The organism is Peribacillus sp. FSL H8-0477 (genome assembly GCF_038002765.1).
Lineage (GTDB): Bacteria > Bacillota > Bacilli > Bacillales > DSM-1321 > Peribacillus.
In genome coordinates, this window is record NZ_JBBODE010000001.1 from 173,015 (window position 1) to 228,499 (window position 55,485).

General features: G+C 36.0%; 72 protein-coding genes and 4 pseudogenes (2 of these 76 only partly in view). 23 read left to right on the forward strand and 53 right to left on the reverse strand.

The genetic code is table 11. The annotated features are described in order from the left end of the window. Positions 1-198, reverse strand: partial view of an SDR family oxidoreductase gene (locus MHI18_RS00850; protein WP_340845510.1) — the start only. The gene continues 561 nt to the left of window position 1, outside the view; only the first 198 of its 759 coding nucleotides appear in the window; the start codon lies at positions 196-198; the stop codon falls past the left edge of the window. Between the two features lie 178 nt (positions 199-376). Here MHI18_RS00850 and MHI18_RS00855 point away from each other — a divergent pair, with 178 nt between their 5' ends. After that, positions 377-994 carry a TetR/AcrR family transcriptional regulator gene (locus tag MHI18_RS00855; protein ID WP_340845511.1) on the forward strand — a complete coding sequence of 206 codons (618 nt, stop codon included), beginning with the start codon at positions 377-379 and terminating at the stop codon, positions 992-994. Positions 995-1,027: 33 nt separating this feature from the next. On the opposite strand, the gene aspA is transcribed toward MHI18_RS00855, so the two are convergent. The 4 genes from aspA to MHI18_RS00875 all read right to left on the reverse strand — a co-directional run bounded on the left by aspA (position 1,028) and on the right by MHI18_RS00875 (position 5,472). Further along, entirely contained in the window at positions 1,028-2,452 is a 1,425-nt protein-coding gene (aspA, locus tag MHI18_RS00860) for an aspartate ammonia-lyase (protein WP_340845512.1), read from the reverse strand. A gap of 107 nt (positions 2,453-2,559) precedes the next feature. Then, entirely contained in the window at positions 2,560-3,375 is an 816-nt protein-coding gene (locus MHI18_RS00865; RefSeq protein WP_340845513.1) for a lipid II flippase Amj family protein, read from the reverse strand. A 487-nt stretch (positions 3,376-3,862) separates the two neighbouring features. Further along, positions 3,863-4,747 carry a hypothetical protein gene (locus tag MHI18_RS00870; RefSeq protein WP_340845514.1) on the reverse strand — a complete coding sequence of 295 codons (885 nt, stop codon included), beginning with the start codon at positions 4,745-4,747 and terminating at the stop codon, positions 3,863-3,865. An 86-nt stretch (positions 4,748-4,833) separates the two neighbouring features. After that, positions 4,834-5,472, reverse strand: coding sequence for a TetR/AcrR family transcriptional regulator (locus MHI18_RS00875; protein WP_340845515.1), 639 nt, complete (start codon positions 5,470-5,472; stop codon positions 4,834-4,836). A 355-nt stretch (positions 5,473-5,827) separates the two neighbouring features. On the opposite strand from MHI18_RS00875, the gene MHI18_RS00880 reads away from it, so the two are divergent. Together MHI18_RS00880 and MHI18_RS00885 are read left to right on the forward strand one after the other, a co-directional pair. Next, positions 5,828-7,876: a class I SAM-dependent methyltransferase gene (locus MHI18_RS00880; protein WP_340845516.1), complete on the forward strand. Its 2,049-nt coding sequence runs from the start codon at positions 5,828-5,830 to the stop codon at positions 7,874-7,876. Beyond that, positions 7,873-8,283, forward strand: coding sequence for a hypothetical protein (locus MHI18_RS00885; protein ID WP_340845517.1), 411 nt, complete (start codon positions 7,873-7,875; stop codon positions 8,281-8,283). Before MHI18_RS00880 ends, MHI18_RS00885 begins: the two co-directional genes overlap by 4 nt. 50 nt (positions 8,284-8,333) lie before the next feature. Here MHI18_RS00885 and MHI18_RS00890 read toward each other — a convergent pair whose 3' ends face one another. Beyond that, positions 8,334-8,795 (reverse strand): SAM-dependent methyltransferase, encoded by a 462-nt coding sequence (locus MHI18_RS00890; RefSeq protein WP_340845518.1) that lies wholly within the window; start codon positions 8,793-8,795, stop codon positions 8,334-8,336. A 91-nt stretch (positions 8,796-8,886) separates the two neighbouring features. Between MHI18_RS00890 and MHI18_RS00895 the strand changes: the two genes are divergently transcribed. The 3 genes from MHI18_RS00895 to MHI18_RS00905 all read left to right on the forward strand — a co-directional run bounded on the left by MHI18_RS00895 (position 8,887) and on the right by MHI18_RS00905 (position 10,120). After that, a complete protein-coding gene (locus MHI18_RS00895; protein WP_340845519.1) occupies positions 8,887-9,246 on the forward strand; it encodes a DUF4181 domain-containing protein in 360 nt (119 codons plus the stop codon). Between the two features lie 200 nt (positions 9,247-9,446). Next, positions 9,447-9,803: a hypothetical protein gene (locus MHI18_RS00900; RefSeq protein WP_340845520.1), complete on the forward strand. Its 357-nt coding sequence runs from the start codon at positions 9,447-9,449 to the stop codon at positions 9,801-9,803. A gap of 134 nt (positions 9,804-9,937) precedes the next feature. Continuing rightward, positions 9,938-10,120: a DUF4083 family protein gene (locus MHI18_RS00905; RefSeq protein ID WP_340845521.1), complete on the forward strand. Its 183-nt coding sequence runs from the start codon at positions 9,938-9,940 to the stop codon at positions 10,118-10,120. Positions 10,121-10,408: 288 nt separating this feature from the next. On the opposite strand, the gene MHI18_RS00910 is transcribed toward MHI18_RS00905, so the two are convergent. Beyond that, positions 10,409-11,005 carry a hypothetical protein gene (locus tag MHI18_RS00910; RefSeq protein ID WP_340845522.1) on the reverse strand — a complete coding sequence of 199 codons (597 nt, stop codon included), beginning with the start codon at positions 11,003-11,005 and terminating at the stop codon, positions 10,409-10,411. A gap of 245 nt (positions 11,006-11,250) precedes the next feature. Continuing rightward, positions 11,251-12,132 (reverse strand): SDR family oxidoreductase, encoded by an 882-nt coding sequence (locus MHI18_RS00915; RefSeq protein WP_340845524.1) that lies wholly within the window; start codon positions 12,130-12,132, stop codon positions 11,251-11,253. Positions 12,133-12,269: 137 nt separating this feature from the next. Here MHI18_RS00915 and MHI18_RS00920 point away from each other — a divergent pair, with 137 nt between their 5' ends. Further along, positions 12,270-12,638, forward strand: a complete 369-nt coding sequence (locus tag MHI18_RS00920) for a winged helix-turn-helix transcriptional regulator (protein ID WP_340845525.1) — start codon at positions 12,270-12,272, stop codon at positions 12,636-12,638. A gap of 254 nt (positions 12,639-12,892) precedes the next feature. Beyond that, on the forward strand, positions 12,893-13,108 hold the full coding sequence (locus tag MHI18_RS00925; protein WP_340845526.1) for a hypothetical protein: 216 nt from the start codon (positions 12,893-12,895) through the stop codon (positions 13,106-13,108). Between the two features lie 400 nt (positions 13,109-13,508). On the opposite strand, the gene MHI18_RS00930 is transcribed toward MHI18_RS00925, so the two are convergent. The 4 genes from MHI18_RS00930 to MHI18_RS00945 form a co-directional block, all read right to left on the reverse strand. Then, positions 13,509-14,048 (reverse strand): GNAT family N-acetyltransferase, encoded by a 540-nt coding sequence (locus MHI18_RS00930; protein WP_340845527.1) that lies wholly within the window; start codon positions 14,046-14,048, stop codon positions 13,509-13,511. 482 nt (positions 14,049-14,530) lie between these two features. After that, a complete protein-coding gene (locus tag MHI18_RS00935; protein WP_340845528.1) occupies positions 14,531-15,337 on the reverse strand; it encodes an SMI1/KNR4 family protein in 807 nt (268 codons plus the stop codon). A gap of 399 nt (positions 15,338-15,736) precedes the next feature. Next, a complete protein-coding gene (locus MHI18_RS00940) occupies positions 15,737-15,925 on the reverse strand; it encodes a DUF1272 domain-containing protein (RefSeq protein ID WP_340845529.1) in 189 nt (62 codons plus the stop codon). A 173-nt stretch (positions 15,926-16,098) separates the two neighbouring features. Next, entirely contained in the window at positions 16,099-16,674 is a 576-nt protein-coding gene (locus MHI18_RS00945) for a hypothetical protein (protein ID WP_340845530.1), read from the reverse strand. A gap of 148 nt (positions 16,675-16,822) precedes the next feature. Here MHI18_RS00945 and MHI18_RS00950 point away from each other — a divergent pair. Then, positions 16,823-17,338 (forward strand): annotated as a pseudogene (locus MHI18_RS00950) (ClbS/DfsB family four-helix bundle protein). An 81-nt stretch (positions 17,339-17,419) separates the two neighbouring features. On the opposite strand, the gene map reads toward MHI18_RS00950, so the two are convergent. The 5 genes from map to MHI18_RS00975 form a co-directional block, all read right to left on the reverse strand. After that, positions 17,420-18,160, reverse strand: coding sequence for a type I methionyl aminopeptidase (gene map, locus MHI18_RS00955; protein ID WP_340845531.1), 741 nt, complete (start codon positions 18,158-18,160; stop codon positions 17,420-17,422). Positions 18,161-18,244: 84 nt separating this feature from the next. After that, positions 18,245-19,009 (reverse strand): SDR family oxidoreductase, encoded by a 765-nt coding sequence (locus tag MHI18_RS00960; protein ID WP_340845532.1) that lies wholly within the window; start codon positions 19,007-19,009, stop codon positions 18,245-18,247. 190 nt (positions 19,010-19,199) lie between these two features. Then, positions 19,200-19,745, reverse strand: coding sequence for a DUF1697 domain-containing protein (locus MHI18_RS00965; RefSeq protein ID WP_340845533.1), 546 nt, complete (start codon positions 19,743-19,745; stop codon positions 19,200-19,202). A gap of 22 nt (positions 19,746-19,767) precedes the next feature. Continuing rightward, entirely contained in the window at positions 19,768-20,214 is a 447-nt protein-coding gene (locus MHI18_RS00970) for a YrvL family regulatory protein (protein WP_340845534.1), read from the reverse strand. 34 nt (positions 20,215-20,248) lie between these two features. Continuing rightward, the gene (locus MHI18_RS00975) at positions 20,249-20,896 is read right to left on the reverse strand and encodes a hypothetical protein (RefSeq protein ID WP_340845535.1); all 648 of its coding nucleotides are present in this window, start codon (positions 20,894-20,896) and stop codon (positions 20,249-20,251) included. 264 nt (positions 20,897-21,160) lie between these two features. On the opposite strand from MHI18_RS00975, the gene MHI18_RS00980 reads away from it, so the two are divergent. Beyond that, complete coding sequence (locus tag MHI18_RS00980; protein ID WP_340845536.1) at positions 21,161-21,688, forward strand: RDD family protein; 528 nt, start codon at positions 21,161-21,163, stop codon at positions 21,686-21,688. 191 nt (positions 21,689-21,879) lie between these two features. Here MHI18_RS00980 and MHI18_RS00985 read toward each other — a convergent pair whose 3' ends face one another. From MHI18_RS00985 to MHI18_RS01000, 4 genes and pseudogenes are all read right to left on the reverse strand, one after another. After that, positions 21,880-22,974 (reverse strand): threonine aldolase family protein, encoded by a 1,095-nt coding sequence (locus tag MHI18_RS00985; protein ID WP_340845537.1) that lies wholly within the window; start codon positions 22,972-22,974, stop codon positions 21,880-21,882. A 152-nt stretch (positions 22,975-23,126) separates the two neighbouring features. Continuing rightward, positions 23,127-24,170: an oxidoreductase gene (locus tag MHI18_RS00990; RefSeq protein WP_340845538.1), complete on the reverse strand. Its 1,044-nt coding sequence runs from the start codon at positions 24,168-24,170 to the stop codon at positions 23,127-23,129. Between the two features lie 170 nt (positions 24,171-24,340). Beyond that, a pseudogene (locus MHI18_RS00995) lies at positions 24,341-24,874 on the reverse strand (GNAT family N-acetyltransferase). Between the two features lie 54 nt (positions 24,875-24,928). Beyond that, positions 24,929-25,447, reverse strand: coding sequence for a general stress protein (locus MHI18_RS01000; RefSeq protein WP_340845539.1), 519 nt, complete (start codon positions 25,445-25,447; stop codon positions 24,929-24,931). A 165-nt stretch (positions 25,448-25,612) separates the two neighbouring features. On the opposite strand from MHI18_RS01000, the gene MHI18_RS01005 reads away from it, so the two are divergent. Genes MHI18_RS01005 through MHI18_RS01015 form a run of 3 tightly spaced genes read left to right on the forward strand, consistent with a single transcriptional unit; the run spans position 25,613 to position 26,929 of the window. After that, positions 25,613-26,038: a hypothetical protein gene (locus tag MHI18_RS01005; protein WP_340845540.1), complete on the forward strand. Its 426-nt coding sequence runs from the start codon at positions 25,613-25,615 to the stop codon at positions 26,036-26,038. A gap of 43 nt (positions 26,039-26,081) precedes the next feature. After that, complete coding sequence (locus MHI18_RS01010; protein WP_340845541.1) at positions 26,082-26,345, forward strand: hypothetical protein; 264 nt, start codon at positions 26,082-26,084, stop codon at positions 26,343-26,345. A 26-nt stretch (positions 26,346-26,371) separates the two neighbouring features. Further along, positions 26,372-26,929, forward strand: a complete 558-nt coding sequence (locus MHI18_RS01015) for an isochorismatase family protein (protein WP_340845543.1) — start codon at positions 26,372-26,374, stop codon at positions 26,927-26,929. 182 nt (positions 26,930-27,111) lie between these two features. Here MHI18_RS01015 and MHI18_RS01020 read toward each other — a convergent pair whose 3' ends face one another. From MHI18_RS01020 to MHI18_RS01040, 5 genes are all read right to left on the reverse strand, one after another. After that, positions 27,112-27,525 carry a DUF6188 family protein gene (locus MHI18_RS01020; protein WP_340845544.1) on the reverse strand — a complete coding sequence of 138 codons (414 nt, stop codon included), beginning with the start codon at positions 27,523-27,525 and terminating at the stop codon, positions 27,112-27,114. 129 nt (positions 27,526-27,654) lie between these two features. Then, complete coding sequence (locus MHI18_RS01025; protein ID WP_340845545.1) at positions 27,655-28,143, reverse strand: hypothetical protein; 489 nt, start codon at positions 28,141-28,143, stop codon at positions 27,655-27,657. Between the two features lie 133 nt (positions 28,144-28,276). After that, positions 28,277-28,462: a hypothetical protein gene (locus tag MHI18_RS01030; RefSeq protein ID WP_340845546.1), complete on the reverse strand. Its 186-nt coding sequence runs from the start codon at positions 28,460-28,462 to the stop codon at positions 28,277-28,279. 150 nt (positions 28,463-28,612) lie between these two features. After that, positions 28,613-29,089 (reverse strand): DUF2975 domain-containing protein, encoded by a 477-nt coding sequence (locus MHI18_RS01035; protein WP_340845547.1) that lies wholly within the window; start codon positions 29,087-29,089, stop codon positions 28,613-28,615. A 102-nt stretch (positions 29,090-29,191) separates the two neighbouring features. Beyond that, positions 29,192-30,058: a protein kinase domain-containing protein gene (locus MHI18_RS01040; protein ID WP_340845548.1), complete on the reverse strand. Its 867-nt coding sequence runs from the start codon at positions 30,056-30,058 to the stop codon at positions 29,192-29,194. Positions 30,059-30,280: 222 nt separating this feature from the next. On the opposite strand from MHI18_RS01040, the gene MHI18_RS01045 reads away from it, so the two are divergent. Beyond that, positions 30,281-31,039, forward strand: coding sequence for a class I SAM-dependent methyltransferase (locus MHI18_RS01045; protein ID WP_340845549.1), 759 nt, complete (start codon positions 30,281-30,283; stop codon positions 31,037-31,039). 212 nt (positions 31,040-31,251) lie between these two features. Here MHI18_RS01045 and MHI18_RS01050 read toward each other — a convergent pair whose 3' ends face one another. Next, positions 31,252-31,797: an NADPH-dependent FMN reductase gene (locus MHI18_RS01050; protein ID WP_340845550.1), complete on the reverse strand. Its 546-nt coding sequence runs from the start codon at positions 31,795-31,797 to the stop codon at positions 31,252-31,254. Positions 31,798-31,817: 20 nt separating this feature from the next. Further along, positions 31,818-32,750, reverse strand: coding sequence for an aldo/keto reductase (locus MHI18_RS01055; protein WP_340845551.1), 933 nt, complete (start codon positions 32,748-32,750; stop codon positions 31,818-31,820). 228 nt (positions 32,751-32,978) lie between these two features. Between MHI18_RS01055 and MHI18_RS01060 the strand changes: the two genes are divergently transcribed. The 3 genes from MHI18_RS01060 to MHI18_RS01070 all read left to right on the forward strand — a co-directional run bounded on the left by MHI18_RS01060 (position 32,979) and on the right by MHI18_RS01070 (position 35,175). Next, the gene (locus MHI18_RS01060) at positions 32,979-34,049 is read left to right on the forward strand and encodes an LLM class flavin-dependent oxidoreductase (protein ID WP_340845552.1); all 1,071 of its coding nucleotides are present in this window, start codon (positions 32,979-32,981) and stop codon (positions 34,047-34,049) included. Positions 34,050-34,235: 186 nt separating this feature from the next. Further along, complete coding sequence (locus tag MHI18_RS01065; RefSeq protein ID WP_340845553.1) at positions 34,236-34,658, forward strand: hypothetical protein; 423 nt, start codon at positions 34,236-34,238, stop codon at positions 34,656-34,658. A 133-nt stretch (positions 34,659-34,791) separates the two neighbouring features. Next, positions 34,792-35,175: a VOC family protein gene (locus MHI18_RS01070; RefSeq protein WP_340845554.1), complete on the forward strand. Its 384-nt coding sequence runs from the start codon at positions 34,792-34,794 to the stop codon at positions 35,173-35,175. A gap of 124 nt (positions 35,176-35,299) precedes the next feature. Here the strand turns inward: MHI18_RS01070 and MHI18_RS01075 are convergent, their stop codons facing one another. The 7 genes from MHI18_RS01075 to MHI18_RS01105 form a co-directional block, all read right to left on the reverse strand. After that, complete coding sequence (locus MHI18_RS01075) at positions 35,300-35,524, reverse strand: hypothetical protein (protein ID WP_340845555.1); 225 nt, start codon at positions 35,522-35,524, stop codon at positions 35,300-35,302. A gap of 356 nt (positions 35,525-35,880) precedes the next feature. Beyond that, positions 35,881-36,474 (reverse strand): DUF2812 domain-containing protein, encoded by a 594-nt coding sequence (locus MHI18_RS01080; protein ID WP_340845556.1) that lies wholly within the window; start codon positions 36,472-36,474, stop codon positions 35,881-35,883. Continuing rightward, the gene (locus MHI18_RS01085) at positions 36,461-36,781 is read right to left on the reverse strand and encodes a PadR family transcriptional regulator (RefSeq protein ID WP_340845557.1); all 321 of its coding nucleotides are present in this window, start codon (positions 36,779-36,781) and stop codon (positions 36,461-36,463) included. Before MHI18_RS01085 ends, MHI18_RS01080 begins: the two co-directional genes overlap by 14 nt. A gap of 437 nt (positions 36,782-37,218) precedes the next feature. Further along, positions 37,219-37,686 carry a DinB family protein gene (locus MHI18_RS01090; RefSeq protein ID WP_340845558.1) on the reverse strand — a complete coding sequence of 156 codons (468 nt, stop codon included), beginning with the start codon at positions 37,684-37,686 and terminating at the stop codon, positions 37,219-37,221. A 36-nt stretch (positions 37,687-37,722) separates the two neighbouring features. Continuing rightward, positions 37,723-38,199, reverse strand: coding sequence for a DinB family protein (locus MHI18_RS01095; protein WP_340845559.1), 477 nt, complete (start codon positions 38,197-38,199; stop codon positions 37,723-37,725). A 169-nt stretch (positions 38,200-38,368) separates the two neighbouring features. Next, a complete protein-coding gene (locus tag MHI18_RS01100; RefSeq protein WP_340845560.1) occupies positions 38,369-38,689 on the reverse strand; it encodes a hypothetical protein in 321 nt (106 codons plus the stop codon). A gap of 467 nt (positions 38,690-39,156) precedes the next feature. Beyond that, on the reverse strand, positions 39,157-40,206 hold the full coding sequence (locus MHI18_RS01105; protein WP_340845561.1) for a 2,3-butanediol dehydrogenase: 1,050 nt from the start codon (positions 40,204-40,206) through the stop codon (positions 39,157-39,159). Positions 40,207-40,452: 246 nt separating this feature from the next. Between MHI18_RS01105 and MHI18_RS01110 the strand changes: the two genes are divergently transcribed. Next, entirely contained in the window at positions 40,453-40,641 is a 189-nt protein-coding gene (locus tag MHI18_RS01110) for a DUF4017 family protein (RefSeq protein ID WP_340845562.1), read from the forward strand. Between the two features lie 60 nt (positions 40,642-40,701). On the opposite strand, the gene MHI18_RS01115 is transcribed toward MHI18_RS01110, so the two are convergent. The 4 genes and pseudogenes from MHI18_RS01115 to MHI18_RS01130 all read right to left on the reverse strand — a co-directional run bounded on the left by MHI18_RS01115 (position 40,702) and on the right by MHI18_RS01130 (position 43,284). Continuing rightward, positions 40,702-41,346, reverse strand: a complete 645-nt coding sequence (locus MHI18_RS01115; protein ID WP_340845563.1) for an FMN-dependent NADH-azoreductase — start codon at positions 41,344-41,346, stop codon at positions 40,702-40,704. Between the two features lie 180 nt (positions 41,347-41,526). Further along, positions 41,527-42,006, reverse strand: coding sequence for a hypothetical protein (locus MHI18_RS01120; RefSeq protein WP_340845564.1), 480 nt, complete (start codon positions 42,004-42,006; stop codon positions 41,527-41,529). 76 nt (positions 42,007-42,082) lie between these two features. Continuing rightward, on the reverse strand, positions 42,083-42,841 hold the full coding sequence (locus MHI18_RS01125; protein WP_445669926.1) for a YqjF family protein: 759 nt from the start codon (positions 42,839-42,841) through the stop codon (positions 42,083-42,085). A gap of 14 nt (positions 42,842-42,855) precedes the next feature. Next, positions 42,856-43,284, reverse strand: a pseudogene (locus MHI18_RS01130) (VOC family protein). A gap of 103 nt (positions 43,285-43,387) precedes the next feature. On the opposite strand from MHI18_RS01130, the gene MHI18_RS01135 reads away from it, so the two are divergent. Continuing rightward, positions 43,388-44,380 carry an acrylyl-CoA reductase family protein gene (locus MHI18_RS01135; protein ID WP_340845565.1) on the forward strand — a complete coding sequence of 331 codons (993 nt, stop codon included), beginning with the start codon at positions 43,388-43,390 and terminating at the stop codon, positions 44,378-44,380. A 61-nt stretch (positions 44,381-44,441) separates the two neighbouring features. On the opposite strand, the gene MHI18_RS01140 is transcribed toward MHI18_RS01135, so the two are convergent. From MHI18_RS01140 to MHI18_RS01185, 10 genes are all read right to left on the reverse strand, one after another. Continuing rightward, positions 44,442-45,008, reverse strand: coding sequence for an RNA 2'-phosphotransferase (locus MHI18_RS01140; protein ID WP_340845566.1), 567 nt, complete (start codon positions 45,006-45,008; stop codon positions 44,442-44,444). Positions 45,009-45,022: 14 nt separating this feature from the next. After that, entirely contained in the window at positions 45,023-45,424 is a 402-nt protein-coding gene (locus tag MHI18_RS01145; protein ID WP_340847539.1) for a VOC family protein, read from the reverse strand. A gap of 164 nt (positions 45,425-45,588) precedes the next feature. After that, positions 45,589-46,236, reverse strand: a complete 648-nt coding sequence (locus tag MHI18_RS01150; protein ID WP_340845567.1) for a uridine kinase family protein — start codon at positions 46,234-46,236, stop codon at positions 45,589-45,591. After that, positions 46,233-46,778: a hypothetical protein gene (locus MHI18_RS01155; RefSeq protein ID WP_340845568.1), complete on the reverse strand. Its 546-nt coding sequence runs from the start codon at positions 46,776-46,778 to the stop codon at positions 46,233-46,235. Before MHI18_RS01155 ends, MHI18_RS01150 begins: the two co-directional genes overlap by 4 nt. Further along, the gene (locus MHI18_RS01160) at positions 46,775-47,248 is read right to left on the reverse strand and encodes a GNAT family N-acetyltransferase (protein ID WP_340845569.1); all 474 of its coding nucleotides are present in this window, start codon (positions 47,246-47,248) and stop codon (positions 46,775-46,777) included. The genes MHI18_RS01155 and MHI18_RS01160 overlap by 4 nt, the downstream gene beginning before the upstream one ends. Before the next feature lie 29 nt (positions 47,249-47,277). Then, positions 47,278-47,883, reverse strand: coding sequence for an NUDIX hydrolase (locus MHI18_RS01165; RefSeq protein ID WP_445669973.1), 606 nt, complete (start codon positions 47,881-47,883; stop codon positions 47,278-47,280). A 98-nt stretch (positions 47,884-47,981) separates the two neighbouring features. After that, a complete protein-coding gene (locus MHI18_RS01170; protein WP_340845571.1) occupies positions 47,982-48,773 on the reverse strand; it encodes a phosphotransferase family protein in 792 nt (263 codons plus the stop codon). Between the two features lie 19 nt (positions 48,774-48,792). Beyond that, positions 48,793-49,266, reverse strand: coding sequence for a GNAT family N-acetyltransferase (locus tag MHI18_RS01175; protein ID WP_340845572.1), 474 nt, complete (start codon positions 49,264-49,266; stop codon positions 48,793-48,795). An 8-nt stretch (positions 49,267-49,274) separates the two neighbouring features. Then, on the reverse strand, positions 49,275-49,574 hold the full coding sequence (locus MHI18_RS01180) for a hypothetical protein (RefSeq protein ID WP_340845573.1): 300 nt from the start codon (positions 49,572-49,574) through the stop codon (positions 49,275-49,277). An 87-nt stretch (positions 49,575-49,661) separates the two neighbouring features. Continuing rightward, on the reverse strand, positions 49,662-50,249 hold the full coding sequence (locus MHI18_RS01185; RefSeq protein ID WP_340845574.1) for a GNAT family N-acetyltransferase: 588 nt from the start codon (positions 50,247-50,249) through the stop codon (positions 49,662-49,664). 253 nt (positions 50,250-50,502) lie between these two features. Between MHI18_RS01185 and MHI18_RS01190 the strand changes: the two genes are divergently transcribed. Next, positions 50,503-51,033, forward strand: coding sequence for a hypothetical protein (locus MHI18_RS01190; RefSeq protein WP_340845575.1), 531 nt, complete (start codon positions 50,503-50,505; stop codon positions 51,031-51,033). A 251-nt stretch (positions 51,034-51,284) separates the two neighbouring features. Here the strand turns inward: MHI18_RS01190 and MHI18_RS01195 are convergent. Beyond that, positions 51,285-51,519: pseudogene (locus MHI18_RS01195) on the reverse strand (DUF6176 family protein). A 276-nt stretch (positions 51,520-51,795) separates the two neighbouring features. Between MHI18_RS01195 and MHI18_RS01200 the strand changes: the two are divergent. Then, complete coding sequence (locus MHI18_RS01200) at positions 51,796-52,578, forward strand: GNAT family N-acetyltransferase (protein ID WP_340845576.1); 783 nt, start codon at positions 51,796-51,798, stop codon at positions 52,576-52,578. 95 nt (positions 52,579-52,673) lie between these two features. On the opposite strand, the gene MHI18_RS01205 is transcribed toward MHI18_RS01200, so the two are convergent. After that, positions 52,674-53,054, reverse strand: a complete 381-nt coding sequence (locus tag MHI18_RS01205) for a hypothetical protein (RefSeq protein ID WP_340845577.1) — start codon at positions 53,052-53,054, stop codon at positions 52,674-52,676. Positions 53,055-53,315: 261 nt separating this feature from the next. Between MHI18_RS01205 and MHI18_RS01210 the strand changes: the two genes are divergently transcribed. Continuing rightward, positions 53,316-53,876: a TetR/AcrR family transcriptional regulator gene (locus tag MHI18_RS01210; protein WP_340845578.1), complete on the forward strand. Its 561-nt coding sequence runs from the start codon at positions 53,316-53,318 to the stop codon at positions 53,874-53,876. Positions 53,877-54,035: 159 nt separating this feature from the next. Continuing rightward, the gene (locus MHI18_RS01215) at positions 54,036-54,551 is read left to right on the forward strand and encodes a DUF2798 domain-containing protein (RefSeq protein WP_340845579.1); all 516 of its coding nucleotides are present in this window, start codon (positions 54,036-54,038) and stop codon (positions 54,549-54,551) included. A gap of 44 nt (positions 54,552-54,595) precedes the next feature. On the opposite strand, the gene MHI18_RS01220 is transcribed toward MHI18_RS01215, so the two are convergent. Both MHI18_RS01220 and MHI18_RS01225 read right to left on the reverse strand, forming a co-directional pair. Continuing rightward, positions 54,596-54,958, reverse strand: coding sequence for a VOC family protein (locus MHI18_RS01220; RefSeq protein ID WP_340845580.1), 363 nt, complete (start codon positions 54,956-54,958; stop codon positions 54,596-54,598). Positions 54,959-55,110: 152 nt separating this feature from the next. Beyond that, positions 55,111-55,485: the 3' portion of a universal stress protein gene (locus MHI18_RS01225; protein ID WP_340845581.1), read on the reverse strand. It continues 63 nt past the right edge of the window; 375 of the gene's 438 nt are visible here — the last part of the coding sequence; the start codon falls outside the window, past its right edge; the stop codon is at positions 55,111-55,113.

Consider the following 55,485-nt stretch of genomic DNA (forward strand, 5'->3'; position numbering starts at 1 on the left):
TTCTGATGCTACATTTGTTTTAATGGCAAACGCCGTTCCCCCAGCAGCCTTAATTTCTTCTACAGTTGCTTCAGCGCCTTCTAAATTCAAATCAGATACAACCACTTTAGCTCCCTCTGTTGCATAATGCGTTGCGATTTGTTTCCCCATTCCTGAAGCTGCCCCTGTTACGATTGCTACTTTATCTTGTAATTTCATTCTAATTCCTCCATTTTCATCCACTTGTTAATGAACAAGTGTTTAATAAACACTATAAATATAGTATAATCATTTCTTAAATGTTTCAATCAGCAATTGTAGGCCCAAATGTTCATTACTAGACATATTCAGCTGAATTGTTCAATTACCTTTATTTTATAGCTAGGAGCGAGTATGCATGTGTAAAAATTCGTTAACAGACCGAAGAATAAAGAAATCTAAGAAAGCAATAAAAGATTCATTCCTTCTATTAATGAAAGAAAAAGATGTTAGAGAAATAACGATAACCGAAATTGTCAAAGCTGCAGACCTTAATCGAGGAACCTTTTATAATAATTTTCATTACAAAGAGGATATATTAGATGAAATCATGGATGATGTGATGCATGATTTTATCATCTCCTACCGTGAGCCCTATCAGCATAAGGAAACCTTTAATATTAAAGATCTGACATCTTCAACCATTAAAATTTTTGAGCATGTGGCTTCCCATAAAAACTTCTATACACTGATTGTTAAATCTACCGTATGGTCTACCTTTCAAATGAGAATCTGTCATGAATTGAAAAGACTTCCCCTCCAAGATTTAATGAATTCGAAGCAAAGCACCACCATTAATATTGAACTCTTTACTAACTACCAAGCTCATGCGATTTTAGGAATGATTATTGAATGGATTCATGACGAGTTCAATTATAGTCCTGAGTACATGGCTGAACAGTTGATTCAAATTCTTAACTATAACCACGGGCAAACCATATTGATTAAACAACCTGACAATTCGGAAATACGTTAAGGCCATCCTCGTGGATGGCCTCTTCTTCAATAATTAATCTCGATATAGTAATTTTTCTCCTGCGATACCAGGATGAGTCATTTCATAAGGATCGAGAATGAGATTTAATTCTTCCTCTGTTAATACATCATGCAAGAGGCATAGTTCCCGAACCGATTTCCCTGTTGCTGCTGCTTCCCTTGCAATCCTTGAGACGATATCATATCCCAGATGTGGATTAACAGCGGTAATAATTCCGATACTATTTTCAACATTCATTTTAAGTCTTGCTTCATTCGCAGTAATCCCGGTTAAACAATGGTCTGTAAATGCACGGAAGCCGTTGTTCATAATACTGATAGATTGAATAAGATTAAACACAAGAACAGGTTCCATAACGTTCAATTCCAATTGGCCTGCTTCAGAAGCAAGACAAATGGTATGATCATTCCCTATGACCTGGAAAGCAACTTGATTAATCACTTCAGGCATAACTGGATTCACTTTTCCAGGCATAATGGATGAACCCGGCTGACGAGCTGGTAGATTAATTTCTCCAAAACCTGCGCGTGGCCCTGAAGCCATAAGTCGTAAATCATTCGCGATTTTGGACATGTTCATCATACATACCTTCAATGTCGCAGAAACCTCTGTATAAGCATCTGTGTTTTGCGTAGCATCAACGAGATGTTCTGCATTTATTAATGGAAAACCAGTAAGGTCCGCCAAATGCTTAACGACACTCACTATATATTTAGGCTGCGCATTTAATCCAGTTCCGACTGCCGTTGCCCCCATATTGACTTCATATAAGTGCTCTCGACTGTTTTCAATACGCTTAATATCACGGGCCAAGACTCGGCTGTATGCTTCGAACTCCTGTCCGAGTCGAATAGGCACGGCATCTTGAAGATGCGTTCTTCCCATTTTAATCACATGATCAAACTCTTGCCCTTTATTCACAAATACTGTATGCATCTTTCTCATCGTTATTAGTAGTTTTTCTAATAAAGAAAGCGTGGCAATGTGTATCGCTGTCGGGAACGCATCATTCGTAGATTGAGCCATATTGACATGATTATTCGGACTTAAACTGAAATAATCTCCACGTTCTTTCCCAAGAAGCTCTAATCCTCGATTTGCTAAAACCTCATTCATATTCATATTGATAGAGGTCCCTGCTCCGCCCTGGATCGGATCGACAATAAACTGCTCATGCATCTTACCCTCGATAATCTCATCAGCAGCCTGGACAATCACATTGCCTAACCCTTCATATAATCTGCCAATTTCCATGTTCGAAATAGCAGCCGCCTTCTTCACAATAGCCATTGCTTTAATTAATTCATCATGGATGCGATACCCGGTGATAGGAAAATTCTCCACGGCTCGTAATGTTTGAATGCCATAATAGGCTGTAATATCTACCTCTTTAGAACCCAAGAAATCTTTTTCTGAACGAAATGAAACTGGTGTCATAAAAGCGCCTCCATTTATAATACTCTGTATCATCATTTCATATAGGTACCAATAGGTAAAGGAAATTATTTACTACAAAAAACATTATATTACTTGACTTAACTCACTCAGATCCAGTTTGCAAACCAAGCAACATAATAGGCAGCCGGCAGAAATAACACCTGTGCAGCCAGGGTACCAACGAATTTTGACGTGATCATCGTTAAGGAATAGCTTTTTAAATAGACGTATTTGTTTGGTTCTCTCGTTACACGATCGGCCAACCAGGATGCTTTCGGATCAACAAACAGTGATAATAAAATGGTCGCCACCCCATTAATGATTCCTGATGACATCATAGCTGCTTGTGCTGACCCTTCTGGTACTAACAATGACGCATAAATCGCTGAAAGTACGCCTACGGTTAAAACTGATGAGATAAGAACATTGATAATAAATAAACGTTTAGGAATGGTTTGTAACGTGATTCCTTTTAGATACGAAATCCTTGGTAATGCAAAACACCTGCAGACCTTTTTCATTCCCTGTCGATTAAAATGATGGATAAACAAGGAGTATACCGATCCACGCTCATTTGATAATTGAACAATAGCCCGTGAAAAAATATTAATGAAAGTTGGAAACAGACAGATTCCGAGCAAAACGCCGACCGAAGTCACCCCAATCAGCACTCGATATTGTTCCTCAATAAACAGTAAATGATTTTTCTCAGGAGCTTCCGCAATCAACTTTGCCGTTAATGGCTGATGAATCATCGTCGAAAACCTCGACACAATAACCATCGTTCCGAATAAAGACAAAGCCGTAGCGATTAATTTTACCCTCGCTCCCGAAATTCTCATTGAATAAGCCAAAGTTTCTATCATCGTAACAATTAAAAGAAAAACAGATATGATGACGATTTTTCCCGTTATTAGTCCCACAAGTAAGTATCCCCTCAAATTCAACTTTATTGAATTATAGCTTAATTATGTAAATAAATGGAGTATATTTCAACCTCTCTATACCAGCCTGGGTATTTTGATCATTCAAAAAGCCTGCAGACGGGATTAACGTCAGCTCAGGCGGGAATACGTGGTGTCTAGACGGGATTATGCCTTCCCCAGACGGGAATAACACATTACCAGACGGGATTAATATGTTTTTCAGGCAAAATCATGTAGATATCCCCCCCACCCGATTGTGTATGGACGAATAGCGACTCATTTTAAATAAACCCCAATACCCACCTAGGTATTTTGACCATTCAAAAAGCCTGCAGACGGGATTAACGTCAGCTCAGACGGGAATACGTGGTGTCTAGACGGGATTATGCCTTCTCCAGACGGGAATAACACATCGCCAGACGGGATTAATATGTTTTTCCGGCAAAATCATGATCATATACCCCCTTGATTGTCAGTATTTCCGCTATTCTTTTCGATATGTAATCCAAGCTGGGCTTGGGCTGACGGGTATCACCTTTAGTAGTGACATGGCACATTCATCAGTTGTATCAAACTCGCCCTCAATGAACTGTACGTTATGTTTCTCTGCATACTTGATTTGTTGAAATACTAATGACCTTAATAAGGTGTTTGCTTCGGGTGAATGTACGCCGACCCACCCTAATTCTGCAGTGTCTTTTTTTTCTGAGGTGTGAAGAAAGGAATAGGCTAGAATGTTCTTTTCGGCCGTATCAAGGCCAATAAAGCTTCCATCTAAGATTACATCATCTGCTGTTATCATTTTACCCCAACTGTTATCTTCCATTTCAGCAACCGGATTATCGAGATGTGTATGTTCGTAATTTCTTTTAACTAAAGTAATGAGTTTATGGAATAACAAACGATTCTTAACTAGTTCACCCATGCTCTTTACTACGAATCGATCAGCATTAGCTGTTATGAAGGGTATTTTCGTTTTCACAGAAATAACTGGCATATAGGTTCTTCGTATTTCTTTAAATCCTATACTTTTATAAAAAGAACGTAAGCCAACAGCTGTTTCCCAAATTGATGTTTGTAACGGGCTGTCAATCTTATCATGCAAGATGGCGAAAAGTTTTTCCTGAATCTCTTTTTCAGGATATAAAGGGTTACTATGTAAACGAACATACATGCAATGTGGATGAAACGTATTAACCCATGCGATGATTATTCCTTGTAGTTCTTCCTCACAATATGCAGCGTAGGCAACTTGTAAGTTGGGACTGTGTAACATATCTAAAAACGACTCTTTTTCAAAACAGAGTTTTAGTAATGGAACCATCTTCTCCCGATTGATTTCTCTTATTTGTTCTATCCGTATGCTCATTATCTATCTCCTTAAAGGTTTAATACTGCATTCTCCATATGCGGTTAAAATCCCTTTAATTCAAAAAGAGCCGAAGCATCGGCTCTTTAAGGTCGTATATAAGATAGAAGCATTTCTTTTAACAATGTTTGTTGAATGACGGGAGCAATATCTTCTTCTAAGTAAGAAATGGGAGCTTTTAAGGCTATATTGCTTCCGAAGTTACCAAAGGCATTAATAATGGTAATCAACGCTTCTTTGACGGAAACATTGCTCCGAATTGAACCATCTAGTTTGCCATCTTCAATGATTTTCATAAGAATCTGCGTAATGATCTTTTGGATGTCTAAATAGTCATCAATATCTTCCAGTGGCTTTTGTGCAAAGGATGCATAGCTTTCAAATGCTTCGCGAAATCTCATTGAATTACTAAGAGGGTTTGTAGAATGTTCCATCAGATAATCCAATATTTGTTCGACTCTCTCAAAACTAGAGACGTTTTTCGAAGCTATTTTTTCAAAATGTTCAACCTTATTCGCTAAATTGTTTACAGCAACCGCCACAATCAATTTATCTTTTTTAGGAAAGTACCTAAACAAAGTGGCTATTCCAATTCCCTCAGCATCAGCCACATCTTGCATTTGTACTGTATCTAAACCGTTCTCGAGAAATAGCTTTTCAGCAGTAAGAACGATACTCTTATAACGTTTACTCTTCTTTTGTTCCCGTATGCCAGTAGGTGACATTCTTTCATCATCTTCTCTCTAACTTGATAACACTATTTCGGTATATTAATTTCATTGAAATACTATATCACATTATATAATAAAAATTGTATTATGGCATTACACCCTCACACTACCTTAAAGCATAGAATGGTGTCTCTTTTAGCTGGATAATTAATCACCTTCACTCACTGACGATGTTTTGATAGAATGCCTTTTTTTTATTGCTTCCTCCCCCTGTTGAAACGCTGGAAATCTACGCATTCTTCCCTATCAACCAAACTTTCTGCCCGAACAGTCATTTATTAACTCATTAGTTGGTATTTTCCTATATTTTACTTTAAAATAGTATAAAACACTTTAAGGAGACACTTTCATGAATCCATTTTTACATAAAACACATTTAGACTATATGCAAGATTATCTAGAAAGGAAAGAGTCTTCTACTCTTCCATCTTGGCTGAAGTATTTAGTTTTTGCTGAGGAAGTTCATCAAAACTTTGAACATATTGATTCGCTTCAAGAGCTTTCCGAGAACCGAGTCATTCAGTATGTATATCGTTCCCTCGTTATTTTAGAGAAAAAAAGAGAGGCTTTTCTCACAGATGAAATGTATTGGCAATTGGCGATCGTCTTATCGTATAGTGAAGCGGCAAAAGGAGGAACTGCAGAACAAAGAAAGAATTGGCTGGAAAAAGGCTATAATCTAATGGCGCATAATGAAGGATCCGCGCATATCTTTTGGGAAGATTATTTGGGCTACGATAAACCCCTTCTCTTTACGTTAATCAAAACCCATGGCTTAATCGGCCAATATCTCCGTGGTGAGACGAGACTCAGCGCTAGCAGTGAACTGGTGGAAACGATGCGATCCTATTACGATAACAAAACCGCAAAAGACCTGCTCTATATGTTAAATGAATGCATTATTGCAGCTGTTTCTGATGAGTTATGGCTCAACGTAAAAAATGACGTGAACTCTACAATAGAGAAGCTTTTTCAACAAGATTTCAGTGAAGACTTTGAAAACCGGATTCACAGGCTTACCGCAAGCTTTAGTGAGACTTTATCAGAAAAAAAAATGATCATGGCCGCTCAATATGATAAGGTACGGTTATTTTTACAGAATATAGATTTATGGTATGTGGAGCCATCGATGCACGATCTTTCTTTTGCCGACTTCTGGGCGATTCTATGCTTAGCAGCTGATGAGATTACGTCGCCTCAAATTGCCCACCTTAATTTTGAAACACTCATGAAGCAGCTTCACTATGATTATAAAGGGCAAAAGCATAGTAATGTTTATCGCAAACGGGTAATCGAGAAGTTCCTTCATGAGTACAGCAGCAATCAACCTCTTGACACAACACACGTCACCTTTAAAGTCGAAAACTATGAATCAATTAATACCGCATTTCTTTCATTTGAATTCTCGGACGTCGGAGAAGCACTGATTCAATTTTGTGTGGAAGCAGAAAAAACAGGCGGGATGATTCATAATCAAGCCACCGTGCTGCTATTCGATTTGTTTGGTCTGCGTCGAGACGCCTATGATCGGTTCAATAACGAGGGCGATTACCTCACCCATATGAACAGTTCTGTCGATGATAAAAAAGTGATCCTCGACTTTATTAAAGGTGACACTATTCTTGATGTTGGTCCCGGCGGCGGAGTGCTGTTAGATTTATTAGAATCGGAAACTTCAGGCAAACAAATACTTGGTATTGATATCTCGGAAAATGTGATTGAAACACTGGAAGCGAAAAAGCAAAACGAAAATCATTCCTGGTCCGTCATCAAAGGAAATGCCTTATCACTGGTCGATTCGTTTGCCCCAAACTCAATCGATACCATCATTTATTCATCCATTATTCATGAATTGTATTCCTATATACCATTTGAAGGAAAATACTTTAACCAGCAAACGATTAAAACAGCCTTAGAAAGTGCCTTCGAGGTACTAAAGCCAGGCGGACGAATGATCATCCGCGACGGAATTATGAGTGACGACAAGAAAGCAAAACGGATCATTCGATTTAAAACAGACGACGGATTACCTTTTCTCATCCAATATGCTAAAGACTTCAAAGGAAGAAAAATAAGCTATGAAATCCAATCAGACCATGAAGTAATGATGCCTCTCAATGACAGTATGGAATTTCTCTATACCTACACCTGGGGAACGGAATCCTATGCCCATGAAGTGAATGAGCAGTTCGGATACTTCACTCCGACGGAATATCGAGCCTTTATTCAGGACATCTTTGGCGAAACCGCTGAAATTATTAAACTCGAACACTATTTACAAGAAGGCTATACAACCCACTTAAACGAGAAAATAGATTTTGAATATGAAGACGGACTTCCAGCTCCCCTGCCAGACAGTACCTGCTTACTCGTTATTGAAAAAGGAGGTGTTAAATGAAAAGAAAACTTGGAATCCTATTCGTTTTACTTACAGGACTTGTATGTCTAGCTGGCTTCATTCTTGCACCGGATGGATTTGACATTAAGTTAACCAATCAAACAAAACATAAAATTTCGGGACTATATGTGACGTATGAACACATCCGTACAGATATACAAATTCCTCCTATTGCTCCTGGTGAAGAATATTCACTCAACGTGGATCCTGCACAACTGTCGAAGGAAGACTTTGATGAGGCAGCATTATTACTAAAATATAAAGATCATCAAGGGAAAATTCATACAGAATATATAATTGGATATTTTGAAAAAGGTTATTCGGGGGAAGCAAGCATAACGATAAATTCGGTTAGTAAGACTGGAAAGATTGAAGTAGATATTCAAGAGGATACATCAGTATACTGAACATATTAAATGAGCTTGGCAGCACATGCCCAAGCTCTTTTTTATCTTAATTAACTCCAATAATTACTCATCAAAGAAACGGACCAATCAGGCTGCCTGATTTCCGATATAGGTAGAAACTCTTTCATAACGGGTTTAATATCAATGATTGGTGTTCCATCAATGGCATCCAACCCTTTAACGATTAACTTTCTGTGATTATGTTCTACTAATTCAACAATAGTTACCCCTAACTTATTCGGTCTGTTCTTACCTCTTTGAGCAAAAATCCCGACCTTAGGAAACTCTTGATTATTCCTCGGGTGCCTCGCCTCATATTGAATCTTATTATCTAACACTTTATCAAAATAGAAAATGACTTCTAAATGTGAAAATGTATCAATTCCGGTTAGTGCTGTTTCTTCAATTTCCTCAGCAAGTTCGATCGTTGATAAAACTGCTCCCCAATGATCATCTTCAATCTCTTTTCGTTGGTTTCTAACAATGGCAATCGGACAAATAGTAAACGTCATTGAATTTCCCCCATTCCAACAAAATATGTAATAATCTGTATTTTATGATAACATAATGAAAAAGGAAATAAAAAACAAAGGGGGGATGTAGTTGAAATTCGTAGTATTCATTTTAGCTGTATTTTTCCTCTTTTTCTTTTTAGAAAAAGGACTTAGGAAATGGCTTGGTATACATAAAGTTAAAATAAGCGACACGTCATACAAAAAGAAGGATCTAACCGGACGCATCCTTATTGTAGTCGTTCTTTTATGCACCTATCCCTATGCTCTAACAAAGGGGGCGAATGTCTTACAATGGTATTTTATATTCTATTCGATTGTCCTTTTTGGGGTTCAAACCTATTTGCAATGGAAATACCTCAAGAATTCCAAAGAATATATCCTGACACTTATTCTCCTATTCTTAACTGTGCTAGTACTTTATAATATCCAATTGTTTATAACGTTTTGATGCATTGAAGTAATAAGCAATCGATCTCATTTTTACATCAAGAACCCTGTAGAAGATATGGAATAACCAAGAGAAGATAAGTGGGTAAGAGAAATCAAGACTCTCTTTATAAATGAAGCATCTCTTAAACTGAGTAATAAATTCATAAAATGTAACCCAATTACAAGATATAAAAAACCAAGTATCTGGGGGAATAACTCATGAACAATATGACTGTGATAGGATTCGTTGCCATTCTACTTCTAGGTGGTGTCGGTGTTTACTCAATTTTTACGAATGAACCAGTGTTGGAAAAATCAGGTGAATCAAAAACACAAACTGTTGTTATAAAAGAGAAGAACTCTGATATTAACCTCGAACACGAAAAAGAAACTGACCTCCTTATGACTTCACTTGAATTGGCTGACTATCTAGGAATAACAATAGAAGAACTTCATTCAATCGGACCTGATTCAGGAAATAACCTTGAGCTACCATATATGACAATTGATAACACAGTTTATTACTCAAGACCAGCGATTGATGTATGGTTACTGAAAGGAGTTACACCAAACTAAACTCAGGTAAGGAGGCGTTATCATTTCATTGATGGGTCTCCTCAAGAGATTGGAAAAGTACTCATCTTGCTGTTCACGCATTAAATTGATTTTGCTCCTTAAAATACTAAATAGAGAATAATTGGAGGTTAATTGTGGTTACTATCGGTGACGTACTATTTCAAATAGTATCTCTTGTTTTTTTAGTAGGGATATTTGCAGTTGCGTATATACTTATTCGTTCACTCATTTCTAAACAAAAAAGCAAACCAACAGATCTTGTTGAACAAAAGCTGGATAGAATAATCAATTTACTAGAAAAGGATAAAAGAGAGTAATCTTTTTTGTCTTTTTTCTCTTTAAAATTTTTAGAAAGTTATGGATACACCTAATGGGGCATGCGATAATAATTTTGAAGGAGTTGATTACTATGGAACTTGTTGTCGGACTAGTTTCTTTTTTAGGTGACGTAATTTCCGCGTGGGCCTTTGCTGCTTGGGGTTACTTCCAAGAGAAACTAGACAACAATTAAATTCTTCTTCAGGGGGGACTAATCGTTTTGGTTAGTCCTTTTTTCATAATAAAAAATGGACAGATAACAAGTAAATGTTTTCTATCCACAATGGCTATTTAATTGAGGGTCTTGATAATTTATAGATAAATGTCGTAAATAATACGACCAGCACTACCGCTAGACCAAATAGATAAACATTTGTGATACTAAAGGCAAGCAATAGTAGAGCTGTTAATGAAAAAAGTACAGTAAAGCATCGTTTTAACAGTAACAAGTTAAATTGAAATCCAACTATGGACGCGATGCCTGTTGTTAGAAATAGCATCCAAGTTGTTACTTCACTTGACACTTCAATCATAATTAGGATATTAAGTAGCACAAATCCCCATGAGGTGACTACCGCATCCAGATTCTTTACATATAGCGGAATGAGTGTGAGTCCTAACAATAAACTACATACGCTGGAAGATAAAGTTTGCACAAAGAAAATAGAATTAATCGTTAGTAATACAAATGCTGTTATGAAGATAAGTCCAATGCCATTTCGGCTGTGTCGATTCCATCCGTATAAAAACAAGGCATAAAAACCTACAGTGACTAAACCAATTAACCATTCAGTAAACCATTCTTCGCCATACCAATGCTCTGACCAATTAATCAGAAGAACATTGCCGATGATAGCCAAAGCAAATACAATAAATCCTTTCATTCACATCCCTCTTTCTGTTAAACGACTACAATAAAAAAATCACAGTCAAACAACTTGGAATTCTAGATGTATACTCTTTAATAAAGTAATACTGAAAAAATGTTTTGTAGGTACTCCACTTAAAATTATTACAATATTGTAAACTATAGTCAATTAAAAATTCATTTATTCACCCTGTAAAAACATCAAGGAAAATAAAAAAAAAGAGCCCTTCAGCCCTTTTTTAAAAATATACAATCGCTTTATTAAACTTCTTTCCCTGTTTTGGAGATTTGACTAACAATTTGATTCAAACCCTCGTTTACTGGCGTACAAGGACGACCTAGTAATTTTTCTAAATCATTGCTTTCAAAATCTAATCCACCCTCGCGAATAGTTTTTTGCATGTTTACAAGCATAGGAATATAAGATTCTGGTACTCCTGCACCTTTCATAATATCAGCATAAGCAGCATCGTCGACTTGTTGTACAAGTACTTCTTTAGCTAATACCGTTCCAAGCGCAGATGCTAATTCATCATGAGTCAGAAGCTGACCGGAAAGTTCGTAAACGGTATTCTCGTGTCCGCTGCCAGACAATACGGCTGCTGCTGCTTCCGCATAGTCTTGTTTAAGTGCCCATCCAACTTTCCCCGTGCCAGCAGATATAACCCAAGGCATTCCTGCCAATACACCTTGTATGCTGCCAATTTCATTTTCTAAATACCAATTGTTTCGTAAAAATGAATAGGGGATGCCTGTTTTTAAAATAGCTTCTTCTCTTGCTCGATGGCCTGGTGCAAGGTCTAAGGGACTTTCACTAGCATTTGTTACACTCGTATAAGCTATAAATTTAACTTGAGCACGCTGAGCGGCAGCAACAGCATGATTATGCTGTCGCATAATCGTTTCAAAGTCCCCGGCCGTCGATATAATGAAAAGACGATCAATCCCTGAAAAAGCAGAATCTAATGTTTCTGGTTTTTCAAAATCTCCGTGCCGTACTTCCACTCCACGAGCGCGAAATTCTTCTGCCTTCTCTATCGATCGAACACTAACAGCTATTTGACTCGCTGGTACAGTTTTTAATAATGCGTTTACAACCTTTGATCCTAATTCACCTGTTGCACCTGTAACTAATATTTTCATTCTCTTTCCTCCACTTAACTATTTTTAAATGATCATGCTAAGATATATACTATATCTACAGTCACGATAATAATAGTAGGCACATTTAAATAACCTAGTCATAAAAAACGTACCATTAAGAAAGAAGGAACAAACCAATGGCTCGATTTAATTTCGAAGGAGAACCTCCTGCTGAACAAGAAGTATGTCATTTAACAACTACACAAAATGTCATTGCTGGAAGATGGAAAATTGTTGTTTTATGGTATCTAAGTCAACGAACAAGAAGATTTAACGAACTTCATAAGTTGTTACCTGGTATTTCAAAAGGAATCTTGACCAGACAATTGAGAGAATTGGAAGAAGACGGAATGGTTCACAGAGAAGTATATAAAGAAGTTCCTCCTAAAGTAGAATACTCGCTAACTCCACAAGGAAAAAGCTTTATCCCTGCACTGGAGATCATGGGAGAATGGGGGAAAAAATATATGGAGAAAAAACAAAATGAACAACTAGATTCTGAATAATATCCTTCTTTTTCCAACAAAATACCCAGCCGAAACTAAACAGACTATCGTGAGACCAATTCCAATTATCATTGAATAATTAAAAGTATCTTTTAATGCCATACCACCTGCAACAGACGCAAGAGAAGTATAACAACACAAGAGTATTTTTATTCATAGTTCTCACCCTCTCTTTATAACTTTTTTAGACGCTGTACATTAAAATAATGTAACTTTGAATACTACTTAAACGTAGTAACAATTGAGGTGAGAATATGAAAACGGAACTATTATATTTTGATTTAGCTGAAAATAAGTATCTTTTTCCTGAACCCATCACATCCGATGGCTTTATATTTATCCCCAACACGGGGGATACTCTGATTCTTAATGGATGGGGTTATATTATAACTAGAAATGAATACAGGTATGAAGCAGGAATAACAAAGATTGAAATTTTTTGCATGCGCGAAAGGAAAAAACGTAAATAGTTCCTTAAAGACGTGTTAAACGTCTTTTTTCTAAATCGCATCCTGCTTTCTAATTAAGAGACAAAATTACATGCATATGTATAATAGTAGCTATTTATTTTCAATCCTTTTTAATATAGATATAATCTTTTCGTTTTGTTCAATTATTGTTTGATTTTGCTTTCTTAATTTGGTGAAATCAAATAAAAAAACTAGTAAAATAACTAGCAACAGTAAACCCATAAATTTTTCATACCCCCTATTTATATCTAAATTATACAAAAAATCCTTTAACCTTTAATGATCAAAGGATATAAATATTAGAAATCAGCTTTTCCACTTGATCATACTAAACACCATTCTTATTATATATCAACCTTTAATTAACACATGTAAATGGGATGACTAAACATCCAAAACCTTAGTGTTTTGGATTTAATATTGCTAACATCTGATGATCTTCCCAACGTCCGTTAATCTTAACATTTTTTCTTGCTATTCCTTCTTTATGAAAACCGGCTTTTTCTAAAACTCGAATGGAGCCAATGTTATCTGGCATCACTCCAGCTTCAATTCGATGTAAATTTAGCGTTTCAAAAGCATATTTAACAATCAGCTTAGCAGCTTCTGTGGTATACCCTTTGCCATTATGTTCTTGGTCTAAGGAATAGCCCAATAGAGCACTTTGACGAGGTCCACGGAAAACTTGAAATAAGTCTATAGTACCTATAAGAACATCACCGTTAATTTTGAAAATTCCAAAGCGATATTCCTTTTCTTCTTTTGTATTTTGTTGCCATTTTTCGATTAATACTCTGTAAGATTCTATTGTCCAGTAATTTTCTGGATGAGTTATGGAATAGGGTTTAAAAAATGCTTGATTTCTCTTTTCTAAATTGAGTAATTCGACAGCATCTGAGAGGATAATCGGTCGTATATATATATTTAATATTTCGGACATCTAATCTTCCTTTCAGGATGAAATCTAAAAAAGGAGTTTTCACTAATTGTGGAGAAAGAACGTATTTCTTAGTATTGTTAGTTATTATAAAATCAAAAATACCTTCTAAGAAGGCATTACAGAATAGTAATTCACTTTAATTCCTTATAAATAATACATGCGGAATGATAGAAAAACGGTACTGTATATTTTATATCAATTACTTCTATTGAATTATTCGATATAAACTCATTTACCAGCTTATCAAACTTTAATTCCGCCGAGGCAGTTATAGTTTTAATTTTCATAGGTGTTTCCTCCGTTGTTTATTGTGATTTTTCTAGAGCTCATTATTATTCAATCCTATTTAATATTAACTAAAAAAGATAAAAATGTAGATTTTTTCATACTTTTTGTAAAATTAAAATAATTCATTATCCATGGTAATCTATCTTTTAATTTCATTAGAAATTTTCCAATTAATCCAACTTAACAAAAAAAATTTAAAGTCTACTATTATATTTTTCCAAACAAATTACTGCAAATTTTTTTACTTCTTTATTCTTGCTAGTTGAAAATTCGTTTAATACTTCCAATAAATATTCGTCCTCTAACGTACCTTTATTCAAACCTTCAGCACAACATATTAGATAAAGTAATAGATAAAAATGAACCTTTGGTTTTTCATGCCTTCTCATTTTCTCAACCAAATATCTAATTAATTCATTATTCGTTGAAAGAATTTTCGTTAACAATCGATCGATTTCAGCTGGTTTCCCGTTTAAAGTTACCTCATCAATTTTTTTGTAATAGTCTTGAATTTGTTGCTCTGAAAGGGTATCAGAAAGTATTTCTTCTTCTATTTCTTCAACGAGACCCTCTAAAAAATCTTCAAAATTCTCAGCTAATTTGATTTCCTGATTTTCATCTACATCGATAAATATAACAGATGGATTTTTCTTTTTTCGATAATCCAAACAGATAAATGTAGGTGGTTCTGCTGAAATAATAATTATATTTTTGCTCCTTATCCCCCATTCGGAACGTAAATAAGGATTATCTAATATCCCTGGATTTTCCCCTAATCCATATAAAGAATCAACATGGACTGAATTATTAGCCCAGCTATTAGGTGTGGAAACAGGATAATACTTTTTCGTTAGATAGAAACCATTTCTTTTATGCATCAATTTAATATAGGATTCTGGTAAGGTAACTTTTAACGCTGATTGAATTGTTTCGACCTGATTTACATCAATTTCGCCTTTGTAAAATTCATCAAGATCACTATTCCATAATCCGAGCTCCATTTGCATCCTCCCAAAAATAATAAATGTTAACTACTACTTTCTTTACCTTTAATTAAACGACATAGTCATAGTTAGAGTGATTTATAAAATGGAGCACCCCTTTAATTCACATATAATATACTACACTAATTAATACAAATAAAGGATATTTATGAATATAATGACTTTAATTATAAGACTCTAACTATGGAATAAAGAGATAAGAAAAGATTTCCTTATAAGGTAAGAAGACAGCTACCCACATGTTTAGGTTGCCTTTGAATAATAATAATTTTCAAATAATTATATATAACCCATTCTTCCAAAAGAAGATATACCATTAAGAAAGTTCATTTAATTGAATGAAGATCAAATCTAGTATGATTAATGTAATTAACATATAGTGTACATATTCCTTGCTTACTGTGAAGTTAAGGTTTGTTTTCTCGGCCTTCTTACGAGTTCGCCACCACAGTTAGGACAGATATTTTTCATTTCTTCTGTACAAGGTTCACAGAAAGTACATTCATGAACACATATGTAAGCAAGAGAAAAATTTGAAAGTGGGGACTCACATCGTTCACATTCATTTCTCAATTCCAACGCCATTTATAAACCTCCTTTTATTCTAACAGGTAAAATATAACATTATTAACAGTTGAATAAAATGACTATTTTTAAAACATTACCTTACATAGCAGTACATTCTAACTGCGAAACATAAATCAAAAGAAAGCCTTTTTAGTCGTTGTACAATTAAGGATCAGTTAATTCAATATTCCTTATGGTCTTATAAATAGACCATTTTCTTCGATAATCTCCTTACATTTCTTAAAACCTATTAACGTCTTAGAATATATAGGAAAAGATAATTCATAATTCCCTATTATCACTGTATCAAGTGAAGGAAAGAAAAAATTTGAAAAATGCTGTTCATTTACTGAAAGTTTCGTTAAAAAGATAAGGGCTTCCACATCACCTATCTTATAAATCCCCTTATTGGTAGAAAATATTTTTCGAAAAAGACTCGCCTCTACTCGATTTAAGGATGCTAATATAAATTTAAATATTTCTTTGTTTTGTATTAACTTTTTTTTATAAATGTGTACATACAGCTCATTATCTTCTATATGATAAAGTTGAGTAAATGTACTAACAAATTTTTCACCGTGCTTTAAATTATGGCTTCTTCCCAATAGCTCACTTGCCTCATCTTCAGTAAGAACACGATTAAAGACATCCATAATACCAATAAACGGGTACATCTTTCTTGGCTCATCAAGAAGATGGGTATTAAATTTTTTAAACTTTGAATGCAGCATATTAATTTCTTCATTTGCTGCCAATGATAACTTCATAATGTCACCTCGTTGTTAATCTTTGTTCTAACAATATTGTATCATCTTATTGCACTAACCTACCCCTAGACGAGGGGACAATAGGAGAGTCTAATTAAGAAATTTTCGGTACTTTAACGTAATAATCTTGAAGAAGGGATGATAACGAGTGCAAAAATATGCTAATAAACAGGCATTAATTGATGAAATTACTAAACAAGCAAAGTTATTTAGCGATGAATTTCATTCTGTTAATGATCTTGATAAAAATTTTTTGGTAGATAAACTTGATAGAGCCCCCTCCCAAATGATTGCTTACCAATTGGGATGGATGAACTTACTATTATTATGGGAACAAGATAATAAAGATGGAAAAGAAGTACTCACACCGACACCAGATTATAAGTGGAATAACCTTGGCGGACTTTATCAGAGCTTTTATGATCAGTATGCAGATTATTCGATTGAAACGTTAATTAATCTGTTTGAGCGCGATGTTCATAAAATAATTCAATTAATAGAAAGCTATAATGATAAAGAATTATTTGAACAAGGTGGTAGACAATGGGCAACGACCACCCCTTCTAGTTGGCCAATTTGAAAATGGGTTCATATTAATACGGTTGCACCATTCAAATCATTTCGTACAAAAATTAGAAAATGGAAAAAGCTTAGAGGAATATAATTTTTTTGGATCAAATAGATAAGAATTAAATTTACCATATAAAAATCCCGACTTATCTAGATAAGTCGAGATCTTATTTGCTTATAATGTAATAATAATCGGTCCAGCCTTCGTTACAATAAGGGTATGTTCGTATTGAGCGACGAAGCTTTTTCCTGTCACATAGGTCCAACCGTCGTCTTTTTGGTATACTTCTTCTTCCAAGTTCGAGATAAATGGTTCAAATGCGATTACCATACCCTCTTTTAATAATTCATCATCCCATGTATCATTATAATTATAAATGTGGTCAGGTGCTTCGTGTATGGAACGGCCGATCCCATGTCCTGTAAGGTTTTTGATAACCGTTAATCCATTCTCTCTCGCTGTTTGGAAAACTGCTTTTCCAAGTCCGCTTTTTTTGGAACCAGGTTTTACTTTCTTAATTCCTGCCTCAAATGCCTTCTTAGCCACGTCGCATATTTTCTTCAATTCTTCTTTTCCTTCGCCTACAACAATCGAAACTCCTGTATCTGCGAAATATCCGTTTTTGGAACCAGAAACATCTATATTGACTAAATCCCCTTCTTGAATAACCCGAGAACCTGGAATCCCATGTGCCACTTCTTCATTCACACTAATGCACGTATAGCCAGGAAAATCATATTCGCCTTTTGGGGCTGATATGGCACCAGCTTTTTCTAACAACACTCCAGCGTGATCATCAAGTTCTTTGGTCGTTATGCCTGGAATTGTTCTTTGGACCAACTCATCTCTAATAGATGCAACAATTCTTCCGATTTCCTTTAAACCATTAAAATCTTCTTCTGTTTTCGCAATCATCGTATTTCCTCACTTTTTACGTATTTTCTGTTTGTATTCCAATTAGATTCTAGCATAAAAAAGTGATTTTCTTAAACACAAGGCTTATCTTTTAAACCCGCCTTCTGAATGGATAATCTGACCCGTAATCCACTCTGCTTCATCACTCACAATAAATTTAATCGTTTTTGCAGCATCTCCCGGTTTTCCTATTCTACCGAAAGGAAATAATGGTTTCAATTCGTTTTTTATTTCCTCTGTCATCCACCCTGTATCCGTTGGTCCTGGATTAATTGCATTAACTGTAATTCCTAGAGGGGCTAATTCAGCAGATAAAGTAACGGTCAGTGCATCAACGGCTCCCTTTGTTGTTGCATAGGCTAATTCGCCTGGCATTGGTCCTAGAGATTGACCAGATGTCATATTGACTATTCTTCCACCTGATTTTTTATCAAATCCTTGAGCAAATTTACTACTCAATAGTGTCGTAGCGCGAACATTTACCATGTAATGCTTATCTAATTCTTCGGCAGTTATCTTAGAAAAATCGTTGTTCGTTGAGTAAGCTGCATTATTAATCAAAATATCCGGATAGCCAAGCTGTTCAGAAACTTTATTTAAAAGTCGTTCAGGTGCATCATTTTGTGTCAAATCCAACTCCATACACGATACTTTAACTCCTTTTTTTAACAATTCTTCTTTTAACTTTAAGGGCTCATCTTCTTCAATACTCCACGGCATTTCTTTATCATACTCCGTCCAATACGTAAAAAATATATGGTAACCCGCATCAGCTAACTCTTTGCAAATAGCAGTTCCAATCCCCCTCAGCCGACTTACACCTGTAATAACTGCAATTTTACCTGTCATATATAATCCCCCATTAAAATAATTCCTTCTATTATTTATGCTGATAACCTGTAGCTATCCCTTTTATATGTAATTTTCAACTTCTCCCTAATTGATTTTAAAGTCATTGTCTTTTTTAAAATTTTCATGAACCGACAGATTTCACCTTGACCTTATGTTAGTAAAGCACTCGTTCTTCTTGGATAAAAAGCTAATTGTTTTGAAGCTCCATAAGTTCATAGATTTTACGAGTCGTGTTGACATTTCTTATCGTAACTTGTTTATATAGCTTCGTTCCAATAATCTTTGATTTCCCGCTCTTCGTTATATTGACCTTGTCAACCATCCATAGGATTGCGCCGGGGACATAAATTACCGTGTCAATTGATGGTTGAATGACTAGTTTCTCAAGTATTGCTATATCATCAACTTCCTCCCATAAAAACATGACATCACCAGTCATTTCTTTATCGTTTTTCCATGTGTCAGGAATAGCTTTAATAATACCTTTGATCTCATCGACATTACGAATCAATACTCTAATTTCTAATCCGAATTCTTTTCGAATCACCTCTTCTAAACGATGTGATAATTCAATTTTTGATAGGGCGTTGTCTGAAAAAATAATATTGCCCGTATTGATATAGGTCATCACATCATTCATCCCGGCTCGTTCAAACGTTTGTTTAAGCAACTTCATGTCAATTTTATTATTTCCACCTACATTGATTCCCCGAAGAAGAGCTAGATAAATCATAATCATCCTCCTTCCAACTCATTTATGGCATTTCTTTATCCCCGTCAAAAACCATTTCAATTATGGCAAGTAGTACTGCGATAAGTATCTCTGTTTTCAAGGAAAGCGTAATACTATTCATAAACTCATCCACAGCGAACAGGAGCAGCCAGTTCGATATGCCTTCAATACTGATTCGGATAAAGAATACGTTTATTTTTCCTGTCAAATTTCGGACAACTACTTTAAAAATCACTTTAGAAACCAATTCTACAAAGATCCCTAAAATAAAAAAACTGCCAACAAATATAACCAAGGACCAAATAGATATATATTGAACACCCAGCAAGGCAAAAACTCCAGCCAATCCAAAAAAATAAAGCCCCCATACAAATCCAACTACTAGTGTAATTAGAAAGGCTAATCCAGCGATAGTCGCCATCTTTTCTTTTCTATTCAGATTACGAAAAGAACCTTCTTTTTCTGGCATAAGTCTGTTCTCCCTGCATGTTAAATTAGTATGTTCAATCATTATTGATGTTAGTGACACTGAAACTCATTTCACTCCCTTCATTAGAAAAGTTATATTTGATTTCTCCCACTAAGGCTTCAGATTCTCCTCCGTTTTGTATTATTTTTTCACACTTCAATTCATCATAGAAGATATCATCTATTTCATTGGGTGTTAAATCTTGATCTAAAACAGATATGTAAAAAGCAAACAGGATATTTTTAAAATTCTCTATTTCATCAGCACTTTTCAGGTCAACTCCCAATAAACGAATATTGGTTATAGATAGTGTATCTGGATGGGTAACTCCATTTATAGTGATCTTATCTCCTACTTTTGCAAAAAATTCATCTGGTAGAGAACTTTTGCTAAATTCAACTGATCCCTTAATCTCCATTGTTTCGAAAAAACTATTATACCGATAAGCAAACACATTTAGATCTAAATTATTATCAAGGCTATGGATTTCATTTGTGGTATCTACGACAACTGGTATTAGTTTTTTATCTTTTTCTTTAGCAGCCTCTATAATGGAACTTTTGTTTTCATCCTGTTTAATTTCAGTGATGTTTCTAGAATCTTCTTTATATGTGGAGGCTACCACGCTAAAGAGTCCTATAGCAATGACGGCTATGGAACACCACATTAGTTTTAATTGCATAAAAATTAATCTCCTATTTTTTGAATTTACTCTGAAGCAAAGCTCTGGTAAAGGCATCCAGTAATCTTCAATAAACTAAATTTATAAATATATTATCATATATTATTACATAAATTACATATATATCAATTTTAATTAGTTGTATGTAGTGAAGTTACCCATAGGATTATTCGATTTAACTTATCTAAAATTACTCAATGACCTTTTCCAATTATTATGTTATTTTCAGCATACATACAACAGTATATGAAAGAGGTGATGCTAGTGAATGCTTCGTTTCTACTTCGTTGTAAAGCCTTCTTGATTGATTACCTGTTTATCCTTATATATTTAGTTGTTCTCTTTATTTTCAATGTTTTTCTTTTTCCATCCTTACAGGACTTCTTCAACGGTTCATTGATCGTAGCTCAGTTTACTGGTTTTTTAATGGTGACCTTTCCTATATCACTCTATTTTATTATTAGCGATTCAAAAATGGGGGGACAGTCATTTGTGAAACGGAAAACGAGTATACGCGTGGTTGGAAAAAATGGGGACACTTTATCCATACTGCATGCAACCTTTCGAACGCTCCTTAAGTTTTTACCATGGGAGTTGTCACATTTCCTTGTTTATCGTTTGATTTATATAGGTGATGGCGAAGTACCGATCATCTATTATCTGATTGGCGGACTGATCTATGCTCTTATGTTTGCTTATATATTGACCGCCATTTTTACAAAGAAGAAACAATCCCTATATGATTTATTAGCGAAAACAGAGGTTGTTAAGGTACCTGCGATTAAGCGATAGTAAACAATTATATTATGAATCTGACTTCTGTAAATTTAGAAACGGCCCAAACAGCTAGATCTTTACGAGTGAAATGCCGCCTATAATCATCCTCACAAATTCCTCAAACTGTTTAAATGTTTGAATTCTTTCCATAAGACAAGAGACTGTATCGGATACAGTCTCTTGAATTTGCGAATTATATCGTTATTTTATAAAGCTATTTTACTTATTTCCTTTGCCAACTGTGAAAAAGCTGCCTGGAGTTTTTCTTTGGGAATTTCCGCATAATTATCTCCGATGTTTGTTTCATAAGAACAGCTTGTCTCTCCTGGCTGTATATAAGGCGTCAAAGCTATACCAGTTGTTTCACATATTCGTACCAGAATCGGTTCAAGTTCATTTTCAGGAAGGTCAATATGAACATGAAACATATTTGAAACCGGTTCCTCAGGAATTGTTTTAATTTCAGGGCATTGATTATATAATTTTGCTAATTCTTTCGCCTCTTCATAGTATTGTGCCATTTTATTTATACGAAGTTTAAAATAATAATTGGAGCTAATAACGTACGGGTACAAGCTGATTAAATCACCGCCATACCGTCTTTTCCATATTTTCGATTCACGTGTAAATTCTTTAGTTCCCGCTAAAACTGCCCCTGCAATTCCGCCAATTCCTTTGTAGAAGGAGATATACACACTATCGAATAAAGAACATACTTCAGCAGCTGTTTTTTCATAATAAGGCAAAATCTCAAAAAGCCTGGCACCATCTAAATGAAGCTTGATCCCTTTTTCACGGCAATAATCGGAGATGGCTTGCAGTTCTTTGTAATCTGGTAATTGCCCGCCCATTCCACTTTGAGGTAATTCTAACACTAAGCAAGCAATGTCCTCCTGTATCGTTTGAACATCCGCAAGTGTAATTAACTGATCCTTATCTGCCAACAAGATGGATTCGATATGGTGCAATTTTTTCAATCCATCTTCTTCATGAAGTTCTAGATGACATAAGGGATGATAAGCTACCTTTTTCACTTTCTTTTCGTCACACCATATGCGTAAGGCAATTTGCTGGGCCATTGTTCCGCTAGGGAAAAATACGGCTGATTCTTTTCCAAGATACCTCATCATTTGATCTTGAAAGTCATCGATGACTTTTCCTCTGCCATAAAAGTCACTTTCCATATTTCCAGTGACATCTTTGAACGCTTCTTTTAATACTTGAACATTTCTTTTACTATGTTCTCCAACTCGAAACTTAGCTTCTCTAAATGCTTCTGATAAGGATTTAGTCTTTATCATGGAATTCAACTCCTAAAAATGATATTGAGCATGTTTAGTAAACGAACGTGCTAGCTAATTATAGTTCAAAAGTATTCAGAAAAATAGAACTAATCACACAATAAAATGGTGATTTTCTCATAAAAAAAAACCAAGCAGCGATTGCTTGGTTTTCATGCTTCAAGAAGTGAAACAATTTTCTTTTCGGTAAAGCTCTTCGTTCCCGCTTCAATCATGCGAATGACTTGCAGCCCGTCTTCCGCTGTGACTGGGATTTGTCCATCATTTCGTATGGCTTGAGCGATTTGCTCGAAGTAAGCTTTGTAGTTTCCTTTTTTAACGTCGATGACTTGAGTTGTTCCATCGGCTTTTGTCAGGATACTGCTTCTAGTTTCATCGGGCTTACCGTAGTCTGCTTCTGTCGGGGATAGTCCGTTTACCAACTGAGCTTCTTGTGGATCAAGTCCGAACAAGATATAAGACGCTTCTGTTCCATGAAGAACAAATCTTGGCGTTTCAGCAGCTACTAGCGTTCCCCCACGAATCAGGACGCTTGCATGATCGTATTCTAACACAACATGAAAATAGTCCGTCGATTGAGCGCCATCTCTTTGTTTTTGTAGATTTCCATAGATCGTATTCGGCAACCCGAACAATACATTGGCTTGATCGAGCATATGCGGGGCCATATCGTAAAAATTCCCGCTGCCCGGAGTCTGTTTTTCTTTCCACCGGTTACGAACTTCTTTGCGATAGCGGTCCCAATTCATTTCTATCGTATGCACTCTACCCAACTTACCGCTCTGCACGATATCCTGAACTGTCAAAAAATCTCCATCCCAGCGGCGGTTTTGATAGACACTTAAGACGACATTATACTCCTTAGCAAGTTCTATTAACTTTGCACCCTCTTCTGAGCTAACCACAAAAGGTTTTTCGACAATGACATGCTTTCCAGCAACTATTGCTTGTTTAGCAAACTCATAATGAGTCGGTGTTGGCGTCGAAATTACGATTAATTCTATGTCTGGTTCATTTGTAAACAGGGTATCTAAGTTTTCGTATACAGGCACATTCGGTCGTATCTCACGAACCGCATCGACATGTCTCACAACAATCGCTGATAAGTCAAACTCCTCAAGATTTTCAATGAAAGGTGCATGAAAACTAGAGCCGGATAAACCAAAGCCGATAATCGCCGTTTTAATCTTCTTCATTCAAAACACTCCTCTTAAAGGTCATTGTTTCATAAACATGTTTAAAGCTAAATCATGGAACGTATCATCAACACGCACACTCTCATCAGCTTTACATCATTATAATCGATAATCAAGTTTTATAAAAATTCTAGGTTTCTTAACAAAACAAACCAAGGTAATCCTTCAGGTTACTTCGTTATATATTCCTGTTTTATTATACTCATTCTTAAGCGATCAACGAATTTACCTTTTCTTAGACGATCTTGTCTTAAAATACCTTCTTCTATGTAACCCACTTTTTTATATGATCTAATTGCTTTTTCATTATCTATTTCCACTCTCAGCCAAATTTTGTTTAGAGCTAAGGTATTGAATCCAAAATGGAGCATTTCATTCATTGCAGCTACTCCATACCCCTTACCCCAATAGCGTTTATCCCCGATAGCAATGCCTAGCTCAGCGTGTTGATTTAAATGATCAATGTTTTTCAAATCTACCCATCCGATATGAATCCCGTGTTGGTCAAGAATGGCTTTTTGTTCATAGCCGTTCGTTTTATGTATGCACATTTCTATCCATTGAAGCGTTTCTTCCTCACTGAATGGAGGGTATTTATCAGGCATATTTAAATGCTTCGTCACTTACTCATCGAGACACCACTGGTAACGGTCTTTTGCATCATCAACCACAAGTTCCCTTAATGTGACTTTAGGTAATACTATCGCCATCTAATCACTACCCTCTTTCAACTATTGACTTCTACCTGCACCATGAACTTACTTCTTCATCTGAGATATACGCCGATACTCTTTACTTATACTGGATCTTTTTAATCTTCTTGATTTCAGAAGATGAGTAATATCAGATAGATTATCGTAGGATAGCTGTACATAAAAGTAGTTAATATATTCAAGAAGGGCAAAGACATAGATAAAGGCTGCAATTGTTAATCCTCCTATCGGTAAAGAAGGTGAGAATCTTAAAAAATCCATACCGAATATAGGCAGAGACACGATAAACAAACCCAGCGTAACTTTTTCTAATCTCTTTAATTTTAAAACAAGAGGAAAAGAATGATCAGATGTATTTTTTCTTTTTACCATTTTCAGTTTTGCATACCAGTAAGCAGCCCCTTGTAGTAAAAGAAATTCTAACAGAAAAAAGGACACCCAAAAAGAAAAAAGTGAATACAACCGTAACTCAGGATATACATGATTAATTACATAACTAGTAAAAACAAACATAAGTATAGCAAATGATTCACCTTTATATAAATATTCCAGCCTTTTCTCCATTATCCTCACCTTTCATAAAATCCTAATTGAGTACTTTTTCGATAAGTGCTATCATAAATCCTTTTAAAACGAGCAAAATATACTACTGACTCCAATACTGCTAGTCCTATTTAACAGAATTTACCGTTATAATATATATAAACGATTTAAATTTGGAGGGAAGTTATGAAAAAAATAGCTTTTTCTTCTCTATTATTTGTATTTTTAATCTCCTCAACTGTTCAAGCACTATCTTGGGCTATTACTTTTGTTGTTTGGGAAGGAAAAGTTTATGAAGTTAAACAAGAGGAATTAATCGAAAATAATGAAATTGGTAACATCATAGGGGAAGTTACGACAAAGGCTAATGATAGGACCGGTAGTTATTACGGAAATGCTTCGAACTTCTATCCAATAGGAACAAACTATTATCAAATAAAAGGAACTTCAACATCCAATGCCATTGCAATAAAAGAAGAAACGCAATGGGTAGAGGCTGTGTATATTCATCAAGCACCTTTTCACATAATGAATCTATTAACACACCCCTTCTCTGTTGTTGTCATTTTAGTATTGGTGATTAGTGGACTTATTTTCCGAACTAAAAAGTAAAAGTCCTTATAATATGGTAAAATATTCAAAAAGGGTGAATAGCGTGGCACTCACTTTAATATTAATTTTTGGAATCGTGGTTTTTGCAGGTGTTAATCTCCTTATCTACTATTTATCTAAAAGAAACGATAAGAGAAAGACTAAACTTGGAATCTGTATGCTAATTTTATCACCAGCCGTATTCTATGGAACTTTGCAGTTAGCTGCAATATTTGATAACGGTGGATTTGGAGCAGGTATATTCGCCTTGCTATATGGTGTCCTTTTCTTCATAAATGGCATTATTATTTTATGGATTTCCGCATAGGAATTTAATCTGAAGGAGGAAATAAATTGAAACAAGCCTTACTAATAATTGATGCGCAACAGGATTTAATTGAAGGTTCTCACGAGGAATCTCCAGTTTTTGAAAAAGAGCAGCTGCTACATACTATTAATAAAGTAATAGAAAAAGCGATGAAAGAGAATGTTTCGATTGTATTTATAAGAGATCTAGATGTTTCAAACGGAGAAGGAACCGGTTTCCAAGTACATCAAGCGATTCATGTCCCTTCCAGTGCGGTTACATTTGATAAAGCAGCAACTAATTCATTTTATGGAACACCTTTAACAGCCTATTTAACTGAAAACAAAATCGAACACCTTGTTATTATGGGCTGTAAAACAGAACATTGCATCGATACAGCTGTTCGAACAGCTACGATCAATCACTTTGATGTAACGTTGGTTGGCGATGGACATTCTACTTCCGATTCGAAAGTCTTATCTGCGGAGCAAATTATTCTTCATCACAATGAAACCCTTCACGGCCATTATAATGTGGACAATTTTTCATTGGTTAGACATTCACATGAAGATTTATTTAACCCTGTGCACAATGAACATCGTTAAGAGTACAAAGTGTATACGAAAAAGGGTATCAAATCATTGCGATCTTGATACCCCTTTTTAAAACTTGAACCAACCTTAGGAGTTTCCGATATCTACGGCTGCTTACTTCCCGGTTTACTCAACTAAACTTCCACTGACAAATAAGAGTGAGTCACAGCTTATTAATTAATAGAAGAAATTTACTAATCTGAATAAGAACCTCCAGGTAATGTAAATAAATAAAATCCATTGTCTCCTTGCAACTGCCATCCTTCAAAAAAACTACTATCGTGGAACAATTCGAGATAAATATTACCTTCAAACTCAACCACTAAATCAGATATCGCTTCAAAATGTAAGATGTTCACAATTCTTTTCCCAAATAGAATCTTCTTAACATTTTTATGCGAGTAATTTTCAGGGGATTGAATGCAGTCTGAATATCCAATTGCAACTGTATTTAATACTTGCAGCCTCCAAGGACACTCTATATTTAAGTGACCAGCTTCCAAGGCCAAACCTAGAGGTAGATTCTTATCCGTGTCTACTTCTATAACTTTTTGACCGATAAAATAATTAAAAGCAATTTCACTTAATTTTTTATACAGTGTTATCACTCTCCTGAAGGCTTTTCTATACCTGTTTGAACAATGCTTATTGTACTAACCTGCTCCGATAGTGGAGAAAGGCCGTACCACCGTCTAATTAACTTAAACCCTTTTATCGGTATCACTGAAATTGTGGTACTAATTTAAATAAGGAGAATTAAAATTCTCCACAAATAATCCAGTATCTTCAACCTTTTTACGGGCGGTAGGACAATCCTTATTTGCCCCAATGTACATATAGTAATCGTATCCGAAATGAACAAAAAAATCGTTTTTGAAACTTAACTTACACCAAATAACATTCCTTAAAGTTAACTTTGATAATTCATTGATTTCTTGAGTAGTTACACCTTTTCCCACCCATATTTTTGATAAAAAACCAGAAGCATTTTGATTTTCAACCTCATCAGACCACATCTCTAAAGCGTTTAAATAAGCCTTATTTAAACCCATCTCATCCATGAAAGTAGTGATTGCGTTTATGTAATTTGATTCTGTTCTTAAATAATCTTCTTCATTTACTTTAGTTCCTACTTCTGAAAAACAAGTCCATTCCTTACCATCAAGATAATAACCTCTTTCATCTCTGTTTTTAGGATCATATTTTGTTATCCTCCAAGAAAACAATTGGTTTCACACCTACTCTTTTTATCTTTATTATAAGGCTATTATATAGTGTACAGGACATTATCTTCTTTAACTAAACTGCCCCGAGAGTTAAAAAGCAACTTTTTCTACCGCGTTCACATCAGGTTTATCTCTAATTCTTATCTTTCAAAATAATCTTAGCAAATACTGCTCCAATAAAAATAATTATACCTGCAAAAAGGCCTGTATATATTGATTTATCCCATTCCACAAAATAATTTACAACCGTGAGCATTGTAGCAGCAACCACAGATGTGAAGATGATTTGTGGTGTATTTAATTTTACATTTAACTTCATATTGGGTCCCCCTCTGTTCCTTGCTGCCAGTTAACCCTATTCTCTATATTATTCTCCTTTAAAAAGGCTTTTAGCTCGTCATCGTGATACACACGCTGTTAGAGAGTTTTATTTCAGTCATTTTTCTGTTGGAATGGTCACGTCATCACATTAGACGGTCAAATCAAGTTCGGTTTTTATTGCCAATGCACTTGTAAACAGTTCTTGAAGAACCGCAGCAAAGAGTGAAATACTAAAAGAGGCAAATAAGATAGCAAAGCCTATTAATGCGATTCCAGGATGTAAAGCCTCTTGTGTAAAAAGAAAAACCATCCCCATAAGATACAGTATACAGATTAAAATCGCACAGTATTTTACTCCCTTTAACGAGGTGACAGCTAGTTCAGAAAAAGCATTTTTGTGATTAATATAGCTTAAAAGTTTAAGTGAGTGAAATAAGGCGAAAAAGAAAGGAAGTGCCGTCAGATAGATTCCTATAAGGACAGGGTATTTCAAATAAGCATACGATGGATCTATTAATGCCGCTTTTTGCGCCATATTTGGCAGCCAAAACACACATAACATAAGTACAATAAAACCAATCATATAAACAATTAGCTTTAAAAATGTTGTCGTTCTACCTCTCAAAACATCAGCTCCTACCATTTAATACCATAATTATAAGTAATTATTTATCGAATTACAATAAATAATTATCAATTTGTAATATAACAAACCGTTAGCATATTTTTATTTACCTAGCGATTCCCAAGCCGCATTGAATTCTTCTATAGTTGCATATCTTTCGCATCGATCTGCTTTAACTGCCTTCCTTGCTGCTTGGTATCGGTTCTGTCCTGCCTCCCACTTTGATAGAGATCGATCAAGTTCTCCCCCTAACAGTCCGAATGCAATGGCTCCCATCGTAAATACATTGCTTCGTTCATCAATGGCAGCCCCTAATTCGAATTCTTCTGGTGACATAAACCTTGAGGATCCCCATAGTCGACCCATTGTGTTGATGAATGGTTTTTTCTTATACAAGTCAACATCACATATCTTTGTTATATGGTTCTTAAAGTCATATAAAATACTACCGTCATAAAAATCAATGGCTATATAATGTTTCTGTTCCACATTTAAATGGAATTCTAGGATACTCTTAAATGCGCTTAAACGGCGTTCAATGGGTAATTGCTTGAACCGATAATAAGGAGACGCAGGATGAGTATATTTTTGTGGTGGAGGAAATGACCAATGAGCGTGTAGACATTCCCCTTCAAACCACTCAAAAACCAACACATACCCTCTCTCAACCTCAAAATACTCTAGTAAAGTGATCAAGTGTTTATGCTCCAACTCTTTATAAATGGGAACCGACTTCTTTAACCTCACGATTGCCTCTTCCGGCTGTCCAGTGTATTCTTTTGTCTTCGCTCCCGCATACTTTACAAACTTTTTTATCCCGTCGTTTTTAATGCCAAAACAGATATTTCCTGAGTCTTGTTCATCAAACACGGCGAATACTTCCCCCATATTTAGCAGCCATTCAAAATTATGTTTTTCTTTTAATTGAAAAGATACCTTACCTAAATGTATGACTTGGAATTCACCCATTTAACTCCTCCTTTTTGGTTTATTTTGTATAATAACATATATCTTTAAATAAAAGGCTACGTTAATAGGAAAGTTCGTTTTCGTAAAATTTGAAAACCATACGACTATTAAATTCCAACACCCTCAACTATATACATCTTTCTTTGACGAGGGCAGGATAGTGGAACAAGATTATAGAAGTAAAGGGGATGAATTAAAACAAAAGAACAGGGAGGCTCTAAAATGATACAAAATGTTGGTACAGAAGAAGCAATTAAAAGGTGGGATAGTTTCGCGGATACATATTCAGCAAATCATACGGAACAAGGAGACCATCATAAAGAAGTTTTTTTAAATCCAACTTTATTATCACTTATGGAAACGGTTACTAATAAAAAGATTTTAGATGCTGGGTGTGGTGAAGGGTATTTAAGTCGAATATTAGCCAGGTCCGAAGCGACTGTAACTGCTGTGGATTATTCACCAAGAATGATAGAAATTGCTAAAGGAAGAACTCCAAATGATTTATTAATTGATTATAGGCAGGGTAATTGTGAAGACTTGAATTCTTTAGATGATAAAAGTTTCGATTTAATAGTGTCCAATATGGTTATTCAAGACCTTGCAAATTACGAAAAAGCCTTTCAAGAAATGTATCGGTTATTAGTAGATGGAGGTTGTTTTATATTTTCGATTTTACATCCTTGTTTTGTTACTCCAGAAAGTGGTTGGGAGAAAACAAAAGACGGTAAAAAGTTGCATTGGAACGTAGATAAATATTTTTATGAAGGCGCGTATGAACAACAAGGTTTAGGTTATAAAGAAAAAATGTTATTCTTCCATAGAACATTAACAAGTTATATAAACACTTTAATTAAAACAGGTTTTATTTTAGAAAGCATCGTAGAACCAAAGCCAACAAAAGAGATGTTAAAAAAATATCCTTCATTTGAAGAAGATTTTAGATGTGCTGATTTTATAGTTTTTAAACTAAAAAAGTAAGTTCGTATATCTTGGATTAGAAATCATCTTGTTCAACTATCAGGTACTTTAGTTGAATAACTGGTAACGCTGCTTTCTTTTGAAAGTGGCTTTTTTTATTTGGTCATAATAGCAACCCTCTCTACCAAAACAGCCCAAAAAAAAGATAGCCAGTCCTTTGAATGGACTAACTATCCTTTGATTCGTTACCTATATAACCTTTACTTTTCGTTTTATTTACTGATACGAGTATACCAGTCGATAAAGTGATCAACCACTGTATCTAAAAACTGAACAGTTGGTGCATGTGTAAGCGTACCTGTTTCATCTATTTTTTCATGAACGGCTCCGACATATACTTCATTACCTGGAAGAAGTGGTGATGAAATGCCGGCAGCGAATAAAATATCTCGTAAATGTAATTGTGCTTTTACGGTACCTAAATTGCCCATAGACGCCCCGACAATCCATGATGGTTTACCGATCATAACCTTGTCCACACGTGACAACCAGTCAATGGCATTTCCTAATACACCAGGAATAGTCCCATTGTATTCGGGTGTCACCCATAAAACTGCATCTGAGCTTGCCACTTTTTGTTTGAAATTCTTGACGACTTCAGGAGGATTCATCTCAATGTCCTGATCATAAAAGGGCAACTCACGAAGATTTAAGATTTCAAGCTCAAACCGATCTTGATACCGTTTTTGAATATACTTTGCAAGCTTGAGATTATATGAGTCCTTACGAATGCTTCCTACGATGGCAACGATTTTCATGTCAGTACCTCCTATGTTTTTTAGTTAAAGATTTGACCAATCAATTGAATGTCTTCATTTGTTAAGTGAACATCCAGTGTTTTTAAATTATTGACGACTTGTGCAGCTCTCTTCGCACCGGGAATGACCACGTCAATGGCTTCACGAGTTAGATACCAAGCCAAAACAATATGAGCAACATCCACTTGTTTTGCTTCAGCAATACGACGGATTTGTTCCACTTTTTCTAAGTTTTGTGCGAATACTTGTCCTTGGAGATGCGGCATGTTAGCACGAAGGTCATTGAATACCGTGTCTTTATCGTATTTCCCTGCTAATAGACCTGCAGCGAGCGGGAAGTATGGAACAAATGAAATGTTATTCTCTACTGAGTAGGGAAGGATCTCTTTTTCAGCCGAACGCTGTAAAAGATTGTACTCACCCTGATACACATCCACATACCCGTCTTTATTCGCTTCTTTTAACTGCTCAATGGAAAAGTTAGAAACACCGATTGCACGAATTTTGCCTTCTTCTTTCAATTGTTGTAAGGCACCCACAGCTTCATCCTTCGGCGTATCATTATCAGGGAAATGGATATAGAATAAATCAATGTAATCCGTTTGCAGACGCTGTAAGCTTTCTTCAACAGACTTTTTTAGATAGGATGGGGAATTGTCGAGAACCACATCTTCTCCAACAAATTTATGTGCGCCCTTTGTCGCAAGAATAATTTCACTGCGCTTCCCTGATTCTTTAATCACTTCACCGACTAATTCTTCTGAACGTCCTGGACCATATATGAAGGCCGTGTCTAGAAAGTTAACTCCTTCGTTAATAGCGGTTCTAACCAATTCTTTTCCTGCTTCTTCATCTAAGTTTGGATAAAGATTATGACCGCCAACGGCATTCGTTCCTAGTCCAATTGGATTGACAAAAAGACCTGTTTGACCAATTTGAGTTTGTTTAGACATCTGATTACCCTCTTTCTATTTACGCGTTCTTTACTTCCACCAATGAAATATATGGATATATGTATACTACCATTAAATAGAATTCGACTAAAAATAATACGCCTCCTAGAAGGTCGGTGTAAAAATAAACGATGTACGATAGACGAAAAAGGTTTATCTCAACATTAGATTCTTACGCTAATCATATACTTTTACAGCAAGCAATAAAACCGCCAAACGGGAGGGAATATGAAGAACGACAAACGAAAACAATCAGGCATTGAAATTGGGATTTACACATTTGGAGATATAGGGCCCGACCCCCTCACTGGCCAAACTGTGGGTACGAAGCAACGAGTCCGTGATATAATTGAATCCGCAAAATTAGCTGACGAAGCGGGTCTCGATGTTTTTGGCATTGGTGAACATCATCGTCTTGATTATGCGGTATCTGCTCCCGTTATTATCTTGGCAGCTATTGCTCAGGTGACAAAACACATCAAACTTACCAGTGCGACTACGGTTTTAAGCACGGTTGACCCTGTTCGATTATTTGAGGATTTTTCCACGCTGGATATACTTTCAGATGGACGTGCGGAAATCATTGCCGGCCGTGGCGCTTACGTAGAATCGTTCCCGCTATTCGGATTTGACTTAAACAATTATGATGCATTATTCGAGGAAAATATCGAATTATTTTTAAAACTGAATGAAGCCGAGTCCATTTCCTGGGATGGGCGCTTTCGATCTTCGTTATCCAATGCCGAGATTTCGCCCCGGCCTATCCAAAATAAGCTGCCAATCTGGGTTGGTGTTGGCGGCACCGAAGAAAGTGCAGCACGAGCAGGCAGATTAGGCGTTGGAATGGCTATAGCCATACTTGGAGGTGAGGCATCTCGCTTTAAACCTCTAGTTAATCTTTACCGAGAATCGGCGGCTAAAGCTAATCATTCTCCAGAAGATCTTAACGTAGCAGTAACCGGACACGCGTACATCGCTAAAACAACTGAACAAGCAAGAGATGAATTCTTTCCCTATTATTTTAATTATTGGTCATACGTAAATGGACAGCAAGGGATCCAATATAATCTTTCCAGAAGAGACTTTGACCAATTAACCGCACCAGACACTGCTCTATTCGTAGGAAGTCCCCAACAAGTAGCCGAAAAAATTATCTGCCAGCATGAACTATTCGGTCATCAACGGTTCATAGCCCAATTAGATATAGGCGGTTTACCCTTCAAAAAAGTCGCGGAAGGTATTGAGCTATTAGCAGCAGAAGTCGCCCCCATAGTCAGAAAAGCCACAAGTCACAAGTAACCAGCCAGTCGAGAAACTCTCCACTGGCTCTTTCTATTAAGAAGGCTGTTTTCGTAAGGATTGTTGCTAATCATACAAAAGGGGTTAATTAGAATTTTATGGTATCATTAAGTGAAAATTCCTTTCAGCTAATGGAGCAGTTTAGTTGAATAAGAATACTTACATATTAATATCGGAGTTGTTGTAATGATTACGGTTAAAAATGCTGAAAGTCATCTTAAAGTTAAGATTGGTGTAGACACGGGTGATATTAAAAAAGTTTGGGAAACATTTAAGGATTTTTGTAAAGAACCAGTTGAAGGCGAAGAAGATACAGAAATACTAGTTGAATCTGGTGTTTATGATTTTACTGGAGAGGAACTATTTCATTTAGATTTTGTACGTCAGTTTACTGTTTATGAAGAGAATGAGTATTCTCATATGGAACAACTTCACTGTGAATGTTTGTTTAAACCCATAGATGAGGTAAAAAATTTTGAGTTACTCGAGTGGTCCATGGATTATGATCATATAGACGATTTTTTTCATCATATAGAAAACCTCCAGGAGTTTAAAATGTCTTTAACTTTAAAGCCGCTAAAAACAGAAATATATCAAGAAGAAGTTTAAACCTTGCTATGTCTGAAAAAATTACTGTCTTGGTTTTTACTTGAATTCAAATGTAGGATTAGTGAAATCATTTTTCGGGTGTTTGTTTTTGATAGTCTGCGTTTTTACAGAATAAAAATGGAGGGTCATTAGAATGAAAATAGAACATATTGCTATGTATGTACATGACTTGGAGGCTACAAAAGATTTCTTTATAAAGTTTTTCGATGCTTCATCAAATACCAAATATCATAATCAAAAAACTGGATTAGAGACCTATTTCTTATCATTCGAAGATCATACAAGACTTGAGATAATGACGCGTCCTGATACGGTTTCTTCCGAAGAATCACTATTCAAAACTGGGTACACACATTTAGCATTTAGCGTTGGAAGCAAAGAAAAAGTAGATACATTGACAAGTCAACTAGAACAAGAAGGGTATGAAATTTTAAGTGGTCCGCGTACAACAGGTGATGGTTATTATGAAAGTTGTATATTGGGACCTGAAGGTAATCAAATTGAAATAATTGAATAATTATTTTTATAATTCAAAAAGAGACTTTACCTAATCTTTTTTCTTGCCACTCACATGTCTTATTAGTTCTGCAATACTCTATTTAAATGTATGTAGGCTGCCAATTGGCAGCCTTTATCTTTCGTTAAGTGGACATAACATTTGTATACATAATCATCTTTTTCATCGATTTTAAAACCGATATGTATTTTCTAAATACATTCGGTTCAATACGCGGTTTAAAGAAATCATGAATTCTCAATGATCCAAATAGTGAACGTAAAAATTCCCCATACAGATTATATTTTGTAGCCCTGTGAGTAATAACATCATCAGGTGGAAAATCTGGGTTGTTATTTGAAATGTCCATCCGTGGTTTAACCAAAGAACATAATTGCTCATCAAGACTAATTAAATGTTCATCATAATAATCAGCTGGTGGTTCAAATGGTTTTCTTTTCAGTTCAATCCCCTCCTCATTTACTTAAAGTGTTACCACATTTTTACACTAGTAAAGAGTAATCCTTTTCCAATAGCTGTTTAGGCAAGTCTCAACGGATTATGCCTTCGGTTTAAGTATTTATCATGTAAAGACAATAAGATTCTCCGGTTCAAAGAAGGCAACAAAAAAAACAATTTGCGACAAATGTATCGCGAATTGCTCCAGATGGTTGGTTATTTCCAGAGGCTAAAAAGGATATGGCCAAGACCCTGCCCAGCACCATACTAACGGGATAATTCCTCTTTTATTTTCTTATATTGCATGTAACTCATAAAGAATTGAATGGAAGATACAAACAAAATCAATATTGGTATTAATCGTAACAGCACAAATGGTGTTTCGAAAAGGAATGCTTTCCAAAAAAACATTCCTTCCATTTCCCATAAACCTTGTGTCAGGTACAGTTCTTTTACAATTAATGGATTTCCATCATAAACAATAAAACTAATCACTAAAAAAAAGATGGCAAAGGTTAACGAGTAATTCATTAAGCGCTTATAGTAATTAGACTTTGATTGTCGATCTGAAAACATATTGTCTCGGTTATCAGAAATCTTTTGCCAATGATGAATGCTGCCGAATCTTGATCCTTTGACATGCATCCAGCCAAATTCTTCATAAATCTCCTTGTATTCCTCAAACCTATGGGAAGATAAATAATCTTGATAATCTAAGCGCATAACATATTTTTCGTATGTTTGTTCAAATGTATAGAACCCCCAAATGCTTATATTCGTGCATTTATACCCGGCTAATAATTGTTCATTCAGCCATTTTTCTTCTTCAATAACATTAGCAAAAAACTTATATTTTTTCACATTCATCACTCATTTCATATAAGGATAAAATATGTTTTAATCGTTGTTTTTCATGTGCTAATATTTCTTCACCCTGTGCAGTGATTTGATAAACTTTTCTTCTCCCGTTTTCTCCACTTGCTGGCTTAATCCAACCATGTTTACTTAAGTTATCTATTGCCCCGTACAATGTCCCAGCTGCCAAAACCACATGACCGTTGCTCATTTCTTCAACCTTCTGCATAATTGCATATCCATGAAATGGTTCACGTAAAGCTAATAAAATATAATGCATCGTTTCAGACAGCGGCAAAAGTTTATGCTTCATATTGATTACCCTCACTCTCAATCAAACTATATAGTTCAACTGTATATTATTATGCACGATGTAAATATAAAGTTCAACTATATAGTTCGACTGTATAGAATTTTTTGATGTTAACTTCCTACGCAGGTGCAATAGTAGAAACAAGCTTAGAAAAAATGGCAACGAAAAAAAACCAACAAGGTAATAAATTCACCAGTTGGTAAAATAGAGACCTGGGTCCTTTCGTTACATTTCGTCAATCATTTGTTTTCCAACAAGATGATATAGTCCTACCTCGACATCGGAGTAATACTGAGATAATAAATTCTTTATCTGGATTAGTTATTGAAGATATACGAGAAGCCTCAGATCGTCCCGGGTTAGAATTTATCTTTATTGCCCGCAGACCAACTCTTTTAGGAAAAGGGTTAAGAATTCAAATCTAAGTCTTACCCCCTTTAATCTTCAGTACCTAATATATCTGTATTCGGAGGGATATAACCCATCTCGCGTATCATCGCTACAATTTGTCCCTTGTGATGAAATTCATGAGTCATGGTATGCATAAGCAATTTGCCAGGTGTAAGGAGTACCGTTTCTGGTACCTCTCTCCAAGGAATTTTCCTCTGAATCTGCTCATTTAATTGATTTCCGTGTAATTTAAACACTTCATAAACAATTAAATCCACCTGTTCAAAACGTAATTTTATTTCATCCAAATTGAATTTTTCCAGGTCTTCCTTTGGAGTAAGCGGCTCCTTAGTTTTTAATAAAACAAAGGAGCCAAGCCAAGCTATATAACAATCCGTTATGTGTACTAACAACTCTCGAACACGAATAAAATCACTAACTTCTAGTTCCCTGCAAGAGTCTAACAGCGTTCTTCTAGTCTGTCGGACCCATTCATATTCGTTTTGATGGAACATGCCGTTCACCCAATTTCACCGTTATTAACTTCTCTTTTAACAATCGCGATGTGACGGCCAAGAACCTTGCATCTTTCTGATTTGAATGATTTGACCCGTATGGTATGCATCGTGAAACGTTATATCTACTAGCTTTTCTACAAGAGAATTTCGTTCAAGTTGTTCAGTGGGCACTTTGCTTAGTGCTTCTTTTAAACTCTCTTGAACCGATACTGCTCGTTCAACGACTGCTATCCATTCTTTGTCGTCATTTATTTGTTCAGTAAGGGAAAAAGTTTCATTATTATCAAGATTTTGTGTCCATTCACCGTCTTCTAAATTTGCTACAAGTCTCTCTTTATAGTAAATAAGATGATTAACATTTTCCCAGATTGTATTCGTTGCCCCTCCAACTGGCTTCCACCTAGCCTGCTCTGCAGTGAGTCCTTCTATTGAAGTTTTGAACGGTGCATGCCAACTCTCCTTATCGAACGTAGTATCGAGCATTCTTAAAAGCCATTCTTTTTGATTCATTAACATCTTCCTCCTTAAATTAGGTTTCAATTAAATAGGAATTCAACACGTAAGGGATTAATCCTTCTTAGTACAATAAGAAGAAAAAAAGCAGTGGAATTGCATCCGCTGCTCTTTTATCGTTCCAGACAGAAACTCCCACTTCTATTTTTTCCCTTTACAGGAACCTCTACTTAATAAATCCATTGAGAAATTGATATAACTCTTCTAATTCACCCTCTTTTGCCACTATACAGTTAGGATATTGTTTTATTTCACCTACACTGGTTAGTTTAAAATCATTAGGAGTAGGCAGCCCAGAAGCACAAATCATTAAATAGTCAGCAAATTGAATTAATCCTGTTACTGCTGCTGTTTTTATTGTCATTTGCCCCATTGCTCTCCCTGCAAACAAACCCTTCATTGCACTTTTTCCACCTGTTCTTTCAATTACTATTCTACTTTCGTCGATCATTACTTTTGTTCCTGATTTTAAATCAAACGTTTTCATCTTTTCTACCTCCTGCTTGTCCTAAATATAATAACATCTATGTAAGAAAATGGTTTTAGTTTGTTAAATAAAATCATCAAGTGAGGGTGCTGCACCTCTTTTTATATGTTATTATTTGGATAAACACATTGTACTAAGGGGAGATTAGATATGTCTAAAGATGTTATTTCCATAGTATTCATAGTTTCTATGGTGATATGGATGGCGGTTTCCCAAGAGACTGTGAAACCTTCAAACGAGATAAATTGGAAAAAAATGATAACCTTACTTTCTGTAGGAACTTTACTGACATTCGTTATAACCATTTCTCTTTTTCAAAGCCTGCCGTTTTAGTTCAGAAAGAATGGCCAGAGTACTGGCTTTTTTTTCAATGTAATTAACTATTGATAGTGGACTTTTTCGGCATAAAAAAAGATTGTAAAGAAATAGTACATCTCTACAATCTATATTCATGAACCATACTCAGCTTATTTTTCACCGCTTAATTCTACTAGTATCTTTGCTTGGGATTTATCATTCGTTAACGCTTCAAATCCTTTTGAGACGATGTCATCTAACTGAATCTGAGACGTGATGATTCCTTGTGGTTTTAATTGGCCAGTCCCCATCAAATCGACTGTTTGTTGGAATGAAGTTGGTGAATAAGCAATCGTTGATGTGATTTTAACACCCGTATTTGTTAATTGAATGGGGTTCCATATAATCGGTCTTGCAAAAATTGAGACGATTACCATCGTGCCACGTGGTTTTGTAGCAGCAATTGATTGCTCAAATGTTGGTGTAACACCCGCTACTTCAAATGATACATCTACCCCTCCAGGAATGATTGTACGAATGGCTTCGACAGGATCTCCTTTTCCGGAATTAACGATATGAGTGGCCCCAAGTTCGATGGCTTTTTCAAGACGGGCATCAGATAAGTCTAAGACAATTATCTTACTTGCACCAGCTGCCTTAGCTGCAATTAACGTTAATAACCCAATTGGTCCTGCACCGAAAATGGCAACAGTATCGCCAAATTGAAGATTTCCTTCTTTAACCGCTTGTACCGCTACAGCTGTTGGTTCTACTAATGCTCCGTCCTGCAGGGACAACGTATCAGGTAAAAGAAACACATTTTCTTCTGGCGCATTTGCGAAAGACGTAAACCCGCCGTCTCCATGTAAACCGATAAAGCTAAAACCATCATATACATCTAAATCTTCTGGTTTGTTACCATATGTAATCGTCGGGTTAATAGCCACACGGTCGCCAACCTTAAATTTTGTAACTTTTGTCCCGACCTTTTCAATCGTCCCTGCAAATTCATGTCCCATAATAAGCGGTGCTATTTCTCCAGTTAAAGGATCGGCACTTTCAGTTGGCACAAATACCGGACCTTCTTGGTATTCATGTAAATCACTACCGCAAATTCCAGCCCACGCTACACGGACAGTGACCTCATGATTTTTTAATGCCTTTAACTCCCGCTCTTCAATCCGAATATCTTTTTCTCCGTACCATACTGCAGCTTTCATACTATATCTCCTCCTCAAAATTAATATATTCAAATAATTTTGTCTTTCCGTAACTTATTATACTCCAAAACTAAACTTTTACATTAGTAAAATAAATAATAAATTGTCAATATTGCGACACTTTAAATCAAATGGTCATAATAAATAGTTTATGTCGAATCCGTTAGTCTTATATGGTAATATTTAGGTAGACTTTTATCTATTCACGATTAATAACCACATAATCGGAAAGAAGGTGGTTTGCAAATGAAAACGATGATTCCTGCCCTTTTAGCCTATATCATTGTCTGTTTGATTGTCCTCCTATCCCCAGCCTCTGAAGGATACAATTCGGTCGTTTGGAAATTGCTAGTTGGCCAACTTTATGCGATTCCAGCTTTACTGATTGTTGCCTTAGTCTCTTTTTATGCAAATAAAAAACGTATCCGTAACTAAAAAAAACTGCCAACTAAACCCGAATTAGTCCGGGATTAGCTGGCAGTTTCATCTATTTATTTATGCGTTAACAGATAGTTTAACTAAACGTTGTGCAGAAGCTTTAACTTCTTCCATACCTGCTGCAACGATTTCCATTGCTTTAGCTGGCATTGCATTGTGACCTTCGATAACCACTTCATCAATGATTTGCATACCGAATACGCCGCCGAATACGTTACGCATATAAGTAACAGCCATTTCCATTGGAGCAGCTTCTGGTGTTGAGTAAATACCACCGCGTGCGCTTAGGAAGATTGCTTTTTTCTCTGGCATTAATTGAACCATGTTGCCTTCTGCATCATATTTAAATGCAAATCCTGCAGTGTAAACATAATCAATAAATGTTTGTAATTTAGCAGGGATTGTAAGATTCCATAATGGGAATGCGAAAACAACTACGTCTGCCGCTGTGATAACATCCATTGCTTTTTGTTTTGCAGCTACTAGGCGTGATTCAACATCTGTTAATTCGCCGCCGTTTTGAAGTTTACCGAAAGCATTGAAAAGATCTTGACCAAAGTATGGAGTATCTTCTTCAAAGACATCATAAGTTGTAACGTTTACGTCTTTACCTTCTAATTCTGCCATAAACGTTTCGTACATTTTACTTGAAATTGCTTCTGTTGCTGGACGGTTGTTAGCTTTAACTACTAATACATTCATTGTGTATAAATCCCCTTGTGTAATATATTTTTATTTCATTTATCTCAAACTCAAGATAAATTTATTTTATTAGTTATTTGTTCATTTGTCAACAGTTTATACAGATTGGAAATCGATTTTGTTTTTTAAGTTGGCGCTAATTAATCCCTACTTTTGGTAAGGAATTCAAACGCAATTCATTTAATACGTTATTTCCAACAGTGTTTTCAATTCTTTCAATAGTTTAGGGTGCTTTTCAGTTGAGATATAGACAATTTCATTTTTGTCTGGGTCTTCAAAGTGCATCGTACCATCTTTATAAAAATTGATGGAATACGCTTTATTATCCATTTCTTCTGTATCCGACAAAATAAACATGTAGTTTCCCGGATTATTTAGTTCTTTACCTTTATCTGTTAATTCTTTACCCGGTTTTCTGACTGCCTCAAGTTTGTTCACTTTGCTGATAAACGTTTTAATCTTTTCATCATCCTTTATCCCTTCACTTGCACCTTCATTTGGGACTACATCTCCGTCTTTATCAACCCCTTGAACATATAAAAAGGTATATTCATCTACATGAGGGATGTTCAATACAATACTTTTACTTTCCGTTTGATTACAGCCACTTATTAAAAAAAGTATCACCACTAAACCTAGTAGTCCCTTTACCTTTTTCAAACAGATTCACCTCCATATTTGCTTTCTATGCCTCACAACGCAATTCATAATAGTACTGGTTGATCGGATGTTCTTCTCACTCAGCACGAACCAAAGGCCACATCCGGACATCAATCGTTTTAGAAAAATGCAAAATAGGTTTTTCGCTCTCAACCTGAATTCCTTGACTGGACAGCATGGTGTTGTGACTTATTTCTGCTTCTGCATCCTGAAGTACCCAAGGCTGATGAAGAATGTCACAACGCAGCGGAATTCCCTTATTATTTAACGTATAGAGACAATAACGCTCAGTTATCCATTCATCAAATGAGCCTTTTACTGCATAATAGGGCTTAGAAATTGGACGATACTCACCGATAAACTGCGCATCGAGGCTGCTTCGTCTTCTGCTTTCATAGTGAATGCCTTCTCCCTTCCGATTTACCTTCATGTCCGCATACACATATGGCAAATGGTATATTTTCTTTGCTACTTCTACGGCAAGTCGATTAGCTGCATCCAGACTAAAGAAATACACCCCAGGTTTCCCAGCCACCGTTACATAAGTCCGGACATTGAGTTCAGGAAATCGATCTGTTCCAGGGACAGGAGACATGCCTCTCAAACGGATGCCTGTCATATGAAATGGTACAATTCCAATCCAGCACATTCCGTTATATGAATCTAAAGGAAGCACTTCCGGGACCAACTTTTGTAAGACTTCCATTTTAATTGGATAATGAGCGAATAATAGATCATTCCATGTCTGTTTCATCGTCCAAGGCAAACGCGGCAGCGGCCATAATCGATGACTGTCATCCCATAAAGATTGTTTCGGTTTCGATTTTTCTTTCATACTACTTACCTCTCTTAGCTGTAATTTTTTGAAATGGAATAGTTCTCTTTGAAAATCGGACTCCATTCGCTCCAAACATCAAATTTATTACCGTCTAAATCATAAAAAACGAAGTTTCTTCCCGAATGTCCTCGGTCTTCGATGTCACCCATTCGGATTTTTTTCTCACTAAACTCTCTATGTAAAGCTTCTAACGCAACTAACCCATTCACTTCAAAGGTTAAGGAGAAACGTTCATTCCCATTCCTATCAAAAAAGGTAGAAGTGGATTCAACCAGAAAAACACCTTGATAAGCTAAATTAAGAATCGTCATCTCGAAAGCTTAACTCTGCTCCTAACCTATCGACATACCAACTACTCGAACGGTCTAGATCCATTCAGGAAGATAAATGGTACCTACTCTTACTAATTTTTCACTGACGCAGTAATCCCCCTTTAATATATACCATATTTTTGTAATCCATAGCCCTTTTGATTTCAATTTTCTTTTAAAATAAAGTAGTGTTAACAAATAGCCTTCACTAAAAGAAAGGATGGATGTCACCGTGGAAACATTTAAAGCTTTAGTACTAAATAAAGTCAATGAAGAAACAACGTTAGATATCAAAGAGCTGACTATGAATGACCTCCCAAAAGGAGACGTAACGATTCGAGTTGCTTATTCTAGTGTGAATTATAAGGACGGTTTGGTCGCCATCCAAAACCTTTTCGTCACATCGTATCCTTTTGTCCCAGGCATTGATTTAGCTGGGACCATTATCGATTCAACTGATGAACGATTTCAAACAGGTGATGAAGTCATCGTAACCAGTTATACATTAGGTACTGAACAGTTTGGCGGATTTAGTCAGATCGCACGCGTACCTGCAGAATGGGTGGTTCCTCTTCCAAAAGGATTGTCGTTAAAAGAGGCCATGATACTTGGAACAGCAGGATTTACCGCAGCACTATCCGTCCAAAGACTTGAAGATAATGAAGTAAATCCGAGCCTTGGCCCCATATTGGTCGCTGGTGCTACAGGCGGAGTGGGCAGCATTGCCGTTAATATCTTAGCTAACAAAGGCTATGAAGTCACAGCTAGTACAGGGAAAACCAATGAAGAGTCTTACTTAAAAGGATTAGGAGCTGCTCACATTATTAATCGTCAAGACATTATCGATACTGAACAAACACCTATGCGTGAAGAAAAATGGGCAGGTGCTATAGATCCTGTGGGCGGTAAAACCCTTCAATATATTTTAAGCACCTTAAAATATGGCGGGTCTGTTGCTACTTGCGGGTTAGCAGGCGGAACAGCCGTCTCAACAACCGTACTACCGCACATCTTAAGAGGCGTCAATTGGCTCGGAATTGACTCCGTACAATGCCCAATGGATAAACGAATAAAAGTGTGGAAACGTCTAGGTGATGATCTTAAACCACCCCTGTTAAATGAAGAAATGGTCAACGAAATTTCTCTACTTGAGCTTCCAAAGGTTCTAGCAGATATATTAGAAGGAAAAGTACGCGGACGAACACTTGTTAATCTCGAGAAATAACCTTAGTAAGAGCTTGTTTTGAATGCGTCCATTCAAAGCAAGCTCTTATATGTTTAACCATTCATAGTAGCTTCTCCTCCATTAGATCGCTTAAATTATTTATGTATTGAACAGGGATATAATCGGTAAGCCAGACGTCATTTTCAGACACTAAAAAGAGATAGCCATCTTCATGCATCCTCAAAGCATCAATTTTTAAAATAACCACTTTCCCATGTCTCTTTCCAACTTGAAAGGCAGTTTCTGTAGTATCCGAAAGATGAACATATAACCTATCCATTTTCTTAATACCATGCGTAAGTATGCTTTGAAGAGAGTGTATCGCTGTACCGTGAAACAGATATGTCGGCGGGGTTACTGTCCTCAAAGGGACATTTACATGTACCGAATGTCCTTGGTTTGCCCTGATTAACGTTTTTGTATCATTAAAACTATATCTCTTCTTTTTATCCTGATCGACTATTTCTTGAAGAATAGCTAAATCAATGTACCGTCCGCTATTGTTGATACCTTGAATTAATTGATCTACGTTTGCATACCCAGATTCATCTAGTTTCATATTTATCGTTTGTGGGCTGTGTCTTAAAATCAAACTGATAAACACACTCAACTTATCATGTTTACTCATTATTATCGCACCCCTTAAAAAGCCGATTGGTTCCCCCACACCTTCTGAATCACTTCATTTTCTTCATTCTTATCCACGTATTCAAAGAAGCCAAGTTGGTTGCCCCATGGATCAGAAAACGTTCCCCACCTAACGGGCACTTCGTCACGAGCGTATATTTCGAAATGATCTACATTCAGTTCCTTCATTATTCGTTCTTGTTCCGCTTCCAAATTGTTTACGGCTAACCGCACCGGCCCGCTTCCTTCTGAAGGAATTCCTTCCGCAACTTGAAGCCAACAGCCAGGAATCACTTCCCATTCGGCAAACCCTTCATGCGGCATAAAGTCAGGTCTTCTATTTAATAACGTTTCATACCATTTTTGACCTTGCTCAAAATCTGTCACACGTAATTGAATGGTCATTTCAAACATCAGCTTACCTCCACTTCTTCTTAACTAAATCAATTACGTAATACAGTTGAGAAATAAGAAAGGACAGCACACTACGAATACGAACCCCCATGCTTGAACGCCTATTTCAAAAGCATCTCCACCGCCAAATAGTACAAGAAACATAAAAAGAAAAAGTGCTTATGTATTTAGACATCTAGTGCATCATCATTCTTTTTTAAAACAGTAACCTCATAATTTTCTATTACACTGGTTTTCCCCGTACCATCAATAATCAGATTGGCTGCTTCCATTGGATTTTGGGCTTTTATATACCGTTCCTCTGCAGGCATCCATAGATTTTCCCATAAGTGCCGCTGTTCTTCCCCATCGCGGTCAATTCCTCTAGACAATCTAACTTCTCTCGGACTCTGAACCCATATTTTGAATTGATAAAAAGGCCGTAAGGAAAACAGTAAGGAATAACATCCTTCGACAATCACGACATGACCACTAGGGACATCATGAAATTCTGCTAGTTTATCCTCAACCCAGTCGTAGCGCTGATAAATTGTAGGTTGATTGGTGCTTAACGGGACTAGTACTTGCGCCTTAACTCGTTCACAATCCCAATTGCCGCCAATCTCACTCTCCGAGACATGTTTTCTCTGCTCGGAAGGTTTATAGAAATCATCCATATGAATAATGGACACGTTTTCTGCATCTACTTCTTTTAATTTCTGTGCTAACGTGCTTTTTCCAGCCCCTCCGCCTCCATCAATGGCAATCAAAACCGTCTCTTGTCCAGCTGTCTGAATCAGAATGTCCTGATATAAGTCCCTGATCGAAATAGTCACTTACTCCCCTTCTTCACCCGTTTTATCCCGTAAAATACTGCCAATCCAAATGCAATGATTAATAAACTAAGCATGATCCAAACAGGAGGTTGCCCCTCTTCACTCAAATCAAGTGTCACCTGCTCGGACGGTTCTTCCCCTTTTCCCAGTTCATCTATATCCTCACTTGCTGCTGATAAAAGGTCAGTCCGAGAGCATAACGAAACCTCAAGATGACCATCTGTTTCATTCGTATAAACCATATATTCTTTGCCATCCTCAAATTCATAACCACAGCTAGAAGAACTATCTACTGTTTCGACGATAACTTGTGACTCGTTAAATCCTTTCCATGATTCTTTTACTTCAAAAAGAATAAATTGTGTTCGGCCTTTTTCTAATTGGTCAATGACTTTTCCAGAGAAAACCGCTGAACTTTCTTCTAGTTCTTCTGTCGGAGATTTCGGCTCAACACATTTACAAGCATAACTAGTACTTGGAAACGCACATATGGCAAAACTAATGAACAATAAAATGACAAATGCAAGTTTTTGGATGTTCATATTAGTTCGGGAAAGAACTCCATTGGCTCTTTACACTGAATATATCCATTTTTCTGATAATAACCAGTGCTTTCTTCACTAGGCCAAACGATAATAAATTCATAGTGTTCTTTTTTCACCCATTCATTGATCGTCGTGATTAACTTACTCCCGATCCCCTTGTTTCTGGCGTCTTTACTTGTATACACATTCGTCATATAAACAAACGGATGTGTGATCCTGCCCGGCCGTGGCACTTTATGTATCAATTCTAAATAGATATGTGAGACAATTTTTTCTTCTTCCTCAGCGACCCAAATAAACCAGTTGTTACTGCTGATTGCACTTTCTAAGAATTGTCGGCATTCCACGACAAATGATTGGTAATCGTTTCTCTTAAATGTATTGATTTCAAAGTCTTCAAGAGTAAAGTCCCATCTCATTTGGATTAATTGATCAATATCCCTTATTTCAGCTAATCTAATCTGCATCGTATACTCCCTTTTCTAGTAAACTAGGTTTAATCCAAATAAATCGGTTCATTCGGATTTTTTAAATACGTAAAAACCATTTCAATTTGTGATTTCGTATTCCTAGGCGTTGATAACGGCGGCAATAAATGCTCAGGGAAAAAGGCTACAGCATCTGTCTCGACACCAACAGTGGGTTGACCGCCAATAATTTCACATTGAATAAACAGTTTATAAATATGAGAAGCGGATGGTGGATGCGGATGGCACTTTTTATCAAGTACCCCTAACAACTTGAGAGCTTTAACATCAAATCCTGTTTCTTCCTTTACTTCTTTAACGGCTACTTCTTTTGGACTCAATCCAATGTCTGCCCAGCCGCCGGGTAATGACCATTTTCCATCGTGTTTTTCTCTCACCATTAGTAATTTTTGATTTTGAAAAACAATGGCTCTGATATCAACTTTTGGTGTAGCATATCCTGTCTCGTTAGCAAATAGATCTTTTATTTGCTCCATGTCAACACCACTTTGTTCAGACATCATTTCCATACTAATTTTTCGAATCGCTTCAAACCGTTCCTTATCATAAACATCCTTTGAATAAGCCAACCCATTCTGTGCAATTGCTTGCAGTCTCTTTGCCCAATCCAGCATCTTTTCCAATGTCTCACCACCATTCATTTAATACCTAATTTTACCATACCCACACACAAAAGTTAGTTCGCTTTTAAAAAAATCGCGAGTCTTACGCATTAAAAAAATTCATATAACCCATTTACAAAATAATCATAGACATCATGATCAATCATTTTCCCTCGGTAACCCTCAAAAAAAATCTGTTTATCTCTTTCACTTTCAAAAGCGTTTGGCTTAGGACGAATGGCTAAAGATAGATCATATCTTGGATCTCCATGAGCACCGCCGCTCCAATCGATAACGCCTGTCACCATTCCATTACAGACTAAGACATTATCAATCGTAAAATCTCCGTGTATAAGCGTTGGTTTAACGTCAGGTGGTATCGTAGTCTTTATGTATTTAAGTATATCCTGTGTTCCGTCTACCTGGTAATATTCCAAATTAAATGCTGCTTGGATTAACATTTCTTCTAACCAGGATTTTTCATATTTTAGTTCTTCTGGACAAGGCGTGGCATGAATCTGATACAAAAGCTTACCAAAGTTAAAAATCATTTCTTCCCGTTTCTCTTTATTTTTCTCCTTGGATAAAGCCATTCTGAGCGTTTCTCCCTCTAAAAAGTCAATCAGTAACCAAGATTCTTTCTGTGCTGTTAGTTCAATGAATAGGATCACGGTTGGAATAGGCAGTGATGTTTGAGCCAAACCGTTTAGAACCATTCGTTCTCTGTGTAACCATCTCGTAAATTGTTCTCCTTTTGCCCTTTTTAATGCAAAACATCCTTTGTTGCTTTCAATTATTCCTACATCTGAAGTATATCCTTGTGTAGGAAACCTAATTGAATGAATGGTAGAAAGATAGTTTTTTATTTCATCCGGAATTTCGTCGATAGATATCGGTAACAATTTAAACACCTCGTTTTACTTACAATGCTTTGTGAAATATTTCAGCTGGTAACCCGTCCATTTCACAAACCTTTTCAGATGAAAACCCTTGGTTCAATAAGATTTTTCTAGACGCACTATTCCTAGGATCAATGATTGCTTTCACTATCCGAGTATTTGTTAAAGTGGCTAACTTAATTAAATGACAGGCAATCACAGTCCCATATCCCTTCCCCCAATATTCGGGCAGAATCATATAACCAATTTCAGCTTCACCGCTGGTTTTACTTGTTAAATGCCCAAGTCCAACAAATGTTTCATTTTCTACTATTTTGTATGTACCAAACATGTCGGCTTCAGCGTTTCGGTCTATGATTCTCTGATAATTAACTTTCGCCTCATCTAAAGGGATAGCGCGTTCTGTAATCTGAGCCATCACCATTTCATTAGAAACTAATTGAAAGTAAGAACCAAAGTCTTTTTTTTCAAATTTTCTAAACTGCAAGTTATCCATCCCCCCTCTTATGACCCGATATCATGACTCTTTTTTCTAAAAACCCCTGCGAGGAGCAGAATAAGCCCAAATAAAAATAGACAGATAAACATGATGATCATAAGAGCCGCACCTGCAAATCCATCCCCTTGTGATATACCAAAAAGAATCCCAATAGGCCACGATAAAACAGGAGCTAGAACTATCATCATCGTAAGTCCCCAAATAATAAGCTTCTCTTTAATCGGTTTTTCACGACAGATTGCATAAACCATACAAACTATAATGAGTGTTACTATCACTCCCAAAGCAACAAATCCAATTGACAAAATTTCCCCTCCATTCAAGTAAGACCAGACTAATCGATGCATAATAAATTCATTAAAAGTAGGCAGCTGGAAAACAACTTAAATTCTTTAGCTCTTCCATTGCTTCTCATAACAAACACATTCGTGTACTCTTTTAAATTTAGTCATTACCTTTTCCCGATCTTCACCGACATAATGTGCAAAGGACTGAATAGGTTTTAACTTTGGTATTTCACTTTTCAATGCTCCTTCTAATTCATTATCTTCTATATAAACATGCAAGTAAGAATCCACTTGTTTAAATCCTGAGTGAACATACCAGTTTCTGACCCACTGGTCGTCCCTCGTCCAAGCTTCAAACCGATTAAGCCCTATTTCCTTGGCTGCTGCCACTGCTTGGAGTAAAAGTTGAGAACCAATTCCTTTCCGCTGATAATCTGGATGAACAGCAATATGCCAAATCATCCCCCCAAGACCCGTTCCTCTAGAACAAACCGTTCTTTCCTCCGTTTCATATTCGACATCGATTAACCCGACTACGATACCATCTTCTATTGCGACCAATTCAATGGCAGGATTCAGATACTTTTCTTTTTCTCTCAATACATTATCGAAGTAAGCTGTATTTAAGAACGACAATACTCTACACCGCACCCATCCAGATTCATCATCAGGGCTGTATTTTCTTATTTCCATCTCAAATTCCCCTTTATATAAAAATAAACTTCCTGTTATTCATGAGAAATCCGTATAAATCAAACGATTCAGTTAATTTTATTTAATTTGCAAATCTTTGCCCTACAACCGTTCCTTTCAATGAAGCAATAGAAATCAGATTTTCAGCTCCAAGTTAAATTTCCGAAAACTAGAATAAATTTGTATTTTTTTACATTTATAGTAAACTATAATTAAGTAAAAAAATATTGATTATTGTGGAGGCGATCTTTTCATGAGTTTATTAGATATTTACTTACAAAAGAACGATAAAAAACGTTATGACGTTTTCAAACAAACGGGGTTAAGTCAGCAGATGTTATCAAGTGTAAATAAAAAAAACGTCAGCAGTTATTCTGTCATAACCATTCAAGCGATCGCTAAAACTGTAAAGAAAAATGCAGGAACCGTTCTTGATGAATTATTAGCGTTAGAGAAAGAAAATGCATACTTTGAAGCGTTTAATGCAGATGATTTGCTTTTAGCATTCAATAACAAGGAACCCTATATTCTAGTTAAAGGCGAATATAAAAAAGAGATGGACAAATTAGCGAAATCACAGCTTTCCGATACTGAAACTTTAGGTCTAGAATTAGGTTCTGCGGGTTTGGTAACGGTTTGGGCAGAATTACTGATTCAATTAGCAAATCGATTCAGTAATAAAGATCATGATAAAAAGAGAATTGAAAACCAAATCCGTAAATATAAGTTTAAACCGCTTAATGAAAAGGAAATCCTATTGTATTTACGCCTATTCGATTATTAAACCCATGCGAACTAAAGGACTCTATGCATTCAAGTCTTTCTTTAATGATTGATTGTATTGATACAGGATTCTCCCAAAACATGTTAGGGAGAGTATCAGTAAAAGGACAGGATAACTATATAATCCCGGTGAATATTTCGAAGAGATAGTGGCCTGTAAGCCCTATAAATAGATAAATAACATAAAAGATACTGATAATGATATTGTCCCTGCTAGTAATTTCATAGGCTCTCCTTTGATTTTTATGAAAACTAAACCATGCAGTTTTTTATATATTTAGGGATCATCACTACTTGAGTCGTTAAATCTACAGAAGGATTAGAGGAATCCATACATTCTCCCCAATACTCTAAATGCTTTTTGGCATTCCTCCTACTTGAACAGAATACCAATATAAATACTCAACCCCATTCAATGTTTCACGTCCAGTAACCCATCTTCCAGCTCGTTCATATTGTCTTTTAAAAATGTGAGCCATGTTTCCACCCGCCCTTACATTAAATCGATGACGTTATATCCTTTAATACCTATTTATGGATAATAAAGCAAGTATATCAAAATAGGTAGATTATAGGAATACGTCCTTCATAAGAGAATTCTCGTGAATGAACTCAATAGACTGTTAACAAGCAAACCAAATTTTAGAAATCCTATGTTAAAAGGGAGGAATGTTTTTTGAGATATACCGAGCGTTCCTTAAGAATTATAAATAATGCAGAGAAAGTTTCTGAACAAACAACTAAAATTGTACTTCCTATTCATTTGTTAATTGGGGCTTTATTGGAAAGGACAGGGGTATGTGCAGAGTTGTTTATCAATTATCCTACACTCTATGAAGCGCTCTATGACCAAATTAATAAAAAGGATTTAGGTATTCAAGAAGAAAGGATGAGGTTTTCACCATTTACAACTGTTATCTCCCATTCAACGAAACAGGTTTTAGAGAGCGCAAAAAGAAAGATGGATCGCTTTAAACAGGTTTATTTAAATGAAGGGCTAATTATAAATGTAATATTTGACTTAAATGACCCCCTGACTACTTCATTTACAAGGGGATTAGATGTAAAACGAATATTGGAAATTGTATCTTATCCTAGAGATTTAATCGTCCCTTTAAAAGAATACTCACCGCCAGAAATAATGAATAGGGGATTCCTTGTAAGAAGGGCAGAAAGTACAGACTTGGTACCATTGAAAAACTTCGTACATAAAGAATATGGCGATGGGTGGATAAAATCTCTTGAAAACGGGATATCAAAAGAAAAAATACCGATTTATCTTGCAGAAAACGACGGTGAAATTCTTGGCTTTGCTTGCTTTGATGTAGTAAGGAACAAAAAAGGGTTATTCGGTCCTATGGGTACCTCTATTTCTAGAAGAACACAGGGAATCGGGCACGCACTTCTTCATTATTGCCTAAACGAAATGAAGAATAATGATTATGAATATGTGATTATTGGTGAAGCTGGTCCTATTGAATTCTATGAGAAGTCGTGCAATGCTGTTATAATTCCAAAACCTTTGATTATGAAGAAATTCACTTAAACTAAAAAGTACTATAGTGGATCTTTGTAAATAAGAAAACTCGCAAATTTCTATTGCGAGTTTTTTAATCACTTATGTTATATTTACGAACACAGTCATTCAATTGACCACTTCTCATCATCTGTAATCCACTGCTCTTTCTTTAGATCAAAGGATTCATAATCATCTTGAAGAGAAAAATAGGCTGGTAATGAAAGTGCTTGACCATCTACTTTTTCCCAACAATCTGTTACCCATATGGCAAACGCTTGTTTTTCTACAGCACTTAGTTCTTCTTCATTTTGTTCATAGAAATTCCAAAAGTCATTTGTTTGATTACCAAAAAGGTGTGTGTATGTAACATTTTCAATCATACTCAGACTTCCTGCAAGAAGAGTAGAATCTATCTCCTCGTTAAATACTTCATTTGCTTGTCTGTCCATTAAGAACATAGTAATGGATACATCAAAATCATTTATAAATGCTACAAAATCCAATAATTCCACATCAGAGTAAATGGTGTATTTATGTAGTGAGGACGTATGTACAGATATGAAAAACGGTGGAACAACTTATTCCATATATATGGACGAACAACCCGAGTTTCCTTTTAAAAATAGAATATGAATAAATGTAGTAGTCAAGTTAAACAAGCAATTCACTAACTAATCTGAAATTCAAAAAAATGTTGACTTATAAATCATTATTTTGGTATAGTTGAAAACAGACTGGTTGGTACAGAGGAGTTGAACAACGGAATGGATACAAAAGAATTGATCATTAATACCTCAATCACTCTTTTTCAACAAAAGGGATATTTAGGGGTAGGATTAACCGAAATTTTAAAAACCTGTTCCATTTCAAAAGGTTCATTGTATCACCATTTTCCAAATGGAAAAGAAGAATTACTCATCGCTTGTCTTCAATCATTAAATGCAACCATTACATCGGATATGGAAGAGATTTTCCATAATCATCCTTCTACCCAAACAGCTACCCAAGCTATGATTGAGAAATTAGCAAGGCAATTTGATCGTGATGGGACGATTACTGGTTATACATTTAGCAGCATCGTCAGTGAAATGGGCTCATTAAGTGAACCTGTTCGAAATGCCTGTGCACTTACCTTCACCAAGATTCAAGACATTTATTCAAGCAAGTTAGAATCAGATGGTTTTTCAACAGAAACAGCTGAGTCTATTTCTCTCATGTTAACCGCATCAATTGAAGGTGGAATTATGCTTTGTTTAACGAAAAAAACAAGTGAACCACTTACTATAATTTCTAAAAGTTTACCTAATTTGTTGAAGGTTTTCTAAAAACCTGTAAACAAATTTTTCTTTTTTACTAGCTGGATTTGTTGGACTATTAGTCAATCCACATTATATAGGTTCAATTTGTAATGTAACTGCTTTTAGAACGCTAGATCAAGTAGCGATAACATTTGAAATACATTTTTGGAAGGAAGAAAAAAGAATATGGAACAAGAAGCAAGATTACCAAGAAACGGCAAGGAAGGCGCAATATACGGAGGAATCATTTGTTTCCTTACTGCAACCTTTATGTCAACATTGAGTATCGTACTAGCCGTTGGAGAATTTAATGGCGAAGCTGCATTAATGATTATTAAAATATTGCCGATTATGTGGATTATTGCCATGATTATTGAACCACTTCTTGTCGGTCGCATTGCAGAAAAAATGGTAGCAAAATTTACAGCACCAACTGATAGCTTTAACGCAAAGATTTTATTCCGTATCGTCTTCACTGTATTCGGAATGTCATTTTTCATGACTCTTATTGGCGGGATCATAGGAAACGGTGGATTTAGCTCACATACCATCAGTGACTGGTTGGCGACTTGGCCTAGAAACTTCTTAATCGTTCTTCTAGCTGAGACCTTAATCATTCAGCCAATCGCACGTTTTGCAATGGTCAAAATGCATGCTAGTCAAGCTAAAAAAGAAGAATTTGCAGCTGCAGCAAGTAAATAATAACTAAGCAAGAGCATAGGGATTTCCCTATGCTCTTCATTTTTTTATAGTTGTTGTATCATCTCTACCCTGTTTCCAAATGGATCTCTAAATTCAAACCGTTCAAAACCTGGTATCGGTACTCCCTCAATGATCTGAATTTCATTTCGTTCTAACAGCTTTCTCCAATACGATAGCTCCTCAACTTGATAAGCTAAATGAGCTTTTGTTTGGAAACGGTCAAAGCCTTCTTCTGTTCCGATATGTACTTCTCTATCTCCAACTTTTAACCAAAATCCACCTCGCCCCTTTAGTGACTCTGGCTTTTCTTTCTCAGGTAAACCAAGAATGTCGCAATAAAAGGTTTTCCCCTCATCTTCAGCACCTTTTGGAATGGTTACTTGCGCGTGATGTAATCCAATAATCATGATTTAATCCCCCCTCTTTGTTCATCTTATAACTTCATTTTTAATAAGTATAATATTGGTTAATTATACAATTTGATAAGAATTAATTATGACCCTAGAGACCTCTAAAAAAAAGAGACAGCATTCGCCATCTCAATTTTAAAAACATTATCTTACTCAGGTGTTCGGATCACTAAAACATCACATTTAGCTGAACGGACGATTGCCTCGGATACAGAACCGATCAAGAATCGTTCAACAGCATTTAAACCTGTCGCTCCACAGATAATTAAATCTGCCTCTGCACTATTGGAAAGCTCTTTCGTAATGATGTTTTTTGGGGAACCATATTCGAGAATGACCCTTACCTGTTCAAGCCCCTCTGCCTCAGCTTGTGCCTTATAATCATTTAAAAATGCCTCTGATCTCTGTTGTGCATGTTCAACCATGGATGGGTCGTAAGCGGAAAAAGATCCAGTATCAATCACGTTCATTAGATTTAATTGTGATCCTTTATTTCGTTTAGCTACATCGATTGATTTACGAAA

What these genes read in the sequence shown, in the direction of transcription:
- MHI18_RS01055 (WP_340845551.1), bottom strand. Translation starts at nt 32,750, where the DNA reads ATGTCTAAACAAACTCAAATTGGTCAAACAGGTCTTTTTGTCAATCCA.
- MHI18_RS01030 (WP_340845546.1), bottom strand. Translation starts at nt 28,462, where the DNA reads ATGAAGTTAAATGTAAAATTAAATACACCACAAATCATCTTCACATCT.
- MHI18_RS01115 (WP_340845563.1), bottom strand. Translation starts at nt 41,346, where the DNA reads ATGAATGTATTAGTAGTTAAAGCTAACAACCGTCCAGCAACAGAAGCA.
- MHI18_RS01095 (WP_340845559.1), bottom strand. Translation starts at nt 38,199, where the DNA reads ATGAATCAAAAAGAATGGCTTTTAAGAATGCTCGATACTACGTTCGAT.
- MHI18_RS01065 (WP_340845553.1), top strand. Translation starts at nt 34,236, where the DNA reads ATGATTACGGTTAAAAATGCTGAAAGTCATCTTAAAGTTAAGATTGGT.
- MHI18_RS00940 (WP_340845529.1), bottom strand. Translation starts at nt 15,925, where the DNA reads ATGGCGTTGGAATTGAGAAATGAATGTGAACGATGTGAGTCCCCACTT.
- MHI18_RS01165 (WP_445669973.1), bottom strand. Translation starts at nt 47,883, where the DNA reads ATGCTGGATTGGGCAAAGAGACTGCAAGCAATTGCACAGAATGGGTTG.
- MHI18_RS01005 (WP_340845540.1), top strand. Translation starts at nt 25,613, where the DNA reads ATGAAAAAAATAGCTTTTTCTTCTCTATTATTTGTATTTTTAATCTCC.
- MHI18_RS00855 (WP_340845511.1), top strand. Translation starts at nt 377, where the DNA reads ATGTGTAAAAATTCGTTAACAGACCGAAGAATAAAGAAATCTAAGAAA.
- MHI18_RS01140 (WP_340845566.1), bottom strand. Translation starts at nt 45,008, where the DNA reads ATGAGTAAACATGATAAGTTGAGTGTGTTTATCAGTTTGATTTTAAGA.
- MHI18_RS01110 (WP_340845562.1), top strand. Translation starts at nt 40,453, where the DNA reads ATGAAAACGATGATTCCTGCCCTTTTAGCCTATATCATTGTCTGTTTG.
- MHI18_RS00920 (WP_340845525.1), top strand. Translation starts at nt 12,270, where the DNA reads ATGGCTCGATTTAATTTCGAAGGAGAACCTCCTGCTGAACAAGAAGTA.
- MHI18_RS01175 (WP_340845572.1), bottom strand. Translation starts at nt 49,266, where the DNA reads ATGGATAACTTGCAGTTTAGAAAATTTGAAAAAAAAGACTTTGGTTCT.
- MHI18_RS00915 (WP_340845524.1), bottom strand. Translation starts at nt 12,132, where the DNA reads ATGAAAATATTAGTTACAGGTGCAACAGGTGAATTAGGATCAAAGGTT.
- MHI18_RS00875 (WP_340845515.1), bottom strand. Translation starts at nt 5,472, where the DNA reads ATGTCACCTACTGGCATACGGGAACAAAAGAAGAGTAAACGTTATAAG.
- aspA (WP_340845512.1), bottom strand. Translation starts at nt 2,452, where the DNA reads ATGACACCAGTTTCATTTCGTTCAGAAAAAGATTTCTTGGGTTCTAAA.
- MHI18_RS01210 (WP_340845578.1), top strand. Translation starts at nt 53,316, where the DNA reads ATGGATACAAAAGAATTGATCATTAATACCTCAATCACTCTTTTTCAA.
- MHI18_RS01045 (WP_340845549.1), top strand. Translation starts at nt 30,281, where the DNA reads ATGATACAAAATGTTGGTACAGAAGAAGCAATTAAAAGGTGGGATAGT.
- MHI18_RS00985 (WP_340845537.1), bottom strand. Translation starts at nt 22,974, where the DNA reads ATGATAAAGACTAAATCCTTATCAGAAGCATTTAGAGAAGCTAAGTTT.
- MHI18_RS00910 (WP_340845522.1), bottom strand. Translation starts at nt 11,005, where the DNA reads ATGAAAGGATTTATTGTATTTGCTTTGGCTATCATCGGCAATGTTCTT.
- MHI18_RS01070 (WP_340845554.1), top strand. Translation starts at nt 34,792, where the DNA reads ATGAAAATAGAACATATTGCTATGTATGTACATGACTTGGAGGCTACA.
- MHI18_RS00960 (WP_340845532.1), bottom strand. Translation starts at nt 19,009, where the DNA reads ATGACAGGTAAAATTGCAGTTATTACAGGTGTAAGTCGGCTGAGGGGG.
- MHI18_RS01160 (WP_340845569.1), bottom strand. Translation starts at nt 47,248, where the DNA reads ATGCAGATTAGATTAGCTGAAATAAGGGATATTGATCAATTAATCCAA.
- MHI18_RS01050 (WP_340845550.1), bottom strand. Translation starts at nt 31,797, where the DNA reads ATGAAAATCGTTGCCATCGTAGGAAGCATTCGTAAGGACTCATATAAT.
- MHI18_RS01125 (WP_445669926.1), bottom strand. Translation starts at nt 42,841, where the DNA reads ATGAAAGAAAAATCGAAACCGAAACAATCTTTATGGGATGACAGTCAT.
- MHI18_RS00935 (WP_340845528.1), bottom strand. Translation starts at nt 15,337, where the DNA reads ATGGAGCTCGGATTATGGAATAGTGATCTTGATGAATTTTACAAAGGC.
- map (WP_340845531.1), bottom strand. Translation starts at nt 18,160, where the DNA reads ATGATTGCGAAAACAGAAGAAGATTTTAATGGTTTAAAGGAAATCGGA.
- MHI18_RS00930 (WP_340845527.1), bottom strand. Translation starts at nt 14,048, where the DNA reads ATGTCCGAAATATTAAATATATATATACGACCGATTATCCTCTCAGAT.
- MHI18_RS00900 (WP_340845520.1), top strand. Translation starts at nt 9,447, where the DNA reads ATGAACAATATGACTGTGATAGGATTCGTTGCCATTCTACTTCTAGGT.
- MHI18_RS00885 (WP_340845517.1), top strand. Translation starts at nt 7,873, where the DNA reads ATGAAAAGAAAACTTGGAATCCTATTCGTTTTACTTACAGGACTTGTA.
- MHI18_RS01090 (WP_340845558.1), bottom strand. Translation starts at nt 37,686, where the DNA reads ATGTTCCATCAAAACGAATATGAATGGGTCCGACAGACTAGAAGAACG.
- MHI18_RS00880 (WP_340845516.1), top strand. Translation starts at nt 5,828, where the DNA reads ATGAATCCATTTTTACATAAAACACATTTAGACTATATGCAAGATTAT.
- MHI18_RS00870 (WP_340845514.1), bottom strand. Translation starts at nt 4,747, where the DNA reads ATGAGCATACGGATAGAACAAATAAGAGAAATCAATCGGGAGAAGATG.
- MHI18_RS01215 (WP_340845579.1), top strand. Translation starts at nt 54,036, where the DNA reads ATGGAACAAGAAGCAAGATTACCAAGAAACGGCAAGGAAGGCGCAATA.
- MHI18_RS01155 (WP_340845568.1), bottom strand. Translation starts at nt 46,778, where the DNA reads ATGAACATCCAAAAACTTGCATTTGTCATTTTATTGTTCATTAGTTTT.
- MHI18_RS01190 (WP_340845575.1), top strand. Translation starts at nt 50,503, where the DNA reads ATGAGTTTATTAGATATTTACTTACAAAAGAACGATAAAAAACGTTAT.
- MHI18_RS00990 (WP_340845538.1), bottom strand. Translation starts at nt 24,170, where the DNA reads ATGAAGAAGATTAAAACGGCGATTATCGGCTTTGGTTTATCCGGCTCT.
- MHI18_RS01105 (WP_340845561.1), bottom strand. Translation starts at nt 40,206, where the DNA reads ATGAAAGCTGCAGTATGGTACGGAGAAAAAGATATTCGGATTGAAGAG.
- MHI18_RS00975 (WP_340845535.1), bottom strand. Translation starts at nt 20,896, where the DNA reads ATGCAATTAAAACTAATGTGGTGTTCCATAGCCGTCATTGCTATAGGA.
- MHI18_RS01085 (WP_340845557.1), bottom strand. Translation starts at nt 36,781, where the DNA reads ATGAAGCATAAACTTTTGCCGCTGTCTGAAACGATGCATTATATTTTA.
- MHI18_RS01075 (WP_340845555.1), bottom strand. Translation starts at nt 35,524, where the DNA reads ATGGACATTTCAAATAACAACCCAGATTTTCCACCTGATGATGTTATT.
- MHI18_RS00925 (WP_340845526.1), top strand. Translation starts at nt 12,893, where the DNA reads ATGAAAACGGAACTATTATATTTTGATTTAGCTGAAAATAAGTATCTT.
- MHI18_RS00965 (WP_340845533.1), bottom strand. Translation starts at nt 19,745, where the DNA reads ATGATTTATCTAGCTCTTCTTCGGGGAATCAATGTAGGTGGAAATAAT.
- MHI18_RS01000 (WP_340845539.1), bottom strand. Translation starts at nt 25,447, where the DNA reads ATGGAGAAAAGGCTGGAATATTTATATAAAGGTGAATCATTTGCTATA.
- MHI18_RS01220 (WP_340845580.1), bottom strand. Translation starts at nt 54,958, where the DNA reads ATGATTATTGGATTACATCACGCGCAAGTAACCATTCCAAAAGGTGCT.
- MHI18_RS00970 (WP_340845534.1), bottom strand. Translation starts at nt 20,214, where the DNA reads ATGCCAGAAAAAGAAGGTTCTTTTCGTAATCTGAATAGAAAAGAAAAG.
- MHI18_RS00890 (WP_340845518.1), bottom strand. Translation starts at nt 8,795, where the DNA reads ATGACGTTTACTATTTGTCCGATTGCCATTGTTAGAAACCAACGAAAA.
- MHI18_RS01185 (WP_340845574.1), bottom strand. Translation starts at nt 50,249, where the DNA reads ATGGAAATAAGAAAATACAGCCCTGATGATGAATCTGGATGGGTGCGG.
- MHI18_RS01060 (WP_340845552.1), top strand. Translation starts at nt 32,979, where the DNA reads ATGAAGAACGACAAACGAAAACAATCAGGCATTGAAATTGGGATTTAC.
- MHI18_RS00945 (WP_340845530.1), bottom strand. Translation starts at nt 16,674, where the DNA reads ATGAAGTTATCATTGGCAGCAAATGAAGAAATTAATATGCTGCATTCA.
- MHI18_RS01100 (WP_340845560.1), bottom strand. Translation starts at nt 38,689, where the DNA reads ATGAAAACGTTTGATTTAAAATCAGGAACAAAAGTAATGATCGACGAA.
- MHI18_RS01040 (WP_340845548.1), bottom strand. Translation starts at nt 30,058, where the DNA reads ATGGGTGAATTCCAAGTCATACATTTAGGTAAGGTATCTTTTCAATTA.